This window comes from Pantoea sp. AN62 (assembly GCF_050432985.1).
In the GTDB taxonomy this organism is placed as follows: Bacteria; Pseudomonadota; Gammaproteobacteria; order Enterobacterales; family Enterobacteriaceae; genus Pantoea; species Pantoea brenneri.
Map to the genome: position 1 here is coordinate 1 of NZ_JBNPYB010000001.1, position 56269 is coordinate 56269.

57 protein-coding genes and 2 pseudogenes are annotated in these 56269 nt (G+C 56.7%); 25 read left to right on the forward strand and 34 right to left on the reverse strand.

The annotated features are described in order from the left end of the window. Nucleotides 1-99 (forward strand): annotated as a pseudogene (locus FHW04_RS00005) (IS5/IS1182 family transposase); the annotation flags it as partial. Nucleotides 100-384: 285 nt separating this feature from the next. Here FHW04_RS00005 and FHW04_RS00010 read toward each other — a convergent pair. The 11 genes from FHW04_RS00010 to exaC form a co-directional block, all read right to left on the reverse strand. Further along, nucleotides 385-645: a hypothetical protein gene (locus FHW04_RS00010; RefSeq protein WP_227021871.1), complete on the reverse strand. Its 261-nt coding sequence runs from the start codon at nt 643-645 to the stop codon at nt 385-387. Between the two features lie 45 nt (nt 646-690). Continuing rightward, complete coding sequence (tssC, locus tag FHW04_RS00015; RefSeq protein WP_089561013.1) at nt 691-2190, reverse strand: type VI secretion system contractile sheath large subunit; 1500 nt, start codon at nt 2188-2190, stop codon at nt 691-693. After that, nucleotides 2187-2720: a type VI secretion system contractile sheath small subunit gene (gene tssB, locus FHW04_RS00020; protein WP_089561014.1), complete on the reverse strand. Its 534-nt coding sequence runs from the start codon at nt 2718-2720 to the stop codon at nt 2187-2189. The genes tssC and tssB overlap by 4 nt, the downstream gene beginning before the upstream one ends. Before the next feature lie 79 nt (nt 2721-2799). After that, nucleotides 2800-3813, reverse strand: coding sequence for a type VI secretion system protein TssA (gene tssA, locus FHW04_RS00025; protein ID WP_179420048.1), 1014 nt, complete (start codon nt 3811-3813; stop codon nt 2800-2802). A 16-nt stretch (nt 3814-3829) separates the two neighbouring features. Continuing rightward, complete coding sequence (gene tagF, locus FHW04_RS00030; RefSeq protein ID WP_089561016.1) at nt 3830-4546, reverse strand: type VI secretion system-associated protein TagF; 717 nt, start codon at nt 4544-4546, stop codon at nt 3830-3832. Nucleotides 4547-4560: 14 nt separating this feature from the next. After that, on the reverse strand, nt 4561-8190 hold the full coding sequence (gene tssM, locus FHW04_RS00035) for a type VI secretion system membrane subunit TssM (RefSeq protein ID WP_094106417.1): 3630 nt from the start codon (nt 8188-8190) through the stop codon (nt 4561-4563). A 3-nt stretch (nt 8191-8193) separates the two neighbouring features. Further along, nucleotides 8194-9432: a DotU family type VI secretion system protein gene (locus tag FHW04_RS00040; RefSeq protein WP_089561018.1), complete on the reverse strand. Its 1239-nt coding sequence runs from the start codon at nt 9430-9432 to the stop codon at nt 8194-8196. 14 nt (nt 9433-9446) lie between these two features. Beyond that, complete coding sequence (gene tssK, locus FHW04_RS00045) at nt 9447-10790, reverse strand: type VI secretion system baseplate subunit TssK (RefSeq protein ID WP_089561180.1); 1344 nt, start codon at nt 10788-10790, stop codon at nt 9447-9449. 5 nt (nt 10791-10795) lie between these two features. Further along, nucleotides 10796-11290, reverse strand: a complete 495-nt coding sequence (gene tssJ / locus FHW04_RS00050) for a type VI secretion system lipoprotein TssJ (protein ID WP_089561019.1) — start codon at nt 11288-11290, stop codon at nt 10796-10798. A 23-nt stretch (nt 11291-11313) separates the two neighbouring features. Beyond that, complete coding sequence (locus FHW04_RS00055; protein ID WP_089561020.1) at nt 11314-11910, reverse strand: hypothetical protein; 597 nt, start codon at nt 11908-11910, stop codon at nt 11314-11316. A gap of 1087 nt (nt 11911-12997) precedes the next feature. Beyond that, nucleotides 12998-14518 (reverse strand): acetaldehyde dehydrogenase ExaC, encoded by a 1521-nt coding sequence (gene exaC, locus FHW04_RS00060; RefSeq protein ID WP_031377113.1) that lies wholly within the window; start codon nt 14516-14518, stop codon nt 12998-13000. A gap of 232 nt (nt 14519-14750) precedes the next feature. Here exaC and FHW04_RS00065 point away from each other — a divergent pair, with 232 nt between their 5' ends. Then, the gene (locus FHW04_RS00065; RefSeq protein ID WP_089561021.1) at nt 14751-15314 is read left to right on the forward strand and encodes a class I SAM-dependent methyltransferase; all 564 of its coding nucleotides are present in this window, start codon (nt 14751-14753) and stop codon (nt 15312-15314) included. Here the strand turns inward: FHW04_RS00065 and FHW04_RS00070 are convergent. Then, complete coding sequence (locus FHW04_RS00070) at nt 15302-16024, reverse strand: glutamine amidotransferase (RefSeq protein WP_089561022.1); 723 nt, start codon at nt 16022-16024, stop codon at nt 15302-15304. The genes FHW04_RS00065 and FHW04_RS00070 overlap by 13 nt on opposite strands. Nucleotides 16025-16202: 178 nt before the next feature. Here FHW04_RS00070 and FHW04_RS00075 point away from each other — a divergent pair, with 178 nt between their 5' ends. Together FHW04_RS00075 and FHW04_RS00080 are read left to right on the forward strand one after the other, a co-directional pair. After that, the gene (locus FHW04_RS00075) at nt 16203-17087 is read left to right on the forward strand and encodes a DMT family transporter (protein WP_046288249.1); all 885 of its coding nucleotides are present in this window, start codon (nt 16203-16205) and stop codon (nt 17085-17087) included. Nucleotides 17088-17135: 48 nt separating this feature from the next. Next, nucleotides 17136-18500 (forward strand): CoA transferase, encoded by a 1365-nt coding sequence (locus FHW04_RS00080; RefSeq protein WP_179420042.1) that lies wholly within the window; start codon nt 17136-17138, stop codon nt 18498-18500. Between the two features lies 1 nt (nt 18501). Here FHW04_RS00080 and FHW04_RS00085 read toward each other — a convergent pair whose 3' ends face one another. From FHW04_RS00085 to ghrA, 6 genes and pseudogenes are all read right to left on the reverse strand, one after another. Further along, complete coding sequence (locus FHW04_RS00085) at nt 18502-19068, reverse strand: TorD/DmsD family molecular chaperone (RefSeq protein WP_031377875.1); 567 nt, start codon at nt 19066-19068, stop codon at nt 18502-18504. Between the two features lie 27 nt (nt 19069-19095). After that, nucleotides 19096-19380: pseudogene (locus FHW04_RS00090) on the reverse strand (phosphatase); the annotation flags it as partial. Between the two features lie 229 nt (nt 19381-19609). Then, complete coding sequence (locus tag FHW04_RS00095; protein WP_089561023.1) at nt 19610-19813, reverse strand: hypothetical protein; 204 nt, start codon at nt 19811-19813, stop codon at nt 19610-19612. Next, nucleotides 19788-20420: a hypothetical protein gene (locus FHW04_RS00100; protein ID WP_089561024.1), complete on the reverse strand. Its 633-nt coding sequence runs from the start codon at nt 20418-20420 to the stop codon at nt 19788-19790. Before FHW04_RS00100 ends, FHW04_RS00095 begins: the two co-directional genes overlap by 26 nt. Before the next feature lie 427 nt (nt 20421-20847). Further along, nucleotides 20848-21585: a phosphatase gene (locus tag FHW04_RS00105; protein ID WP_089561025.1), complete on the reverse strand. Its 738-nt coding sequence runs from the start codon at nt 21583-21585 to the stop codon at nt 20848-20850. A gap of 39 nt (nt 21586-21624) precedes the next feature. After that, nucleotides 21625-22566, reverse strand: coding sequence for a glyoxylate/hydroxypyruvate reductase GhrA (gene ghrA / locus FHW04_RS00110; RefSeq protein ID WP_031377877.1), 942 nt, complete (start codon nt 22564-22566; stop codon nt 21625-21627). Here ghrA and FHW04_RS00115 point away from each other — a divergent pair. From FHW04_RS00115 to FHW04_RS00125, 3 genes are all read left to right on the forward strand, one after another. Then, nucleotides 22556-22717 carry a hypothetical protein gene (locus tag FHW04_RS00115; RefSeq protein WP_158087056.1) on the forward strand — a complete coding sequence of 54 codons (162 nt, stop codon included), beginning with the start codon at nt 22556-22558 and terminating at the stop codon, nt 22715-22717. The two genes, ghrA and FHW04_RS00115, sit on opposite strands and share 11 nt — an antisense overlap. 59 nt (nt 22718-22776) lie before the next feature. Then, on the forward strand, nt 22777-24462 hold the full coding sequence (gene treA / locus FHW04_RS00120; protein WP_089561026.1) for an alpha,alpha-trehalase TreA: 1686 nt from the start codon (nt 22777-22779) through the stop codon (nt 24460-24462). Nucleotides 24463-24653: 191 nt separating this feature from the next. Beyond that, nucleotides 24654-26753, forward strand: coding sequence for a TonB-dependent siderophore receptor (locus tag FHW04_RS00125; protein ID WP_089561027.1), 2100 nt, complete (start codon nt 24654-24656; stop codon nt 26751-26753). 61 nt (nt 26754-26814) lie between these two features. Here FHW04_RS00125 and FHW04_RS00130 read toward each other — a convergent pair whose 3' ends face one another. Beyond that, nucleotides 26815-27063, reverse strand: a complete 249-nt coding sequence (locus tag FHW04_RS00130) for a GlsB/YeaQ/YmgE family stress response membrane protein (RefSeq protein ID WP_031375306.1) — start codon at nt 27061-27063, stop codon at nt 26815-26817. Between the two features lie 212 nt (nt 27064-27275). Between FHW04_RS00130 and FHW04_RS00135 the strand changes: the two genes are divergently transcribed. Next, nucleotides 27276-28010 carry a flagellar brake protein gene (locus FHW04_RS00135; protein WP_089561028.1) on the forward strand — a complete coding sequence of 245 codons (735 nt, stop codon included), beginning with the start codon at nt 27276-27278 and terminating at the stop codon, nt 28008-28010. 98 nt (nt 28011-28108) lie between these two features. Then, a complete protein-coding gene (locus FHW04_RS00140) occupies nt 28109-29239 on the forward strand; it encodes a mechanosensitive ion channel family protein (protein ID WP_031375304.1) in 1131 nt (376 codons plus the stop codon). A 158-nt stretch (nt 29240-29397) separates the two neighbouring features. Here FHW04_RS00140 and FHW04_RS00145 read toward each other — a convergent pair whose 3' ends face one another. From FHW04_RS00145 to FHW04_RS00180, 8 genes are all read right to left on the reverse strand, one after another. After that, nucleotides 29398-30816 carry an L-fucose/L-arabinose isomerase family protein gene (locus FHW04_RS00145; RefSeq protein WP_031375303.1) on the reverse strand — a complete coding sequence of 473 codons (1419 nt, stop codon included), beginning with the start codon at nt 30814-30816 and terminating at the stop codon, nt 29398-29400. An 18-nt stretch (nt 30817-30834) separates the two neighbouring features. Then, nucleotides 30835-32322 (reverse strand): FGGY family carbohydrate kinase, encoded by a 1488-nt coding sequence (locus FHW04_RS00150; RefSeq protein ID WP_089561029.1) that lies wholly within the window; start codon nt 32320-32322, stop codon nt 30835-30837. A gap of 2 nt (nt 32323-32324) precedes the next feature. After that, nucleotides 32325-33269, reverse strand: a complete 945-nt coding sequence (locus tag FHW04_RS00155; protein WP_031374505.1) for a transketolase family protein — start codon at nt 33267-33269, stop codon at nt 32325-32327. After that, entirely contained in the window at nt 33262-34092 is an 831-nt protein-coding gene (locus FHW04_RS00160) for a transketolase (RefSeq protein ID WP_069729182.1), read from the reverse strand. Before FHW04_RS00160 ends, FHW04_RS00155 begins: the two co-directional genes overlap by 8 nt. 189 nt (nt 34093-34281) lie before the next feature. After that, nucleotides 34282-35388, reverse strand: coding sequence for an ABC transporter permease (locus FHW04_RS00165; RefSeq protein WP_031374503.1), 1107 nt, complete (start codon nt 35386-35388; stop codon nt 34282-34284). A 2-nt stretch (nt 35389-35390) separates the two neighbouring features. Next, nucleotides 35391-36905, reverse strand: a complete 1515-nt coding sequence (locus FHW04_RS00170) for a sugar ABC transporter ATP-binding protein (protein WP_089561030.1) — start codon at nt 36903-36905, stop codon at nt 35391-35393. Further along, a complete protein-coding gene (locus FHW04_RS00175) occupies nt 36905-37504 on the reverse strand; it encodes a DUF2291 family protein (protein ID WP_031374502.1) in 600 nt (199 codons plus the stop codon). The genes FHW04_RS00170 and FHW04_RS00175 overlap by 1 nt, the downstream gene beginning before the upstream one ends. 2 nt (nt 37505-37506) lie before the next feature. Further along, a complete protein-coding gene (locus tag FHW04_RS00180) occupies nt 37507-38448 on the reverse strand; it encodes a D-ribose ABC transporter substrate-binding protein (RefSeq protein WP_069729181.1) in 942 nt (313 codons plus the stop codon). A gap of 183 nt (nt 38449-38631) precedes the next feature. Here FHW04_RS00180 and FHW04_RS00185 point away from each other — a divergent pair, with 183 nt between their 5' ends. After that, nucleotides 38632-39582: a sugar-binding transcriptional regulator gene (locus FHW04_RS00185; protein ID WP_031374500.1), complete on the forward strand. Its 951-nt coding sequence runs from the start codon at nt 38632-38634 to the stop codon at nt 39580-39582. Nucleotides 39583-39640: 58 nt separating this feature from the next. Here FHW04_RS00185 and emtA read toward each other — a convergent pair whose 3' ends face one another. Further along, entirely contained in the window at nt 39641-40270 is a 630-nt protein-coding gene (gene emtA, locus FHW04_RS00190; RefSeq protein WP_084227875.1) for a membrane-bound lytic murein transglycosylase EmtA, read from the reverse strand. Between the two features lie 166 nt (nt 40271-40436). Between emtA and ldcA the strand changes: the two genes are divergently transcribed. Further along, a complete protein-coding gene (ldcA, locus tag FHW04_RS00195; protein ID WP_176035874.1) occupies nt 40437-41360 on the forward strand; it encodes a muramoyltetrapeptide carboxypeptidase in 924 nt (307 codons plus the stop codon). A 22-nt stretch (nt 41361-41382) separates the two neighbouring features. Beyond that, entirely contained in the window at nt 41383-42045 is a 663-nt protein-coding gene (locus tag FHW04_RS00200) for an MBL fold metallo-hydrolase (protein ID WP_031374497.1), read from the forward strand. Here the strand turns inward: FHW04_RS00200 and FHW04_RS00205 are convergent, their stop codons facing one another. The 3 genes from FHW04_RS00205 to FHW04_RS00215 form a co-directional block, all read right to left on the reverse strand. Next, on the reverse strand, nt 42046-42459 hold the full coding sequence (locus FHW04_RS00205; protein ID WP_031374496.1) for a GNAT family N-acetyltransferase: 414 nt from the start codon (nt 42457-42459) through the stop codon (nt 42046-42048). Between the two features lie 21 nt (nt 42460-42480). Next, on the reverse strand, nt 42481-42864 hold the full coding sequence (locus FHW04_RS00210; protein WP_031374495.1) for a hypothetical protein: 384 nt from the start codon (nt 42862-42864) through the stop codon (nt 42481-42483). 194 nt (nt 42865-43058) lie between these two features. Continuing rightward, complete coding sequence (locus FHW04_RS00215) at nt 43059-43238, reverse strand: hypothetical protein (protein ID WP_031374494.1); 180 nt, start codon at nt 43236-43238, stop codon at nt 43059-43061. Between the two features lie 214 nt (nt 43239-43452). Here FHW04_RS00215 and FHW04_RS00220 point away from each other — a divergent pair, with 214 nt between their 5' ends. The 3 genes from FHW04_RS00220 to FHW04_RS00230 all read left to right on the forward strand — a co-directional run bounded on the left by FHW04_RS00220 (nt 43453) and on the right by FHW04_RS00230 (nt 45437). Continuing rightward, entirely contained in the window at nt 43453-43782 is a 330-nt protein-coding gene (locus FHW04_RS00220; protein WP_089561031.1) for a hypothetical protein, read from the forward strand. A 63-nt stretch (nt 43783-43845) separates the two neighbouring features. After that, a complete protein-coding gene (locus FHW04_RS00225) occupies nt 43846-44397 on the forward strand; it encodes a hypothetical protein (RefSeq protein WP_031374492.1) in 552 nt (183 codons plus the stop codon). Between the two features lie 29 nt (nt 44398-44426). Then, nucleotides 44427-45437: a Ppx/GppA phosphatase family protein gene (locus FHW04_RS00230; RefSeq protein WP_089561032.1), complete on the forward strand. Its 1011-nt coding sequence runs from the start codon at nt 44427-44429 to the stop codon at nt 45435-45437. Nucleotides 45438-45499: 62 nt separating this feature from the next. On the opposite strand, the gene FHW04_RS00235 is transcribed toward FHW04_RS00230, so the two are convergent. Beyond that, a complete protein-coding gene (locus tag FHW04_RS00235) occupies nt 45500-45706 on the reverse strand; it encodes a DUF2767 family protein (RefSeq protein ID WP_031374490.1) in 207 nt (68 codons plus the stop codon). 188 nt (nt 45707-45894) lie between these two features. Here FHW04_RS00235 and FHW04_RS00240 point away from each other — a divergent pair, with 188 nt between their 5' ends. The 4 genes from FHW04_RS00240 (at nt 45895) to FHW04_RS00255 (ending at nt 48288) form a co-directional block, all read left to right on the forward strand. Next, nucleotides 45895-46143, forward strand: coding sequence for a DUF883 family protein (locus tag FHW04_RS00240; RefSeq protein ID WP_031374489.1), 249 nt, complete (start codon nt 45895-45897; stop codon nt 46141-46143). 190 nt (nt 46144-46333) lie between these two features. Next, nucleotides 46334-46504: a hypothetical protein gene (locus FHW04_RS00245; RefSeq protein ID WP_031374488.1), complete on the forward strand. Its 171-nt coding sequence runs from the start codon at nt 46334-46336 to the stop codon at nt 46502-46504. Nucleotides 46505-46873: 369 nt separating this feature from the next. Continuing rightward, a complete protein-coding gene (locus tag FHW04_RS00250; RefSeq protein ID WP_046288380.1) occupies nt 46874-47935 on the forward strand; it encodes a glycosyltransferase family 9 protein in 1062 nt (353 codons plus the stop codon). After that, a complete protein-coding gene (locus FHW04_RS00255) occupies nt 47935-48288 on the forward strand; it encodes a DUF1493 family protein (RefSeq protein ID WP_089561033.1) in 354 nt (117 codons plus the stop codon). Before FHW04_RS00250 ends, FHW04_RS00255 begins: the two co-directional genes overlap by 1 nt. Here the strand turns inward: FHW04_RS00255 and FHW04_RS00260 are convergent. Then, nucleotides 48216-49292 carry a glycosyltransferase family 9 protein gene (locus FHW04_RS00260; RefSeq protein WP_089561034.1) on the reverse strand — a complete coding sequence of 359 codons (1077 nt, stop codon included), beginning with the start codon at nt 49290-49292 and terminating at the stop codon, nt 48216-48218. The genes FHW04_RS00255 and FHW04_RS00260 overlap by 73 nt on opposite strands. Before the next feature lie 568 nt (nt 49293-49860). On the opposite strand from FHW04_RS00260, the gene FHW04_RS00265 reads away from it, so the two are divergent. Further along, a complete protein-coding gene (locus FHW04_RS00265) occupies nt 49861-50256 on the forward strand; it encodes a hypothetical protein (RefSeq protein WP_089561035.1) in 396 nt (131 codons plus the stop codon). A gap of 149 nt (nt 50257-50405) precedes the next feature. On the opposite strand, the gene icd is transcribed toward FHW04_RS00265, so the two are convergent. Then, entirely contained in the window at nt 50406-51656 is a 1251-nt protein-coding gene (gene icd / locus FHW04_RS00270) for an NADP-dependent isocitrate dehydrogenase (protein ID WP_046288384.1), read from the reverse strand. A 97-nt stretch (nt 51657-51753) separates the two neighbouring features. Here icd and rluE point away from each other — a divergent pair, with 97 nt between their 5' ends. The 5 genes from rluE to purB are packed head-to-tail and all read left to right on the forward strand — an operon-like array spanning nt 51754 to nt 56198. Next, nucleotides 51754-52425 carry a 23S rRNA pseudouridine(2457) synthase RluE gene (gene rluE, locus FHW04_RS00275; protein ID WP_082097586.1) on the forward strand — a complete coding sequence of 224 codons (672 nt, stop codon included), beginning with the start codon at nt 51754-51756 and terminating at the stop codon, nt 52423-52425. 45 nt (nt 52426-52470) lie between these two features. Continuing rightward, a complete protein-coding gene (locus FHW04_RS00280; RefSeq protein ID WP_031374486.1) occupies nt 52471-52947 on the forward strand; it encodes an NUDIX domain-containing protein in 477 nt (158 codons plus the stop codon). 39 nt (nt 52948-52986) lie between these two features. Further along, a complete protein-coding gene (gene mnmA / locus FHW04_RS00285; RefSeq protein ID WP_046288385.1) occupies nt 52987-54099 on the forward strand; it encodes a tRNA 2-thiouridine(34) synthase MnmA in 1113 nt (370 codons plus the stop codon). A gap of 42 nt (nt 54100-54141) precedes the next feature. After that, the gene (hflD, locus tag FHW04_RS00290; RefSeq protein WP_089561036.1) at nt 54142-54783 is read left to right on the forward strand and encodes a high frequency lysogenization protein HflD; all 642 of its coding nucleotides are present in this window, start codon (nt 54142-54144) and stop codon (nt 54781-54783) included. Nucleotides 54784-54827: 44 nt separating this feature from the next. Further along, complete coding sequence (gene purB / locus FHW04_RS00295; RefSeq protein ID WP_031374484.1) at nt 54828-56198, forward strand: adenylosuccinate lyase; 1371 nt, start codon at nt 54828-54830, stop codon at nt 56196-56198. Nucleotides 56199-56269 lie beyond the last annotated feature (71 nt).

Below are 56269 nucleotides of genomic sequence, written 5' to 3' on the forward strand. Positions count from 1 at the left end.
CGTGACTACGATGGTCAGGTAGCGGAAGCTATGGCCATGGTGCGTGCGTTGAACAGGATGACAAAGGCTGGGATGCCAGAAAGCGTGCGTATTGCCTGAAAATCCAGCCAGCTACAGGGTCGTTCGCAAGAAATCTTATTTATTCAACAAAGCCTGGTTGAGATTATTGCTTTCAAAAAAGCAAGGATATGGCAAAAAGAAAAGCATGGGGCTGAATAAAACAGTCCATATTTTACCTTTGCCTTGCTTCTGAAATATCGTCATAAACGATATTTCAGATACTGCGTTGCCGGGCACCGGGCCGGGCAATTTATCTATAAAACTCTCATGACGAAAGTCGGGATTTTGAACAGGTGTTAAGGAGACAGAGAAGAAGAGAAACACTCAATAAATTTCTCTTATTTTTTCAGCCGCCCAGAAAAAACCTAACGACACAGTGCATGAAACAATAATCAGGACACCGTTAGTCACTTTCCCCATAACAGGAATATTCCAGTCAAAGAAGAAAAGGTAATAACCTGCACAGGTTATTAAAATAAGAGAAGAAATAAATACCAGAAGATAATGCAGCAGGTGCAGAGCTGACTTTTTAAGCATCCTGTCATCCTCCCTGACTTTTACCTCAGCAACCTTTCTATCAGCCATCAGGCGCAAAACCCTTTCGCGCCTGATAACCCTGCAAATCAGCCCTTACGCATTGTCATTTTTCAGCGACGGCAGCTTAGAGACCAGACGCAGAGAAACCGTCAGCCCTTCCAGCTGATAGTGCGGACGCAGGAAGAATTTCGCGGCGTAATAGCCAGGATTATCCTCCTGCTCTTCCACATTCACCTCGGCAGCCGCCAGCGGCTTGCGTGACTTGGTCTCCTGCGAGGAGTTAGCCGGATCGCCATCGACATAGTTCATCACCCAGTCGTTCAGCCAGCGTTCCATTTCATCACGCTCACGGAAGGAGCCGATCTTGTCGCGCACGATGCACTTCAGGTAGTGCGCAAAACGGCAGCAGGCGAACAGGTATGGCAGACGCGCGGCCAGACGGGCATTGGCGGTGGCATCGGCGTCGTGGTACTCCATCGGCTTCTGCAGTGACTGCGCACCAATAAAGGCAGCGAAGTCAGAGTTTTTGCGATGTACCAGCGGCATAAAGCCATTTTTCGCCAGTTCGGCTTCACGACGATCGCTGATGGCGATTTCGGTCGGGCACTTCATATCCACGCCGCCGTCATCGCTCGGGAAGGTGTGGCACGGCAGATTTTCCACTGCCCCGCCCGACTCCACGCCGCGGATCGCGGTGCACCAGCCATACTCTTTGAAGGAGCGGTTGATGTTGGCGGCCATCGCGTAAGCTGCATTGCTCCACGTATAGTTGCCGTGATCGGAACCATCGGTCTGCTCTTCAAAGTCAAAGCTGTCGACCGGATTAGTACGGATGCCGTAAGGCAGACGCGCCAGGAAGCGCGGCATCACCAGGCCCAGATAGCGTGCATCTTCCGACTCACGCAGGCTGCGCCAGGCAGCATATTCAGTGTTCTGGAAGATTTTGGTCAGATCGCGTGGATTCGCCAGCTCCTGCCAGGACTCCATCTGCATCACTTCGGGCGCGGTGCCGGTGATAAACGGACAGTGCGCGGCTGAGCCGATACGCGCCATCTCACCCAGCAACTCAACATCCTGCGGGCTGTGGTCAAAGTAGTAGTCGCCCACCAGGCAGCCAAACGGCTCGCCACCGAACTGACCATACTCCTGCTCATAAATTTTCTTGAACAGCGGGCTCTGATCCCAGCCGGCCCCCTTGTAACGCTTCAGAGTACGACCCAGCTCCTGCTTGGAGATGCTCATAAAGCGGATTTTGAGCATCTCGTCAGTTTCGGTGTTGTTCACCAGATAGCTCAGGCCGCGCCAGGCGCTTTCCAGCGACTGAAACTCCGGGTGGTGAATAATCTGGTTCACCTGCTGCGACAGCTTTTCGTCGATCTCCGCAATCAGCGCCTGAATAGTGCGATAGGCATCGCTGGAAACGGTGACGGTGTTCTCCAGCGCCTGCTGCGCCAGGGTTTTCACCGCGCTTTCGACCGCCGCGCGTGCCTGATCGCTTTTTGGCCGGAACTCTTTATTCAGCAGCGCACTGAACTCATCCTGACTGAAACTGGCTGCGCTCTGCGACTGCGGTTGTTGTGAAGTCTGCGTCATGCCTGCGGCTCCTTACCTTCAGTGGCCCCATCCTGCTTTGGCAGATGGGTCAGCGCCTGCAGAAGTGTTGGATCCTGCAGCACCTTACCAATCAGCTCTTCTGCGCCGTTTTTGCCGTCCATATAGGTCAGCAGGTTAGCCAGCTGGGTACGCGCTTCCAGCAGCTTGCTCAGCGGCTCGACGTTGCGGGCCACCGCGTCCGGCGAAAAGTCATCCATGCTGTCAAAGGTCAGATCGATGTTCAGCTTGCCTTCGCCATTCAGGGTATTGTCTACCTGGAACGCGGCGCGCGGCTTCAGCGCTTTCATACGCTCATCGAAGTTGTCGATGTCGATTTCGAGGAATTTACGTTCATCAATGCCCGGCTGTGGCTCCAGCGGTTTACCCACCAGATCCGCCAGCACGCCCATTACAAACGGGAGCTGGATTTTGCGTTCCGCGCCATAAATTTCCACGTCATATTCAATCTGAACGCGAGGCGCGCGATTGCGGGCAATGAACTTCTGCCCACTGGATTTGCTTGTTGCCATGGTTTTCTCCATACATGATGCGCGGATAAAGTGTCACAGCAGGCGCGCAGGTCCCGCTGTGTGTGTGCGTCACGCCTGGTTAATCGCGACGTCCGAAAATGGTTTCCAGCTGATGTACGCCGTCGGGTGCCAGTTCGCGAATGATCTCCAGAAAGTCACGCTCGATTAAGCGCTGCACCCGGTCGATCATCAGCGGGGCCGGATGACTTGGCTCATGCTGGGTGAAGTAGAGCTTCACTTTCTCCAGCATCAGCTGCGCGTCGGCGCGGGAACTGATCTGCACCGTGCGCCAGTCAGCGGCAGCGCGCGGGCTGGCCGGTGCAGGCGACACGGTGACTTCGGCGGGCTGTTCCACGGCTGCTGTGGGGATCAGCGCATTGAGATCGGTGGCCTGGCAACGTTCGGCGATCAGCGCTATCTGTCTGCGCAGCTGGGTGAGTTCCGGCACCGCAGCTTCGCCCAGCCGTTCGGTCACGGTTTCGCAGATGGTCTGAAGCCGCTCATGAATCTGCAGTAGCGCCTCAATACCGGGCTGGTCGCCGCGCGCCAGTTCATCGATCAGACGCGGCAGGCCGCCAGGATAGTCCGCAACTTCGGTTTTACTGCCGTCGCACAGTGCGGCCGCATCGCGCAGCGTGATGCCGTCAGAGGGATAGCGCAGCAGCCAGCACTGACGCACCGCGCCGCTCAGATCAGTTTTGTCACCCAGCAGCGCCAGCGCATTAATGCGGTAGAACGGATCCTGCTCGCCGAACTCCTCCAGCCGGGGCCACAGTGGCTCCCAGTAGAGCAGCAGCGCCTGTTCAATCAGCTTCAGGCCCTGGGCATAGCCCGGCAGCCCTTTCAGTTCGGTCCAGGCGTGGGTCAGCGCCAGCATTACCCGTAAATCTTTGCTGCGCGCCAGCAGCGCTATCGCCAGCTTCTCGACTCTGTTCCAGTCGGCCGGTTCTGCCGGAATAATGGTATTGCCAAACTGCTGCTCCGCTTTACCGGCGCTGGCCTGCTCCATCGCCTGAAAATCGGCGTGGTACTCCAGGTTATCGCCGCAGGGATTCTCCTCGCTGACCGGAGCCAGCAAAACCTCTGTATTCATCGTCATGCGTGTCGCCTCAGGATTCAAACATCGGGGGATAAAGTCCGTTTCGTCCCGGCTTTGCCCCACCGGCCGGATCAAACAGCAACGAAAAGAGCTGGGCGGTAAAATTACCGCTGTGGACCTGGGTATAAAGCGGGAAGCCGTCGCTTTGATTAGTCCACCAGAAACTGGTGTAGAACTGCGGGTCGAAGTTCTCGCCCGGCAGTGTCCAGTTCAGCGTCGAAGGGGTATCGCCATGTCCGATGACGTTGAGAATGTCTGATGAGTCGTCCGCCTCCTGCGGCGGTTGCGGCTGAGGAATGCTGATCAGCGCCTGATCCAGCTGTTCCGGTGACCCGCCGCCCTGCACCACCCGCAGCAGCGTATTGCCGACCTGCTGATACCACTCGCCGGAGCGGGCCAGCAGGGCTGGCGACCACTCGGCGGGCGTGAAGTGGCGCAGCGCGCAGAGCGGGTAGTTACGGCCCACGCTGTCACGCGCGGCAATCAGGCAGCCCATCTGAATCAGCTGACTGCCTAGCATCGGCGGCACCACAAAATTCCACACCGGTGCGTTAAGAAACGTGCGTGATGGCTCGGAGTCATGCTCTTTCGTGCTCTGCCAGTGATGCAGGCCCACCTGAAACCAGCTGGACCATTGGCGATAGAGCACGTCCGGGAAGCGGCGCTTCACAAAGTCACCCGCGCTGGGCACTTTGCCGTACCAGCAGGGGGCAGCGTAATGAGTCATTGTCGGGTCCTGTTTCAGGGGCAGCTAAAGCCGGGAAGCTGGAACGGGTTACGTATGCTGCCAGGGGTGAACGACAGCGTGACCTGATGACCGTCCACGCTGAAACTGGCTTCGCGGGTCAGACCGCCTGCCGCCGTCAGCCGGGCGCGGTCAAAGAAACGATTGAGCGCCCAGGGGCCGCTGGTGACCAGCGTGGAGGTGGTGCCGTTGGTCAGACCCAGCTGCATCCGCACCTGGCTGGTGCCGCCGGGACCGGGCCAGCTGACCATCTGCACCGCCTGCGGCCCGTGGCTGTAACGCAATATCTGTCCATCGACATCCAGCGTCAGGTTAAGGATGTCGTTATCCATTTTTACCGTGCGCAGCGTGACGCGGAAACCGGGCGTGGTTGCACCGTTGGCAAAGAACGCATCGCGGATTGACTGCGCCTGCTGGAAAGGCCGCAGCAGGGCTTCGCCTCCCGGCAGGGTTTTACCGTCAATGCCCGGCGTAAAACGCCACGCCGCGTTGGTGGTGTCGACTTTGCTGGCCAGGTTGTCGCGGAAGAAGCTGTCCATCATGCCGCTGCCGGGTGCAAACATCCGCGCCAGATCGTCTGGCGTGACTTCACTGCGCGCCGTGCGCACCAGCGGATAGCGACCGGCGATCGCCTGGCGGCAGAAACTGCCGACTTCCATGGTGATGCGTTTACGGACGTTATCCATATCGCGGCGCTGTGCGTCGCTGCTGGCGCCCACCGCCATGCTGGAAACCATGTTCTGCAATGAACCCGGCAGACGGCCGGCACTGGCCTGCAGACGACTGATGGCATCGCTGGCCGGTGGCGGCATCCCGCTGTTCGCCGCATCCTGCACCGCGGTGAGGTAGCGATAGAGATCGTCAATCTGATGCAGGAAATCATCCACCGCCAGCACCTTGCTGCCCTGCTGGAGCGGCTGAGCCAGCTCCAGAACCGGCGCAAAGTGCAGCGCAACCGCCTGCTCCGGTGACGCCTGGGTGGCAGCCTGTCCGCGCGCAGCACTGGCCTCGGGCGAGGTAAACAGCGCTTCAAGGGTACGGGTGGCGCTGTTATCCGACGGCTTTGCCGCCTGCGCGGTTTTCTCATCCGGCTGCGCCCGGTTCAACGTCAGCAGACTACTGAGGTTGATCACCAGCTGACGCAGCGGCGAATGGTTGCCTGACAGCAAACGGGCGGTGTTGATGCGTTGCGACAGATCGGCGCTGCTATTGAGCTGAATGTCGCTGAGGAACTGCTCCCACTGCCGGATATAGTCCTGCACGTAGAGCTGGCGCACCGCGAGATCGGTCTGTTCACTCTTCTGCTGCGGCGCCGCGCCGCCCAGCACCCAGAGATCGTCCTGATAGAGCGCCTGGGTCACCGGGGCAATCTGCTTATCCACATGCTGCCAGTAGCCATCCGGCGTATAGAGACCCGCCACACCGTCATTCACCGACTTACCGCTTTTGCGGGAAAAAACCAGCTCGCTCTGGGGACCTCCCAGCGCAGCCAGCGTCACCGGCTGCAGGCTGTCATCACGTTGCAGCAGGCGCTTCAGCCGTCCATAGACCCGCTGTGACAGCGGCATCTGATTAATCAGCGCCTGCTCGCGCTTTACCAGCGCTTCATCCTTCGCATACGGCGACGAGTGAATCTGCGTTTCCAGCAACTGTTGCAGGTGCCACGCCAGTTGTTTCACCTGCTGCTGAGTGACGTTCTGCGGCAGCTCACGTGACAGGTTGAGCATCAGCCACGCCTGCAGGAATTTGCCATCGTAGTGCTTTGGCTGATAGAGCATCTGATACGCCTTCAGCGCTTCATAGCTGTAGTCAGCATCACTGTCGTTGTCATTGCGTAACCAGCGAGTGATGTTCTGCGCCACCTGCGGTAACAGCAGCTGTTTCAGTGCCTTGTCGTAGAGCGCGCGGGTCGCATCGCTCACCTCAGTGCCGCGATAAAGCCCCATGCGGCGCGTCAGCGGTGGTGCTTCCAGCGAGAAGTCGGCGCTTTCCGGCAGGTGCAACAGGGTGTTGAGATAAGGCACCAGCGCAAACAGATCGCCATTGACCTGCTGCTGAAGCTGATCGCCCAGTTGTTCAACCTGCGGCGCTTTAGCCGCCATCTCCTGCAGATAGGCTTTGTTTTTACTGTAGCTGGTGAGCCACAGCGCCCCGGCCACCAGCAGCACCAGCAACAACGCCAGATAGCCCGACCACAGGCCGGCGCGGTTACGCAATTCCCACCAGCGGTTGCTGCCCGCCAGACCGGACTCCTGGAAGATCACATTTTCCAGCACCCCTTTAAGGAAAAAGCTCTGCCCTTTGTTCTGCGGGATGGGCGACTCTTTATCGACCTTATCCCAGCTTCCTGACTCGCCAGCCTGCTGACCCGGCAGATTCAGCGCGCGGTTCAGCTCGCCCATCACCCGGTCAAACGGCAGTCCCTCCTGAGTGCCGCTGGCAAAGTAGATACCGCGGGGTGCGAACTGGGTTTCAAAATCGGAGCGGGCAAACAGTGTATCCAGCGCCTCCGCCAGCAACGGCCGCAGCGCCGCAAACTCCTGCGGGAACAGGTAGCTTTCTGCCCGCGCCTGCGCGTCGCTTTCCGTCAGCAGCCGATCGGCCAGTCCGGCATCCAGACGTTGTTGCAGCAGGGAATATTCCTGCTGGAACTGGTTGTTAAGCTCGAAATCGGCGGCAGACGCTTTCGCCCAGGGAAAGGTGAATCCCCAGATTTGTTCACGCTGCACTTTATCCAGCGAGGCAAAATAGCTGCGGAACCCTTTGAGCAGATCCGCTTTGGTGACCAGCACATAGACCGGGAAACGGATACCGAGGCGATCGTGCAGTTCCATCAGCCGCTGACGTAGTGCCAGCGCCTGATTGCGCAGCGCTTCAGGTGACTGCGACAGCAGGTCGGAAACGCTCAGCGTGACGATCACGCCGTTGATCGGCTGACGTCCGCGATATTTACGCAGCAGGTCGAGAAAATGGTGCCATTCGCTGGCATCTCGCTCCTGCTGACTCTCCTGGGTACTGTAGCGCCCGGCGGTATCGAGCAGCACCGCGTCATTGGTGAACCACCAATCGCAGTTGCGGGTGCCGCCAATGCCGCGCAGCGCCGACTTGCCGAACTTATCTGCCAGCGGAAACTGCAGGCCTGAGTTGACCAGCGCGGTAGTTTTACCGGCACCGGGCGCGCCGATGATCATGTACCACGGCAGCTGATAGAGATACTGACGACCAAAGCGCTGTGCCCAGAACGGCGTGCCCTGGCTGCTGTGGCGCTGGAAGTGTGCCTTTTTCAGCATTTCAGTGGCTTCGGAGAAACGCCCTGCCAGCACCTGCTCTTCACTGGTCAGGCGCTGACGATTGGCTTCCGGGGCATCGCTTTTGCCGGTTTCAAGGCTCGACATCAGCTTACGGTTGAGCCAGATGTTGTAGAGCCGCGGAATCGCCTGGCCCAGGCCCCACACCAGATAGAGCAGCGCGATACTGATAATGCGGTTCTGCTCCGGCTCAAGCGGACGCGAATCGACGATTGAGAACACCGGGCCAATCACCCAGATGATAAAAGAGAGCGCGGTAATGCCGACAAAGCCCCACGCGAGGCGGCTGGTCAGCACCGCAAACAGAATATTCAGCATGGATCAGTTCCCTCTCGCCAGGCCGTTGAGTTCGGCATGCGTCGCATCCGGCGCCACCAGCAGAGTAATTTCAACACGACGGTTACGTGCGCGATTTTCTGCGCTGTTGTTCGGCACCAGCGGATTGCTTTCACCGCGCCCTTCCGCTTTAACCCGTGACGGCTGCGCCAGCTGCTGTTGCAGCAGGGACTGCACCGACCGGGCGCGCGCCAGCGAAAGCTCAAAGTTGGAGGCGAAGCGCGCGCTGCGGATCGGTACGTTATCGCTGTAGCCAATCACCTGAATCTGGCCGCTGACGTTGTTCATGGCGGCAGCGATGCGCTGGATTACGTCGGTGTAACGTCCGCGCACCTCGGTGGCCGCTGAGGCAAACAACCCATCCCCTTTCAGCGTCACCACGCTGCGGTCCGCTTCGTCACGCACCGCTACCAGCCCGGCATCAATTTCCGGTTTCAGGAAAGCGCGCAGGTTGAGCGTGGCGGGCGGTGGTGGCGCAGGGTTGCCGATCTTCACCTCCGGCAGCGCCGTCTGATAGATGCGGGCCAGCACTGGCGAGGTGTAATCGCCCAGACGCCAGTTAAGCACGATATAGAACAGACAGGCCGCCAGCCCCGCCACCGCCGCACAGGCCCATAGCGGGATCATCGGCCGCCACAGTTTACGCAGCACGGGCTGATCGGTGGGATGCGGAGACAGCGCCGCTGCGTAACTGCCGCGCACGCTTTTGATCATCTGCAACAGGCGCTGTTTGATGGTCTCCAGCTGCGAGCGACCGTTGTCCAGCACCCGGTAGCGTCCTTCGAACCCCAGCAGCAGGCAGAAGTAGATCAACTCCAGCATCAGAATGTGGCGTCTTGGGTTCTGCGACAGCTTAGCCAGCAGCTGAAAAAACTTTTCGCCGCCCCAGGTTTCATTGTGAAAGGTGACCAGCAGACCATTGCTGGTCCAGACGCCGCGGCTGCCCCACGGCGTCAGCGCCGCCGCCTCATCCAGCGCGGTACAGAGACAGTAACGCGCACCGATGATCACTTCATAACCCAGGCCTGACTGCTGGCAGCTCAGCTCGAAGCGCCGGATCTGATCGATCAGCTGCTGACGCAGTTGCGCCGGATCTTCATGTGACACCGAATGACGGATCTGAGGAATGGCGTTAATCAGGGGGTTAGCCGCCGCGACCAGCACATTCTGATGGCTGGCCTCCGGCGCAAGATCGCTGTGTGATTTTTGTTGTTCCTGCATCATGCTGCGTGCTCAGTTTATGATTCTGACTGACTACGAATGGCCCAGAACTCCATGTTCAGACCTGGAAACTCACCGGCAAGATGCAGCGCAAAAGCGCCCGAGCGCTCCATCTCTTTCCATAGCTCGCTGTTCTTATCGAGTTCGAAATAGCTGTATCCGGCATGCCACGGGATCTGCGGCGGCGCGCCGGGCATCGCCCGAAGTGCCAGACCGGGCAATTGCAACTGCACCAGATCGCGGATTTTGCTGACCGGGGCGACTTTCATCTGCGCCGGGAAGTGGGTTTTGAGGGTGTCGGCTGGCACGCTGGCTTTCACCGCCAGCACAAAGCCAAACTCATGCACCATACTGTTCTCCGGCACGGTCGCGACGTTAAGACCGTGCGAGCGCTGAATCAGCGGCAGCTGAATCGCACTCTCTTCCATCACCTGGGACAGCCCCTGACGCAACAGCAGTGACAGGCGGCTAAAACAGCTGTGCAGATCGTCATGATCGTAGAGCGGCAGGCCATCGGGCGCGCGGGCTGGCGTCCAGGTACTGAGCTCCGCCGCCAGTTGCAGCCAGTGGCTGTAGAGCGTTTCAGGATGCAGCAGCGGCAGATGTTGCAGATGAGTGTGCAGGCCAAGCTGACGATTCAGCAGCGCCAGCAGCATAAAATCGACCATATCCGCACTGTTAAAACGACCGGTGCCCGGCGCGCGCTGACTCAGCTGCTGGCTACGTTGCTGAATCAGCCCGTGCAGATCGTTAAACATGTTTTGCAGCGGACGGCTACTGTTCAGCGTCAGCATCGGCGGAATGTAGTCGCTGTCGAGCCGGATGTGGTTATCGCTGCGTTTTTCAATCACCTGCGCCACGCCCATGGCGGTCCACTCGGCGGTCAGATCCTGTTCCAGCATCAACCGCAGCCGCAGTTTGCCGAACTGCACCGTGGCGCTGCCCACGGCCTGGGCATTGTCATCTTCCACTTCCGCTTCCCAGGCGAGGTAACGCGCCAGAGAATCCTGCGACTCCTGAAAAGCCACCGCTTCACGGCCATTGCGGCGTGCCGGAATGGCCAGCACCACTTTGCTGCGGTCAACGGAGGCAGGCAGATCAAGCGGGGCCGGACCGTGCTGTGGCTGGCTAAAGGAAAAAAACGTGCCGTCAGGCAGACAGCCGCTGGCGGCGCTCAGCGCCAGTTTCCCCTGGCGCAGCAGCGCTTCATCGAACTCAAGATCGTAAAAACCCCAGGTATAGGCGCGCTGCGACTGGCCCCACTCACGCAGGGTGCTGAGAAGATAATTTTCTGACTGCTGGAAATGATGAGGACGCAGAAACATCCCCTCGGTCCAGACCACCTTTTCGGCTCTGTTCATAGGCATCACTGTTTTTCCACGCGAAGGCCGTTAGTTCCCGCCACAATGCGCGCATTCAGCTCGGCATCGTTACGTTTCCAGAACGCCCAGAATGAGGGGGATTTGCCTTCAGGAACCGGCAGCGACAGTCGCCAGACCTTGCCATCCAGCGCCTGATATTCCGCCATGATGCCGATGAAGCGCGCCTCGGGCAGACTCTTAATCCGCAACGTTTTATGGGGTTGACCGGAGGTCAGGAAGAACTGTTGCGTATTGAGTTGCGCATTACCCAGCGCGGTTGCGGACTGGTTTTGCAGGGAGTAAAAGTCAGCCGACATAAACTCTGCATCCGAGGTCAGTAATACCACCCGGACTTTCAGCGGCGCGCCGCCATTAACCTGGTTCTGCGCCTGAACGTCCAGGTTGTACCAGGCAACGGGCGGCGGACTGCTGCTGCACGCCGTCAGCAGGCACGTCAGCATAACTATCAGCGCCCCACGCCATTGCGTTGTTGTCATCATCCCGCCCTCCCTGCTTAATGCGATTAGTTAATGATCCAGGTTCCGTTTGTGCTGTTCTGGCAGGCGGTGCTGTCACCGTTTACCGCAACACAGGTTTTCTTCTTACTGCTGCGCACCCGGCGTTTCGGCTGGTCAGCTTTGACCGTCTGATCGTAAAGCTCGCTTTTCACCACGGCGCGAAATGGCACGTAGCCGGTCAGTTGAACGGTTGCCTGCGGCGCGGCAGAGGTCGCTGCATCTTTGACGGCGCTGCTGGCGTTACCCGGTTCAGGTTCTGCTGACGCCTGAGCAGATTCACCCAGCGCCAGCCAGTTGTTTTCCACCTGACCAATCACGGTGTAGCTTTCACCGCTTTTCAGGGTCTCCACAACCTTGCCGCTAAAATCCGGTCGGGTCATTACCGAGGCGGGATAGAGCGCCCGATAAGTCTCATTGACCGGGCTGAACTGCGCGGGTGCCTGAACCGCATAGCGGTGGCTTAAAACCACACCGTCTACGGTGCTGCTGACCAGAGTGTCATCAGTCATTTTCGGTGGCGTCTTACAGCCGGCGACAGAAAAAACAAACATCAGGCCTAACGCAATGCGGAGATTCACCATTTTCTTCATCTTTTGTTCCATAAATGCCTAAAAAGAGGCCAGAGGCCGGTTGTGAGGAGCAAGAATCGGGGGTTGCCGTGTCTTCAGGCTGTTATTTAGTACCATCGTAAAAGCCAAATCTTAAGAGCATGACGCGAAAGCAGAGCCTGCCCGCGCCTTAACTGATCAGCTAAAATTAAGTATAAAAAAACAGCACGTGCGGCTGAGATGGAGATCGGCAGGCAACTGACCCGCCGATAATAGATCAGAAACATGATCGTTTTTTCTAAGTGGAAATCCTGAGTCGGATAAAACCCAAGCTTTACTTATGCCATCCCTGATTAAAAAACCATCACCCTGAAGTGAACTGACAGATTTGTTAGTGCTTAACAGATAACAGCGATCGTTAACATGCACTACTTAAATACATGAATTAATTAAACTATAAATAGATTAATTAACAAAATAAGCCTCATAGCTACCGCACGAGCCAGGTAAAACCTGCCCGCACGCATGAGTAAACGCTTCGCTTGTAATGAGTAAGATTGAAGTTTACAGAAGACTGACAAAAATTCAACGCATCGCTAGCAGAAGATTTTACTTAAGTAAAGCTTAACTAAATACGTTAATGCAAATATGTATTACTTTTAATCTGAAAGATAAGATTTATCCTGGATCACCACGAAACAGTGAAATACTTTTATACATTTAGCGATTTTCTGAGAGCGCTATCATTAACAGGCATCATGATTTTAGTGGTACTAATTTGACTTAAGCTAGGGGTGCGCGGGGAGGTTTTGGTTGGGTGGTAACGCACATGGCGTTACAGATTCGACATAAAACCAATAATTTCATAAAGTTAAAAACAAATATGTTACAAGGCTAGCGCGCCGGGTGTGGCAGGGCTGTCCTGATTAGTTGATGTAAATATTAATTTTGAGACAGTGAGTTGCTCTGGCCGGTGTTTCTGATTGATTCAGCCTCACCGCCCTCAGAATCCTGCTTTCACTACAGCGCCGCTTAAAAGTCACTGGCAACAGGACAAAAAAAACCACGCTGTCTGGCGTGGCTTTAGGATTTTGTTACCGATTAAGCAGCCGTGTTAAACAGGTCTGACGGTTTCAGGCGCTCAGAAGAAACCCAGTGGCTCAATGCTGTAACTGATCAGCAGGTTTTTGGTTTGCTGATAGTGATCGAGCATCATCTTGTGGGTTTCACGTCCGATACCCGATTTTTTATAGCCGCCAAAAGCGGCATGCGCCGGATAGAGGTGATAGCAGTTGGTCCAGACTCGCCCGGCTTTGATCGCCCGGCCCACGCGGTAAGCGCGGTTGATATCGCGCGTCCAGACGCCAGCACCCAGGCCGTAAATCGAATCATTGGCGATGCTGACCGCTTCGGCTTCATCTTTGAAGGTGGTAATGCCAATCACCGGGCCAAAAATCTCTTCCTGGAACACCCGCATGCTGTTGTTACCTTTCAGTAAGGTCGGCTGGATGTAGTAACCACTGGCGAGCGCGTCGTCCAGCTTCTCAACCCCCCCGCCCACCAGCACCTCTGCGCCTTCCTGCTGGGCAATCTCCAGATAAGAGAGAATCTTATCGAACTGCTGCTGTGACGCCTGCGCCCCGACCATCGTCTCTGTATCGAGCGGATCGCCCCGCTTGATGGTTTTGACGCGTTTCATCACCGCCGCCATGAACGGCTCGTAAATGGACTCCTGCACCAGCGCCCGCGAGGGGCAGGTACAGACTTCGCCCTGGTTAAGGAAGCCCAGCACCACGCCTTCAGCCGCTTTCTCAATAAAACTCTCTTCCGCCTGCATGATGTCTTCAAAGAAGATGTTGGGGGATTTGCCGCCCAGTTCGACCGTTGAAGGGATCAGGCTTTTCGCTGCCAGCTCCAGAATATGGCCGCCGGTGGCGGTTGATCCGGTAAAGGCGACCTTGGCGATGCCCGGATGGGACGCCAGCGCTTCGCCCGCCTCTTTGCCGAAACCGTGCACCACATTCAGTACACCGGGCGGCAGTAAATCTTTAATCAGATCGACAAACAGGGTGATCGATAACGGCGTCTGCTCCGCCGGTTTCAGCACCACGCAGTTTCCGGCACCTAACGCCGGTGCCAGCTTCCATGCGGCCATCAGCAGCGGGAAGTTCCACGGAATAATTTGCGCCACCACCCCCAGCGGCTCATGGAAATGGTAGGCCGCGGTAAATTCATCAATCTCTGCTGCGCTGCCCTCCTGCGCCCGCACGCAGCCGGCAAAATAACGGAAATGATCGACCGCCAGTGGCATATCGGCGGCCAGGGTTTCCCGCACCGGCTTGCCGTTATCCCAGGTCTCGTTTACCGCCATGTATTCCAGGTTCTGCTCCAGCCGGTCAGCGATTTTCAGTAGCAGCAATGAACGCTGTTGCGGTGACGTTTTACCCCAGGCATCGGCCGCTGCCGCTGCGGCGGCGACCGCATTATCCACATCCGCGCGGTCAGAACGCGGAAACTCACCTGCCGCTGAACCGTTTACCGGTGAAGTGTTGGTGAAGTAGTTGCCATTCACCGGCGCGACGAATTCACCATTAATAAAGTTGCCATAATTCTTTTGTAGCGTGATCAGAGAACCCTGTTCTCCGGGGGCGGCGTAACGCATGGTCATTCTCCTTACAGGTGACGAGATGCAACAATGATGAAACTTATTATTAACATGAAGGATCATTGCCAGCCTGTCAGATCTGTTGCCCGGAAACTGTGACCGCCCCGAAGGAAAAGCCGCATCGGCTGCCACTACAGATAATTCCGACTTTTCCCGGTTGCGCTTATAAATAAGAAACTTGTCAGCAGGATGGGGTCAATATGAGGAAGAATTCATACTGGAGGTAAGCATGCTGGCTTCGGCTTTCACCTTAATGCGCGCCAAGGCAAACTTCGTGCATCAGTTCATCCGCAATCCGCGCAAGATGGGCAGTATTACGCCCTCATCCGATGCGCTGTGCCGCACCATGATCGAGTCGGTGGAATGGAATAATCAGCTGCGTATCGCCGAGCTTGGCGGAGGAGACGGTGTGTTGACCCGTCGGTTACTGGAACGAATGGCACCGGAAGCCACGCTGGATGTGTTCGAAATCAGCAGTATGCTGGCGGAGAAGCTTAATGCACTGGACGATCATCGTATGACGGTACGCACCTGCTCCGCGGAGTATCTCAACGGCCAATATGATGCGATCTTCTCCGGCCTGCCGTTGTTGTCGCTGCCGCCTGCACTGCGTGAGGCGATTCTGCGCGCGGTCTACGCTGCGCTGGGCCCGAACGGAGTGTTTGTGCAATTTCAGTACACTTCGCTGACCCAGCCTGACCTGTCACGCTATTTTACCTGGGAGCGGCAACGGGTACTGAAAAACGTGCCGCCCGCCTGGGTTTATCGCTGTACCCGCCACTACGCTCCCTGAGCCTGCTCAATTGACGGGCGCGTCTGTTGCCAGAAGGTGGTTAACAGTTCACGCGCCCAGTCTTTTCCTTCCATCACACCAGCCACCTCACCACTGCCGTCCGGCAGACAGGCGCGCATGATGGTTGACGAGAATTCGGGATGAAACTGCACTGACAGCGCCTGCGGTGAATAACGAATAATCTGGCAACCATCGCGCTCAGAGGCGGCTAATACCTGTGCCTGCGACGGCGGCGTCAGCACCGACTGTCGGTGCGACAGCCAGGCGCTGAAGGTCGGCGGCAGTTTCCGTAACAGCGGGTCGCGCTGCGCCTGGGCACCGCAGGTGACCGGCAGCAGACCGCGTTCCCAGCCATTCGGGTTATCTGCCACCTCGCCACCCAGCGCATACGCCATCAGCTGATGGCCGTAGCAGACGCCCAGTAACGGCAACGACGCGTCGATGGCCGCTCTGATCCACGCGGCGCTGCGTTCGCTCCAGTCGGCATGGTCAGTGACCATCGCCCACGATCCGCTGAGGATCGCCGCAGAAATCTGGTCGAAGGCCGGCAACGCCTCGCCCAGATGCGGACGGACGATCAGATACTCATCAGGTTGTAACTCTAACGCGTCAATGAACCAGCGTGGTTGTTCACCAATCTGCGCGACGACGTTAGCGGGCGGGACTTCAAGCTGAATCAATGCAATGGGCAAGGCGGGCGTGTGGGTCATACCGAATCGGGTCCTGTTCAAGAGGCGTTTCGGAAAATCAGTCTGACAGCAACGCGCAAAAAAGTCTTATGATTTTATTTTTCTCAGCGCGACAGAAAATTTCTAACCGCTGCTGCCTGAAATGCCCTGGTTCGTGCCATCATTAGCCAGCTAAGCAAAAAAAGTTAAGGATATTATTGTGGCGGTGCGGCATTTTTTTCTGGTTCTGATGGTGGTGTGTATCTGGGCCTTCAACAACGTGGCGGTGAAATGGGGCTTACTTGAGCTTCCGCCGCTGTTTCTGACTTTTATGCGTTTTGTGGTGGTCGCCATTGTGCTGGTGCCGTTCTGCCGCATCACCCGACAGCAGCTACCCTGGCTGTTGCTGCTGGCCTTTACCTTCGGCTTTATGCACTTCTCGCTGCTGTTTGTCGGTATGCGGTACACCGATGCCGGGACCGGCGCAATCGTGGTTCAGCTCGGTACGCCGATTGCCATGCTGCTGGCGATGGTGGTGTTAAAAGAGAAGCTGAAGCTGGTGCAGCTGGCCGGCATTATGATCTCGCTGAGCGGCGTGGTAGTGCTCTCCGGCAGCCCGACCATTCCTACGTGGTGGGTGCTGTGCCTGCTGTTGTGCAGCGCAACCGGCTGGGCGGTCAGCAACCTGATTGTCAAAAAATCGCCGTCAATTAAACCGCTGACCATGACCGGCTGGATCGCCTTCCTCGCCATCCCGATTGTCGGTGTTGCCAGCCTGGTGATGGAGTCGCATCAGCTCTACGCCCTGCGTCATGCGGGCTGGCACGGCTGGTTTGCCATCCTCTACAGCGCCATCGCCTCATCGATTGTCGCCTATACGCTGTGGTATATGCTGCTGAAGAAATACAACGTTAACCTGATCATGCCCTACTCGCTGCTGACGCCGGTGCTGTCAGTGCTGATGGGGATTGTGGTGCTGGGTGACAGCCTTAACAGCTTCAAAATTATTGGTGCCTCGCTGGTGATCCTCGGCACGGCGATTGCGGTGATCAATCTGCGTAATCTGCGAATGCATGCCCGCTTCCCGCGTCTGCGGCGACGTTAATCACGCGTGCTATGCTTGAGTGATTGTCACTCGTCAGGAGCACAGCACATGGACCATCAGCTCGCCACGTCCCTCTGGCAGCAGATGTGGCAGGGATTGCGTGGCAACGCCGCAGCGCATCCGTTACCCACCTTTGTCGATAACGCCAGTTTCCCCGCCGCCTTTGCCGTCAGTGAACTGGCGGCCACCAGCATCGGCCTCGCCACGCAGGCCACAGCCGCCCTGATCAATACCAGCCGCCCGGTTGAGGTGAATGTCCGGCTGGCGTCGCGCTGGTTTCAGCACAGTTTTATGCCGCTTAATCGCCCTGCACCCGCGATGTGGGATGCCTTTGCCGGCGATTACGCCAGCCGCGATGGCTGGATCCGCCTGCATACCAACGCCGCCCATCATCGGCAGGCGATGGAGCGGGTGCTGGGCCAGCACGCTGACCGTCGCTCGCTGGCGCGAGAGGTGCAGCGCTGGTCCGCCGGTGAGCTGGAGCAGGCGATCGTTGATGCGGGCGGCTGCGCCGCGGAGATGCGCAGCACTGCCGCCTGGCAGCAGCATCCGCAGGGCCAGGCCGTGGCTCAGGAGCCGCTGTTCGCCTGGCAGACCACCGATCAGGCCGCCGCGCCGCAGTGGCAACTGCCCGAGGCACGTCCACTGCTCGGCATTCGGGTGCTGGACCTGACGCGAATTATTGCCGGTCCGGTCGCCACCCGCTTTCTGGCCAGCCTCGGTGCCGATGTGTTGCGTATCGATCCGCCAGGCTGGCAGGAACCGTCGCTGGATGAGGAGATCACCTGTGGCAAGCGCCGGGCGGTGCTCGATCTGACGCGCCCTGCCGATCGCGAGCAGTTTAGCCACCTGCTGCGTGAGGCCGATGTGCTGGTACACGGTTATCGGGCGGATGCGCTGGAACGGCTCGGCTTTGATGCCGCTACCCGACAGGCGCTGGCACCAGGGCTGGTTGACGTCAGCCTGAATGCGTGGGGCTGGCAGGGTCCGTGGCGCAACCGGCGCGGCTTTGACAGCCTGGTGCAGATGGGCTGTGGCATTGCCGAACAGGGAATGCAGTGGCAGCAGAGTGATAAGCCGACGCCCTTGCCGGTGCAGGCGCTGGATCATGCCACCGGTTATCTGCTGGCAGCGGCAGTACTGGAGGGATTACGTCAGCGGCTGGCTAACGGATATGGCAGCCAGGTGCGGCTATCGCTGGCGCGCACCGCCAGGCTGTTGCAGCAGCATCCTGCGGCACCGGGCAGCGATCAATCAGCTATCCTGGCGAAGACAGAGGATAATCTGCCATTTTATGAGTTAACGCAGTGGGGGCTGGGCGTGAGGCTGCGGGCGCCATCCTGGCTGCCCGGCACCGCACAACTCTGCGCGACGCCGGGCTGTCTGCCGGGTACGCACCCGGCATCATGGTAAATCAGGCATCCTGCTGGGAGTCGGTGCTGTCGAGCAGTTCATTGTACATCGCCTGAATCGCCTCACGGCTGAGGGCGGCCAGCGTACGGTAAAACGCGGTGGTAGCGTGCGCTTCAACCTTACCGAGGAAAGTGCCGCACCACGGCAGCAGATACTCTTCAAACAGCGCCAGCTGGGCGCTGCTCTCATCTTCCGCTGACTGATCTTCCAGCCATGACGCCGCCAGCAGCAGTACGCCAAAATGATCGGCAGGCGCATCGCTCAGCGGCATGCCGCGTGAGGTCAGAAATGCGCGCACCTCCGGTTCGGTTTTTCCTTCCGGCCACTGTGACGCATACGGCGACACCTTACAGTCGCTGCCGACAAACAGCGCATTGTAATCGGCGGCCAGCGCCTGCGGATCGCTGTTCTGTTGCAGACGGGTCAGCAGTTCGTCCTGCTCCAGCGGCCACTGCGCCTGCAGTTTTCCCTCACGCAGCAGGGTAAACAGCGGCACCAGCAGCGGGTCCTGCGGCTGACGATTGAACAGTGAGCCGATCACGCGGCACAGAATGGAAAACTCATTCATGAGTCAGTTTCCTTGAGGCAAAGTAAATTAAAAGTCAGCCAGTTCAGCAATATGTTTGCCGGTACGCTGTTCGAGAAAGTCGAGCAGACGCCACGGCGTGACATTTAACACCCGATCCTCGGGAAAATCCACTTCGCGGGTGATGCGCAGGCAGTGTTCAAAATGGCCGAGCGTAAAGGCGGTGTGTGAATCTGAGCCAAACGCCAGCCGTCCGCCTGCGTCACGCACCGCTTCAGCGATCGCCCGGCAGTTAGGTTCACTGCCCGGACGCAAATGAGTAAAGGAAGAATTATTTAGTTCCAGCACCACGTCTTATTACGCTGTTGCCTCGGCAATAGCAGGCATAGTGAGCAGGAAGATTGTAATAGCCATGCTGGATGTACGCTATGAGAACTGTGTCGGATCGTGAGTAATTATAGCCGATCGGTATGCCGTCTATGATTGTGGTAGTGTCATCGGGAATGTGATGGTAGATCTGCATAAACCCTATAGTTGCTATCTGGACGGTAACTATGGGGGATAGGTCAATCTACTGTAACCGTCATTCCTTATGCTCACCTCTGGCTTTACCAAGGAAATAAGCGGCCCCATATCCCATCAGGGCAGATCCAAAGAAGCCACCAAGTTTCAATGCCAGACTATCGAACACAAATAGTGAAGCGAGAGCAACGAAACTCATAACTGCTGTAACCGTTCCTTCGATTAGGTGTGCCGAAAGTTTACCCAGCCATTTTACAAATTTCATTATTGATCCTTCGACAGGTCTGAGAGTGACTACTGATATAATCCAGATAAGGTTTAAGCTGCTCTTCAACGACAAAATAGATCATGTCAAGCCCTTGCGGCTGTACCTTCCAGTATATGACATTGTAGTGGTTCTCTAACCTGCGGCTTCCCAGTGCGGCTTCCTCAATGAGTCCTTGCCATAAAGCAGTTGAGATAGTGAAGCTAGCACCGAAACGGTACAGGGTTTTATAGGCGTAACGACTACGGGAGTTCTTGATAATTGCCATCGCTATTGTTTGTGACACAAAAACCTGACCGCCCAGTCGCCCCCCTATCCGTCCGGCACCATAGGCCAGTTGATTGTGGATAGCTTCCTTACCTTGAGCGTCAAGTTTCCTGTAAAACTCGGTAATTACAACCGTAACTAATCTGCGTAAGGGTTCTTCATTGCTAATAAGTAATTTGACCACCTGATAAAAACGTTCGTTTTCACGGTCGTTACGCAACTTACGGTCATACCCCACTGCACCGGTACTTATATATGTACGTTTAGCACCATAGTACAGGCTCTGTGGAAGGCCTGTTATACTATCCCAGATGCCTTGAGCGATATTTGAAGCGTCCATTCCCTGACTCTATTTTGTTAAGGTATGTTTGATAGTATCTGAACAAGTCCATGCTATTCAAATCAGATATTGCTGGCACTAAAAAGCCCCTTTTCGGGGCTGTATTGAGTTATTTTCTTGTATGCATCCTTTCACGACTTCTCTGAAGTTGCTTATAGAGGCTTCCTGATGCGTCTTTAAATACTCATTATAGAATTAATCTGCTCCCTGTTGATTAATACATCCCGATGTTAGTCATGTCTTCATTAGCAATGTGAGGACATCTCCATCAGGAAGCAATTTTGCGACGAACAGATCATCAGTTTCCTCCGCAAAGCTAAAGGCGGAGTTTCAACTCGGGAACTCAGCCGCAAATAAGATATTTCAGACCCACCGCTTACACCAGGTGCAGGAAGTCTGGCGGCATGTAAGTCCCCGTCGTTATAAATTAAAAGTCAGCCAGTTCAGCAATATGTTTGCCGGTACGCTGCTCGAGAAAGTCGAGCAGACGCCGCGGCGTGACATTTAACACCCGATCCTCTGGAAAATCCACTTCGCGGGTGATGCGCAGGCAGTGTTCAAAATGGCCGAGCGTAAAGGCGGTGTGTGAATCTGAGCCAAACGCCAGCCGTCCGCCCGCGTCACGCACCGCTTCAGCGATCGCCCGGCAGTTAGGTTCACTGCCCGGACGCGAATGAGTGAAGGAGGAGTTATTGATCTCCAGCGCCACATTGTAGTGGGCTGCAGCCTCGGCGATTGCCGGGATATCCACCGGGAATTTCGGGTTACCCGGATGGCTGATGATATGCACCAGTCCCCCCGCCATCGCCGCAATCATCGCGTCAGTATGGTGTTTTCGGTCACGCGGTGCGTAGACCGGCTCATGAAAGCCCGCCACGATCAGGTCCAGCGCATCCAGCATCGGACCGGAGCAGTCAATCTCGCCCTGCTGGTTTTTAATATTGGCTTCAATACCGCGCAGAATCCCGACGCCATCAATCACCCGCGGCCAGATGCGCATATTGATGAAGTGCCAGTAATGCGGTGCATCGGCCATATCAGGCCCGTGATCGGTAATGGCAAACAGTTTCAGTCCCGTTTGCCTGGCCTGAGTGACGTAATCGTGCAGCGTACTGTAGGCATGCGTACTGGCGATGGTGTGCATATGCAGATCTACCGGATACATCATCTTCTCCTGCTGATAGCCCCTGATTGGGCAGGGTAATTAGTAGCCACGCTGACGATCGACCCGCCCCTGCGGTGTTTCTCCCGCCTGATGCTGGTGAATCGCCCGGGCGATATAGTCAATAGCTTCGTCGATTAAGGTTACCGCAGCATTATGCGGTGTCAGCGTAACGCGCGGGTGAGACCAGAGCGGATGCGATTCCGGCAACGGCTCGACCTGGAACACATCCAGCGCGGCGGCTTTCAGCTGGCCGCTGTTGAGCGCCGCCAGTAAATCCGCTTCCACCACCTGCGCACCGCGTGCGATGTTGAGGAAGAAAGCGCCGTGCGGCAGCTGCTGGAAAAAGTCGTGATTGATTAGGTTGATGGTTTCCGCAGTGCTGGGCAGCAGGTTGATTAATACCCGGGTCTCTTGCAGAAAATCGTGCAGCGCCTCACGGCCGGCAAAGCTGGTTACGCCCGCGATCTGCTTCGGCGACCGGCTCCAGACCCGCACCGGGAATCCCCAGGGTTTAAGCGCTTCCGCCACGCTCTGCCCCAATACCCCGGCACCGAGAATACCGATGGTGAAGCTGTCGCGCGGATAAGCGGGCAGCGGCTGCCAGCAGCGCTGCTGTTGCTGTAACCGGTAATCGTCAAAGCGGCGGAACCAGCTCAGCACGCTGTGGACCGCATACTCCTGCATCTGCCGCGCCATACCGGTATCTTCCAGCCGGAACAGCGGCACCGTCTCCGGCAACATATCCGGATACTGCTGTAGCTGGCGGAGAATTTCATCAACCCCGGCACCCAGCGCAAACACCCCGCGCAGCCCGGCGCGCCCTCGCAGCATCTCTGCTGGCGGAGAACGCACCAGCGCATAATCGGCCGGACCCTCATCGCCCGGTTGCCAGGCGCGTACCCGCGCCTGCGGCAGACGCTGCTGTAAACCGTTAATCCATGTCGCGGCGGGTTGCGACGGGTGATACCAGATGATCTCCATCCTGCTCTCCTTTTTTTCTTTCAGCGTCAGGGAAAACCGGCATCAGGGCAAGCAAAAACCGGCTGGAAAAAACGCTTTTTTCAGTAAAAATTATTCACGTGGCTTCACATTTCCGGTTGGCTTCAGGGTGAAGCGGGCAGATAAGGTCTAAAGTTGGTCGTGTGGTCAATGCGTTACACGCGGCCGCGTTTCGGACAAGGAGAAAAACCGATGACAAAAATTGAGGTAAACGCCACTGAACGGCGTCAGCGTTATGCACCCCTTCTGCTCACGCTGCTGCTGAGCGTACCTGCCTTCACCGTTCACGCCGACGACACGTCGCGTATGCTGAATAATCAGCCGCAGCCGCCGGATGTCCGTTTAGGGCCACTGTTTAATGCCGTACAGCAAGCAAAGTTCTTCCCCGATCAAAAAACCTTTGCTGATGCAGTGCCAAAATACGATCCGGCATCAATTCTGGCCGACTGGCAGATGCAGAAGAAACAGCGCAACTTTGATCTGAAACGCTTTGTTGCCGCCAACTTCACGCTGCCCACTCAGGGCGATAAATATGTGCCGCCTGCCGGGCAGAATCTGCGTGACCATATCGACGGCTTATGGCCGGTGCTGACCCGCACCGCCAGCAGTGCCGGTCAGTATGACTCGCTGCTGCCGTTGCCGAAACCGTATGTGGTGCCGGGCGGCCGTTTCCGCGAAGTCTATTACTGGGACAGCTACTTTACGATGCTCGGCCTGGCGGAAAGTGGCCACTGGGATCGGGTGCAGGATATGGTGGATAACTTTGCCTCGCTGCTTGACCGTTACGGCCACATTCCGAACGGCAACCGCAGCTACTACCTGAGCCGTTCGCAACCGCCTTTCTTTAGCCTGATGGTGGACCTGCTGGCGAGCCACGATGACGGCAAAGCCTATACCCGCTACCTGCCACAGCTGCAGAAAGAGTATGACTACTGGATGGCCGACAGTGACAAACTGGCCGCCGGCTCAGCCAGTAAACGCGCCATCAAACTCAGCGATGGCACGGTACTGAACCGCTACTGGGATGCGCGCGATGTGCCGCGTACCGAATCCTGGATGGATGATGTGACCACCGCGAAGAAAGCGCCACAGCGTGACAAGGCGGAGCTTTATCGCGATCTGCGTTCTGGCGCGGCATCGGGCTGGGACTTCAGCTCCCGCTGGTTCACTGATGCCCACAATCTGGCGACCATCCGTACCACCCAACTGGCACCGGTCGATCTCAACAGCCTGATGTTCCATCTGGAGCAGACGCTGTCGAAAGGCTATCAGATGAATAACCAGGACGATCTGGCGAAGCAGTTTGCCGACCGTGCGGAGAAGCGTCAGGCCGCGATTAACCGCTACCTGTGGGACAGCAAACAGGGCTGGTATGCCGATTACGACTGGCAGAAAAAACAGGTGCATTCGCAGCTGACCGCCGCCACGCTGTTCCCGCTTTATCTGCGGGTTGCCAGCGATAAGCAGGCTGAAAGCACCGCCAGTGCGGTGGAAAAACAGCTGCTGAAACCGGGCGGACTGGTGACCACCACCGTTAATAACGGTCAGCAATGGGACGCCCCGAACGGCTGGGCGCCGCTGCAATGGGTGGCAGTGGAAGGTCTGGAACACTACAATCAACCTAAACTGGCGAAAGAGGTCGGGCTGCGCTTCCTGCAGAACGTGCAGAACACCTATGACCGCGAACACAAGCTGGTTGAAAAATATGTCGTTGAAGGCAAAAACCTCGGCGGCGGTGGTGGCGGTGAATATCCGCTGCAGGACGGCTTCGGCTGGACCAACGGCGTCACGCTGAAACTGCTGGATAAATATTGCCCGAAAGATAAAACCTGTAACAGCGCCCACGATATTCCTCAGGCGTCTGCCGCTCAACCCTGATGTTCTCTGGAGACCGTCGGCCTTGCCGGCGGTCTCTGCCCTCGCCTTTTAGCGAAATTTACTTGACGTTCTTCGATTGCCAGGCAAAATTGCAGCGAACTTACAAACGGTAATAATTCTCACTCTGATAATGAGAATGCTTATCGAGACCATTATTCACCTGCTGAACCTCTGCCATGAAAGGAATTTCAATGAGATTGCCCTCGCCGCTGAAAGGTTATGTCCCGTTCTGCACCCTGGCGCTGACCGCGCCGGCCCTGAGTTTTGCTGCTGATATGGTGGTCACAGCCCAGCCGCAGGAGCAAGCTGACTCCCCGACACAGGGATATCTTGCCACGACCAGCCAGGGCGCGATGAAAAGCGATCGTCCGCTGATCACCACGCCACAGTCGGTGTCGGTGGTGACGCGCCAGCAGATGCAGGATCAGGGCGCGCTGACCCTGAATCAGGCGCTCGGCTATACCTCCGGCGTATTTACCAACTTCGGCGGTGCCGCGACCCGTTATGACACCATTGCCCTGCGCGGCTTCCACGGCGGCGATGTTGATAACACCTTCCTCGACGGATTACGGGTGATGAGCGACGGCGGCAGCTTCAACGTGTTGCAGGTCGATAACGCCTTCCTGGAACGGATCGATGTGATTAAAGGCCCCTCTTCTGCTCTGTATGGTCAGACGGTACCGGGCGGGCTGGTCAACATGGTGACGAAGCGTCCTCAGTTCAGTGAAGAAGGCCATATCCAGTTACAGGCGGGTAATAACGCCACCACCGGGGCGATGTTTGATTACACCAACGCGATTAACGATCAGTGGGCGTTTCGCCTGACCGGTGTGACCCGCAACAGCGATACGCAGTACGACCATACCCGTGAAGAGAAGTATGCGCTGATGCCACAGCTGATGTGGCAACCGGATGAAGATACCCATTTGATCCTCAAAGCCTATCTGCAGAAAGATCCGTCCGGCGGCTATCACGGCTCGGTGCCGGGCGACGGCAGCCTGAGTGAGCATAACGGCTATAAGCTGAGCAACGGTTTCTATGAAGGCAACAGCGATCTGGATCAGTTCAAGCGCCGTGAACAGATCTACAGCTACGATTTCGCCCATCGCTTTAACGACGTCTGGTCGTTCTCCTCCACCGGCAGCTACAGCCATTCCAACGTCGATCTCGATCAGGTTTATCAGATTGGCTGGAGTGCGGTAAATCCTGACCTGCTGAATCGCTACTATTCCGGTGAGCGCTCCTCTCTGGCCGGCTGGGCTACCGATAACCGGCTACAGGCGGAGTTCGCTACCGGGCAAGTGGAACATCGGGTGGCGATCGGTGCGGAGTATCATCGCTATAAGAATGAGATCAGCAGCGCGGCCGGCGGGGCCTCACAGCTCAATGCGGTGACCGGCGAACAGGTTGGCGCAATGCCGGCCTACAGCTGGAGCGATGAAACCCGCCGCTACTATCAGACCGGCCTCTACCTGCAGGATGAGATGAAGCTGGATCGCTGGCATCTCGATCTCTCTGGCCGCTATGACCGGATTGTCGCTAATAACAGCGGCAACGATCGGCGGCAGGATGACCACATCAGCGGCCGCGCGGCGCTGCTTTACGCGTTTGACAACGGTATCTCGCCTTATGTCAGCTGGAGCCAGGCGATCACCCCAACGGCACTGACCGATCCTGATAACAACCTGCTGAAACCAACCACGGCAGAGCAGTATGAAGCCGGGGTGAAATATCAGCCGAACGGCACCCGCGATCTCTATACGCTGGCGATCTATGACCTGACGCAGAAGGATGTGGCTAACCGTAATGTCCAGGACGGCACCTATACGCCGTCCGGTAAAGTGCATTCGCAGGGGATCGAGCTGGAAGCGCGTAATCAGCTAACGCCACGTCTGAGCACCGTCGCCAGTTACACCCTCAATCACCTGCGCTTTAAAGATTCAGTTGATGGCAATGAAGGTCACACGCCTTACGTGACGCCGAACAGCATGGCGGCCCTGTGGGGTCATTATCAGTTTGATTATGGCTTAAGCGCGGGCGCGGGCGTGCGTTACATCGGCAAACAGTGGGCAGACAACGAAAACACTACCCGTGTGCCGTCAGTTACCCTGTTTGATGCTTCGGTGCGTGCCGATCTCGGGGTCTGGAACAGCAGTCTGAAAGGCGCGTGGCTGCAGGTTAACGCCAATAACCTGACTGACCGTAAATATGTGGCGGGCTGCTACGGCACCGGCTATTGCTACTGGGGCGCGGAACGCAGCGTGATGGCGACGATAGGTTACGATTTCTGATCGCCAGAAGTGAAAAAGGGGACGAAGCGATTCGTCCCCTTTTTTTATTAAACTGTTACGATCAACTGCGTACTTTGCGGTAGATAAACAGCACCACGATGGCACCAATGACTGCAACTACGAAGCTGCCGAAGTTAAACCCATCGACACGACCGAAGCCAAACAGCGTACTGATCCAGCCACCCACTACGGCACCGATAATACCCAGCACGATAGTCAGAATGAAACCGCCACCGTCTTTACCCGGCATGATCCACTTCGCCAGAATACCTGCGATTAAGCCAAAGACGATCCAGGAAATAATACCCATCTGTTGCTCCTTCCTTTTTTTGATTAAATCGTGAACGCTTGATTAATCAAGCGGTTTACCGCGATAAGTATAGACAGGTTTTCAAAAAATGTTTACTTGCTCACAGTTATTATTGACCGGTCAGAGGCTAAAGCTTTTTTTTGCCAAGCCGATAACGGAGATGAGGCAAAAAAAACAGAACAAATAAAGCACTAACCTTTTGGAGCCAGGAAGTGAAAGAAGCCGATCAGGAACAATATTTAAAACGGGGCACGCTGGCCGTGCTGGGCGTAATGAAGGATCTGCTGCGTTTACAGACCCCGCTACTGGTGAGTTTTTCCCGTGGGCAATTTATCAGCCGCATGCTGGCTGCCGATGAAGGCCAGTTGCTGTTTGACCTCGGCAGTAACAACCTGGATAACGACTACGCCCTGAACTGCGATGACCTGAGCATTACGGCGGAAACCTATGGCGCTAAAGTTGAGTTCAGTCTCGCTGCGCTGACGCGGGTTGAGTTCGAGGGACTGCCTGCCTTCAGCGCGCCGCTGCCTGAACTGCTGTGGCAGATCCAGCGTCGCGAATTTTTCCGCGTCAATGCGCCGCTGGAACCGCAGTTCTGGTGCCACACCGAGTGGCCCGACGGCAATAAAGCGCGCCTGCGACTACAGGATTTATCGCTGGGCGGAATCGGTGTGCTGGTGGATGAACCCCTGCCTGAAGGGTTACAAACCGGCGACAACTTCAAAAAATTTCGCGTCGAGCTGGGCGAATATGGTCATTTTGAAGTGCCGGTAAAGCTGTTGCACATTGGCGAACGCAGCGTGGTCACCCATAAAAACGAAACCCGCATTACGCCGCGACTCAGCTTTCGCTTTTCAGCCCTCGATCCGGTGCAGGAGCGACAACTGCAGCAGGTTATTTTTGCCCTTGAGCGCCTGGCGCGTGATAAATCGACCCGTTTTCAATAAGTTCTTTTGCCGGATGCGCCGCACAGTTGCGCCGCATCCAGGCTATGCTTCTTGCTTGTTTTCTTTTAAACCGGAACCCAGCAAGGAGTATCTCCCCAATGGAAAACTGGCTTTCTTCACGTCATTTTCAATCCATTCTGTTTAATCAATCTTTCTGGCTCAACAGTGCCATCGTCATCGTCGCTACCCTCGTCATTTACTGGCTGCTGCGTACCCTGATCCGGTTTATCTCTAACCGTATTGCCCGCTATAGCGAACATCGCCATATTCGGGCCACCGGCATCCTGGTGGAAATTCTGCGCAGCACCAGTCAGACCCTGCTGCTGATTTTTTCGCTGCTTATCGCGCTGAAATTTGTCGATTTACCCGCCTCGTGGCGCGTAGCGATATCGCACGGCTGGTTCCTGGCGCTGATCGTTCAGCTGGCGCTGTGGATCGACTGCGGCATACGGCTCTGGCTGCACAGCCTGCTGCGCGATCCGCTGCACGTGCGCAATCCGGTCACCACGGTGATCCTCGGTATTTTGCTGCGCGTGGTGGTGTGGATCATGATGTTCCTCGCCATTCTGTCGAATATGGGCATCAACATTACCGCGCTGGTTGCCAGTCTCGGCGTCGGGGGTATCGCCATTGCGCTGGCGATTCAGACGGTACTCAGTGATGTGTTCGCTTCACTGGCCATCGGTTTCGATAAACCGTTTGAGCACGGCGACTTCATCGTGTTTGGTGATATTGCCGGTTCGATTGAGCATATTGGCCTGAAAACCACCCGCCTGCGCAGCCTGAGCGGCGAGCAGATTGTATGCTCAAATACCATTCTGTTGCAGCAGACGATTCATAACTACAAGCGCATGCAGCAGCGCCGCATCGTGTTTAAGTTCGGTATCAGCTATGCCACGCCATCTGAGCAGGTGCGTGAAATCAGTCCGCTGGTAAAAGAGATTATCCAGAGCGTTGAGACCACCCGCTTCGACCGTGCCCATTTCCTGGCGTTTGAAGATTCGAAGCTTACCTTTGAAGTGGTCTACTTTGTGCTGGACGCCGATTACAACAAGTACATGGATATCCAGCAGGAGATTAACCTGCAGCTGATGGCAGCGCTGGAACAGCGCAACATTCGCTTTGCCTTCCCGATCCGTCAGGTCGAGTTCAGCGGCGGTAATCTGCCGCCGGTGGATCTGGTGGCGGTGGACAATGAGGATGGCGAGGTACGCAGAATGGCACGCTAAGCCGGTTTTCGCGCTGATGCCGGCCTCCCCGCTGCTTAACGGCAAGGCCGGCGAAGATCATCCGCGCCTGTACTCGCCCGGCCCGCGCGGTCCAACGTGGGCCAGGCGAGCCACCTCTGTCCTGCTGACGCTCTCCTCGCGAACCGGCACTGAGCTAGCTACTGATGGCGGTAACAGCTGACGCCCAGATACTGGCTGAACGCCTCCTGTAACACCTCTGCCGTGGCGGAGTGGTTCATTGCCACATGATGTTCGAAACCGTTACGGCAAATCCACGCCAGCAATGACTCCAGCTGTGGCACCTGAATCACGGCGCGACAGCCCACCGTATCCAGCGGATCCTCTACTGAAAGGCCTTCGCCGACGTAGGCCTTAATTTCGCCGCTGAAATCATCAGTCGAGAGACGGAAATAGGTCAGATCGCCGCTTTTCATCCGGCCATGCACCGCACCGCAGGTGTTCTCTTTGCCTACCGTGGTGCCAATAATGTCGGCCGTGCCCATAGTGGGCGATTCCAGACTGGCGCTGGCAAAATTGCCGCAGTGAAACAGCACGCATTTATCGCGATCGTCACCAAAGTTGTTATTCCAGTCCGCCAGCGAGGCGGGACTCAGCGAGCAGCTGGCCAGGGCATACATTGACAGCGCCCCCATGACATCCACTTCGCAGGCACTTGGCATCAGCTGTCCCGACATGACGCTCATGATCGAGCAGACGTTAATGCCGAGATTTTCCTGCAGCGAAGTCCAGCACTGAATCGCGGTGGTGTCGATATCGTTGTCACTGACCCACTCGCTGATCACCACGAACAGTTTCGCCATGGTTTGCAGTTTTTCGCCCGGAATGCCGCGCGCATCGGCGTTGGCTTCGAGAATCTCGCGCTTCTCCGCTACGCGGATATCATCATCACGCAGCCGGTTGGTACGGGTGAAAATCTCCGACAGATCGAGCGTTTCGACCGCAATACCCATCTTCTCCAGCAGCTTTTCGCTGTAGCGCACGGTATTGAATCCGGCGGGCCGGGCACCGATGGCCCCCACCCGCACCCGCCGCATCGCATTGACTACCCGGCAGAGCTGGCTGAACCGTTGCAGATCCTGCATGAAAATCTCACTGCTCAGGGCGCAGACGTGCTGACGGGTCAGGCTAAAGGGAATGCCATATTGCCGCAGGTTGTTGCACAGCGATATTTTGCCGCAGAAGCTGTCACGGCGGGTCGCCAGCCCCATTTTGTCGAGGTTATCTTCCTCGGCCTGCACCAGTACCGGCACATTCAAACCGGCGAGGCGTAACGCCTCTGCGATCGCTTTTTCGTCACCAAAGTTAGGCAACAACACCACCACACCGTGAATGGCATCCCGGTGCTGGCGAAACAGTTCGGCGCAGATTTTGGCTTCCTGCCGGGTCTCCACCCCCCCGAGATTGGTCTGGCTCTCATCCAGCATCACCGTATTGATGTTCATTTTTTCAAACAGCGCGACCGCCTGCTGACGCGCCTCACCCACCAGATAGCTGGGAAAGAACCCGCGGTTGCCAATAATGACGCCGAAGGTTAACTGCTGAGGTAGTTTTGACATGGCTCTGCTCCGAAAGGGTTAATGTGGCTGATAACGACAGCGAGCGACGGCGTCGATCCAGCCTTTATAGTTTTCCTGCATCCGCTGCGCATACGCCTCACGTGGCGCGATTACGTTGCCGCCCTGCAACGCCTGCATATCACTGCCCTGCTGCCACCAGCCCAGTACTTTACCCGCCAGCAGCGCGGCTCCCAGCGCCGAGACTTCGGCGGTCGGGACCCGCAGCAACGGGCGCTGCAACACATCCGCCTGCAGCTGCATCAGCCAGCTGTTTTCGGTGGCACTGCCATCAACACACAACGCCGGCAGCTGCTGGCCGCTGGCCTGTTCCATGGCAAAAAAGACGTCGGCGATCTGCCAGACAATCGACTCCAGCGCCACCCGCGCCAGTACCGCCGGGGTGGCCGCATCCGTCAGGCCGCACACCATGCCGCGTGCCTGCAAATCCCACCAGGGCGCGCCCAGCCCGGAGAGCGCCGGCACAAAATAGATGCCCTGATTATCTTCACTGGTTTGCGCCAGCGCGGTGAGCTGACGCGGGTCCTGAACCCCCAGCATGCTGCCGAGCCACGCCGCGCCGGAACCGGTGTGGGTGATGTTGCCTTCGAACGCAAAACGCAGGGTGCCGTCATGCCAGGCCACCGTGGTGCTGAGGCCGTTTTCGGTCAGCAGCGGCGTCGCCATTGACATCATCAGCGACGATCCGGTGCCGTAAGTGGCTTTTACCACTTCCGCTGTGCCACGCCGTTGTGCCTGCAGCGCGGCGTGGGAGTCGCCGATGCGTGCCAGAATCGGCGTGCCCGGCGCTAAGCCCGCAATATCATTCACCGCGACCACGCCCTGTTCGCTGGCGGAGGCGACAATACGCGGCAGCGCGGCGCGCGGCAGCCGGAACAGCGTCAGCAACTCATCGTCCCAGTCGTTAAGATGCAGGCTGTAGAGCTGGGTCCGCGAAGCATTGGCATGATCGGTAATAAAGGTCTCGCCCGCGCTGAGCTGCCAGCTAAGCCAGCTGTCGACGGTGCCAATACAGAGTTCACCCGCTTCGGCACGCGCCACGCCGTCAGGGATAGCCGCCAGCATGCCGGTCAGCTTGGCAGCCGGGAACATCGGGTCGACCGCCAGCCCGGTCAGGCCGGTGATACGGGGCGCTTTACCCGCCTGATGTAAATCCCGGCAGAACGGCTCGGAGCGCCGATCCTGCCAGCTCACCAGCGGCGTCAATGGCTGACCGTCGTGGCGCTGCCAGATCAGCACCGACTCACGCTGATTACTGATCGCCACCGCCGCCACGCTGGCCCCGCCACACGATGCCAGGCACTGCGCGATCGCCTGCTTTACTGCCTGCCAGATCGCCAGCGGATCCTGCTCCGCCAGCCCCGGTTGCGGATGCGCCAGCGTTAACGCCTGGCTACCGCGCGCCACTACGCTGCCAGAACGATCAACCGCAATCGCTTTGGCATTGGTGGTGCCTTCATCAATCGCCAGGATCAGGGGTCCCACCATCGTTACGCTCCTGCGCAGATACGCGCTGCACTGTTAACCACGCTGCTGGCATCAATGCCATGGTGGGCTCGGGTTGAGGCGCGATCGCCGGCAATGGCATATTCGCCATCCGGAATACCGAGCCGCAGCAGCGGAATCGCACAGCCGCCTTCCGCCAGCACCTCAGCCACCAGGCTGCCGACACCGCCATTGACGTTATGCTCTTCAACGCTGATTACCGCTGGGTAGTGATTTAACAGGTTGCGCAGCTGTTGGGTATCACAGGGTCGAATCGATGGAACCGCGATCACACCGGCTGAAATCCCCTGCTCAGCCAGTTGCTCAGCCGCGTGAACCACCTCGTGAACCGTGGAGCCCATCGCCACCAGCGCAATGTCATGACCTTCGCGCAATACGTCGATCTGCCCCGGCCTGAACTGGTAGCTTTCATCGTGCAACTGCGGCAGATCTTTGCCATCCAGACGGATATAGACCGGCCCGACGTGCGCCAGCGCATAGTCGATAATCTGGCGGCACTCCAGCGGACAGGAGGGCGCGTAGATCTCAATATTGCCGAAGCCGCGCATCACCGCGATGTCGTCGATACTGTGATGGGTACTGGCGAGCGGGCCATAGCTGGCACCGGCATTCAGGCCGAACAGTTTGACGTTGGTGTTGTTGTAGCAGACGTCGACTTTCACCTGCTCATTGGCCCGCGACACCAGAAACGGTGCGGCATTGCAGGTGACAGCAATTTTACCCCCCAGCGCCAGGCCTGCCGCAGTGCCGACCAGCGTCTGCTCAGCAATGCCGACGTTGATTAAACGATCGGGGAATGCCTTGATAAACGGCGCGATTTTGGCGGTTGAGGTCGAATCCGCCACCACCGGGACCAGATCCACGCCGCGATTCACCGCGTCGATAAAGGCCGTTACCATTACACTGGCTAAATGTTGTGCATTACTCATCTTTTAACTCCTCCAGCGCCTGCTCAATTTCCGCCCCTTTTGGTACCCGGTGATGCCACTCGGCTTTGCTCTGGATAAAGGAGACGCCAAATCCCTTCTCGGTATGCGCCACAATCACCTGCGGTTTGCCGTTCTGCGGCAGGCTTTCGATGGTTTCAACCACCGCCGCCATGTCATTGCCGTTGCACTCGGTGACTTCCAGTCCAAAAGCACGCCATTTTTCCGGCAGCGGATCGGTGTTCATGATCTCGCGGGTCGCGCCCGCCAGTTGCAGCTTGTTCTTGTCATTGATGATGATCAGGTTGTCGAGACCGTAATGGGCCGCCACCAGCGCCGCCTCCCAGTTACTGCCTTCCGCCAGCTCACCGTCGCCGGTGACTACAAAAATGCGGCGCGTGCTGCGGTCTTTCTTCGCCGCAATGGCAATCCCGACCGCCACCGGCAGCCCGTGTCCCAGTGCGCCGGTATTCAGTTCAACTCCAGGGGTTTTTTGCCGTACCGGATGCCCGGGCAGATGGGAATCCGCATGCTGATAGGTGGCGAGCCAGTCGGTCGGGAAGTAGCCCGCCTCCGCCAGCACGCAGTAGTAACCGCCGACCGCGTGCCCTTTTGACTGGATGTAGATGTCACGCTGCGGGTCATCAGTGCGATCCGGCGCGCAGTTGAGAATGCGGAAATAGAGCGCCGTGAGGATCTCTACCTGCGACAGATCGGCTCCGGTATGTCCCCCCGCCGGACTGCCCGCGTTAAGCTGGATAATACGACGACGGATCGCTCGCGCTCTGCGCTTCAGATCGTCTACCGGAAGAGTGAAAGGATTCATACGCTACCTCTGAATTTTAAATCGTTTATGAATAAATATTCACAAGGGTTAAAAAAATGGCGTGCAAAGCGGCCGGCAAAACAGGCCTGCTTTATGGCTGCTGGCTGTTGTGGCGGCGGATGGACACGGAATATCGGATTCACCTGCGGGTTATCCGCTGATCGCCGGCTCAGTAAGCAGACAGAACGATTAAGGTTTGAGTGGCGCGCCCTCCTCTATCAGTGCTTTTTGCGCGACCACGGCCGCTTTTTGCTGCATCCGGCTTTGGGTCTGATCGATGATCACCGCAATGATGATCACGATGCCTTTAATCACCATCTGCCAGAACTCACTGACGCCCATCATGATCAATCCGTCCGCCAGGAAGCCAATCACAAACGCCCCAATCAGCGTGCCGACAATGGTGCCGCGCCCGCCCGCCAGCGAAGTGCCGCCCAGCACCACCGCGGCAATGGCGTTCATCTCGAATGCAGTACCGTTGGCCGGGTGGCTGGCAACCAGCTGCGATGAGACCACAATGCCGGCAATCGCCGCGCAGAAGCCGGAAAGCGTATAGACCAGTATTTTGACCTGACGGGTTTTCACCCCCGATAGCTCGGCGGCGCGTTCGTTATCACCGATGGCGTAAACCTGGCGTCCAAACGGCAGGCGGCGCGCGACATAAGCAATCACCAGCGCCAGCAGCACCATCATCCAGATGGCGTAGGGCAAGCCAAGAAAATGACCGGCACCAATCTGATCGAAACCGGTGTTGCCGAGCAGCGGATTACCCTGCAGGCCGGGAAAAGTTTCTCCGCCCGAGGTCAGCATTGCCGCGCCGCGCAGGATATACATGGTGCCGAGGGTGCAGATAAACGGCGCAACGTTATAGCGGGTGATAATCCAGCCGTTGCCAGCACCGATCAGCGCGCCGACCAGCAGAACAAACGGCACAATCAGCCAGACGCTGGGGAAGATCGCAATGCCGAACATCGGTAACACAATGCCTTTGGTGATCAGCCAGCCGGCGATCATGCCGCACAGCCCCAGCGTGGCACCAATCGACAGGTCAATGCCGGCGGTGATAATGACGAAGGTGATGCCGAGCGCCAGAAAAGCGTTGATGGCAATGTGTTTCACCATAATCACCAGGCTGCCGACCGCCAGAAAATCCGGCACGGTAATAGCAAAGAACCCGACGATCAGAATCAGCGCAATAAAGGTGCGCAGCTTCAGTAACAGCAGCAAAAAATTTTCACGCGAGTTAAACGCTTTAGCGGGAAGTGTGGCCAGCGCCACGCTGTTATTGCTTTTCATGCTCAGAACCCCTGCGCACTTGCTTTTACCAGCGCTGCCTCTTCCGCCTGCTCACGCGGAAGATCAGCCGTAAGTTTGCCGCCCGACATCACCAGGATGCGGTCGGCTACCGCCATGATCTCTTTCAGATCGGAAGTGGAAAACAGCACCGCAATACCCTGCTGCGACAGCGCCACCATCATGCGAAACACTTCCGCTTTTGCCCCGACATCAATGCCGCGACTCGGTTCATCCAGCAGCAGCAGGCGCGGATTGGTCAGCAACGCGCGGCCAATCACCACCTTTTGCTGGTTGCCTCCACTCAGGGCGCTGATTGCCACCTCCGGCGAGGAGATCTTAATCGCCAGATTACCCACCGTCTGACTCACCGCCTGCTGCTCCTGCTGATCAGCAATGGCAAACCGGTGCGACAGCCGCCGCCACAGGCTGGCGATGGTGAGGTTACTCGCCACCGAGGAAACCGGAAAAATCCCTGACCGCTTACGGTCTTCCGGCACCAGACTCATGCCCATCCGGATGCGATCCGCAGTCGGCAGGCGGGTTGGCAGCGGTTTGCTGTCGAGCCACAGCTTGCCCAGGTAGTTGCGCTGGCTGCCCAGCAGGCACTCAAACAGCTCGGTACGGCCGGCCCCCATCAGGCCATAGATGCCGACAATTTCACCGGCCCGCACCTGGAAGCTGACATCATCGACCAGCGTATTGCCGTTCGGGCTGACGCAGGTGATGTGTTGCGCTTCCAGCATCGGGGCCCCGAACTGGCGTGATTCCGGCAGAAAAGTGGTGACCGGCTCGCTGCCCAGCATTTCCCGCACAATCCACGGCACGTCGATGCTGCTGACCGGCGCTTCGGCCTGGAAACGGCCATCGCGCAGGATGGTGATGACATCGCCAATCGCCATCAGCTCCTCCAGCCGGTGCGAGATGTAGATGATTGAAACCCCTTGCTGCGTCAGATCGCGAATCACCCGGAACAGGATCTCCACTTCGGTTTTGCTCAGCGCCGAAGTCGGTTCATCGAGGATCAGAATGTCCGCATCTTCGGCCAGCGCTTTGGCGATCTCTACCAGCTGCTGCTGACCGACTTTCAGGTTACCGACCCGTTCATTGGGCGAAATCGGCTGGTCGAGACGCGCCATCAGCGCCGCGGTGCGACGTGCCTGCTCCGCCTCATCAATCGGCGCTAAGCCACGCTGCAGTTCGCGTCCCAGAAACAGATTTTCCGCCACCGTCAGGTTCTCAAACAGATTGAGTTCCTGATGCACCATACCGATGCCGTGCCGTGCGGCGTCGCGGGTGCTGCTGAGCGTCAGCGGCGCGCCGTTGAGAAACAGCGCACCGGCGGTGGGTTGCTGCACGCCGGCAAGAATCTTCATCAGGGTCGATTTACCGGCACCGTTTTCACCGATGATGACGTTAACTTTGCCACGCCATACCCGGTAGTCGACGCGATCCAGCGCCAGCGTGCCGGGAAACAGCATTGAAATCTGCTCAGCCCGCAGAATGATCTCATCGTCCATCAGGGCGTCCCCCGCTTCAGTTCGACTGCCACCACCTCATCAACACTGCCGTGTCCGATGCTCACCGCCAGCAGCGCCTGTACCGGCTGGTTGACCCAGCTGGCGTCCAGCGTCGGCAGTTGCTTCACCGCATGGCGATTAAGCGCCCGGGTCAGCTGGGCGTACTGCACCTGATTAGTAAACTCTTCAAAACGAAAACCGGCGGCATCGCGGATTGCATTACTGCGCAGCACCGGCCCGACGCTGACTTCAACCGGTTTGCCGTTCAGTATCAGGGTCAGGATACGCTCACGCGGATTGCTGTCATTCAGTGCGCTGACGGTGCCGCTGGCCCGGACAAACACGCTTTCACGGCCGCCCGCCTTCACCGTCTGACTTTTGGTTTGCATATCAGCCCAGCTCAGCGCATGGCTGTTGGCGGTGTCCATCACCCGTGATTGCCAGCTTTCCTCCGCGATTTGCTGCGGCGTCTGGGTCGCATAACCCGGTTTCGCCTGCGGATCTTTCGGCAGAATCGGCTGACCGTTTGCATCCAGATCCACCACGGTACAGGCGCTGAGCAGCGCCATCCCGGTTAATACCGCCAGTATCCGTTTCATGATTATTTCGCCAGGTTGAAGTTTTTCAGTCTGGCGGCGTTGCTGTCGTCAATCAGCACGCAGTCCATCAGCTGCTTCTCCTCTTTCTGCGCTTTGCCATTTTTCAGGTAGTAGTCGGCCTGACTGACCGCCATCTGCGCCTGATCCCAGCCCGGTTGCAGCACCGTGGCTTTGATATTGCCTTTATTGATAATCGAGTCGCGGGTGTAGTCGCTGCCGTCAAAGCCCACCACGATCACCGCGGTTTTGCCGGCGGCTTTCAGCGCGGCTTCGGCTCCCAGCGCCATGGTATCGTTGCCGGAGATCACCCCGACGATATTGGGGTGCTTCTGCAGAATGGTTTCCATCCGGCTGAAGGCTTCGGTCTGGCTCCAGTTGGCGCTCTGCTGAGCCACCATTTTCATCTCGCTGTAATCATCCAGCACGTCGTGGTAACCCTGCGAACGCACGCCAGCGTTGGTGTCGGACTCTTTGCCGAGCAGTTCAACGTAGTCCCCTTTACCGCCCAGCAATTTGGCAAATTTCTCAGCCCCCAGCTGCGCGCCCTGATAGTTATTCGAGACGATCTGCGCCACCGCAATGCCGGTTTTATTGATCTCCCGGTCGATCAGGAAGGTGGGGATACCGGCATCTTTGGCTTTTTGCACCGGCCCGACCGTGGCATCGGCACCGGCGTTATCCAGAATGATCGCTTTGGCTTTGCGGGCGATCGCCGTTTCAATCAGCTGGTTTTGTTTGTTGACGTCATCATCATGCGAGGCCACCAGCGTGGTGTATCCCAGCTCTTTGGCTTTGGCTAACGCGCCTTCCGCCTCCGCTTTAAAGAAGGGGTTGTCGTGTGACGGGGTGATAATCGCCAGCAGCCCGGTTTCCGCTGCCAGCACCGAGGATGAGAAAGCGATGATTGAAGCCAGCAGGGTCAGTTTGATCAGAGGACGAGTCATTATTTTTCTCCGCTTGAATATATATTCACACGCGATTTTATATGCATAATGACTATGCACCGGCGGCGACACGCCGTCCAATGCGCGATCACTAAAAAGCGAAAACGATCACAAATTAACCTGCGTTGTGATTTTGGCGATCCTGGTTAACAATACCGGGCAGAATCAGAGAGGGAAAAACCGATGGCAAAACAGGATGAACAGCGACTGATGGTGAAGATTGCCACCCTTTACTACGTTGAAGGGCTCAAGCAGTCAGAGATTGCGCAGTCACTGAAGTTATCGCAGTCGTTTGTCTCACGCATTCTTAATCGCAGCGTCAAAGAGGGCGTGGTTAAGATCAGCGTGGTTCCGCCAGCCAATGTTTTTCCTGAACTGGAGAAAGCGATTGAGCAGACCTACGGCCTGCCGCAGGCGATCGTGGTGGATGTGCCGGATCAGGCCTCGACCTTACAGATTAAGCAGGCGATTGGATCGGCGGCGGCGCATTATCTTGAGACTCGCCTGCGGGATGATGAACTGATTGGCATTTCATCGTGGAGCGGCACCATTCGGGCGATGGTCGATGCGCTGCATCCGCTGAACAGCTCCTGCAAAGGGGTGATCCAGCTGCTGGGTGGGGTCGGCGCGAACGGCAATGTGCAGGCGACTATTCTGACGCAAAACCTGGCGGCGTTGCTCAACTGCCCGGCCTGGCTGCTGCCCTCGCAGTCGATTGAACGATCGGTCAGCGATCGCCAGCGGCTGTCGGCCAATGCTGAAGTGGCGGAGGTGTTGGGTAAATTTGATCAGGTCGATCTGGCCATCGTCGGGATTGGCGATCTCGAGCCGTCGGCGCTGCTGCGCAATTCCGGCAACTATTACGATGGCGAGATGCTCCGGACCCTGGCAGCGCGCGGCGCGGTCGGCGATATCTGTCTGCACTATTTCGACGCCAGTGGGCAGCCGGTATTGCAGGCTGAAGAAGATCCGGTCATCGGTATGGAACTGGCGCAGGTGAAGCGGTGTCCGCAGGTGGTGGCGCTGGCGGGTGGAACAGAGAAAGCCCAGGCGATCCGGGGCGCGCTGCGCGGCGGTTATATCAATGTGCTGATTGTCGATTATCCGACGGCGCGGCAGCTGCTGGCCTGCTGACGCGGCTAAGCAGCGTGTCGCCCGGCGGGTCCATCAGTGAACTCCGCCGGACGGATCATCAGATGGTGCGATAAGCGGTGGTCACTTTCCACAGATAGCGCGGTGCCTGAGCCGCCGGATGTTTATTCTGCACATGCTGATAAAACTCGTCCGGCGACATCGCATTGATCATCGCAATCGCCCGATCGCGGTCGCGCGAGAAGGTGCGCAGCAGTGCGCCAGCGCCGTTGGCATAAGAGACGATGGTGGCATAACGCAGCGTCAGCGGATCGCGGATGCCCGACAGGGCGGAGTCCTGCAGGATGCGGATATAGGCGGTGCCGATATCGATATTCTTCGCCGGATCGCGCAGCTCAGCGTTGGAAGGCTGTCCGCGCCGTCCGAGCGTTCGGTAGACTTCGCGACCCGCAGTAGAGGCTTTGATTTGCATCAGCCCGACGGCATTAGAGCGGCTGACCACACCCGGATTCCCACCCGACTCGACACTAATAATGGCGCTGATCAGCTTCTCATCAACACCATAATGACTGGCGGCATCTTCGGTAAACATCGACCAGGCATCATTGACGCTGGAGGGCGGTGCCTGGGTTAACGGCGTATTCCGCTGTTTAACAGCATGATGCGACGGCTCGCTGGCACAGCCGGTCAGGAATAACGCTGACAGGATAAGGTGTCGGAATTTCAGCAATTTTTCATCTCGTTGCAGAAGTGGCGAATGCTATCATACCCAGACAGACTCAGAGCAAAATTACCGTTTATCCTAAATGCAGTAATTCGCTTTCCGTACCGTGACTTCAGCGGCGCTTTTCGTCATCATCGGCCTGAGTCAGGTGCGCTAACAGCAGGAAAGTATGATGATTTCACGTTCAATCCGTCTTATCTCCCCGTCCGGTTACTGTCACAATCAGCCTGCAGCCCTGCTTGGCGTTGAACGGCTGCGCGCGGCGGGCCATCAGGTTGATAACCAGCAGGTGATTACCCGCCGTTTCCAGCGCTTTGCCGGCACTGACGCCGAGCGGCTGGCGGATATCAACCAGCTGGCTACGCTCAGCACCCTGCCCGATGTGGTGCTGGCGGTGCGCGGCGGCTACGGTGCCAGCCGGTTACTGGACGCGATCGATTACGTGGGACTGCAGCGTCGCCTGCTGAATCAGCCACTGGCGCTGTGCGGCCACAGCGATTTCACGGCGATCCAGCTCGCCCTGCTGGCGCAGGTAGGCTTGATCAGTTTCAGCGCGCCGATGCTGGCCGGCAATTTTGGCGCGACGACTTTATCTGAATTTACCCTGCAGCACTTCTGGCAGGCGCTGACATCACCTACAGTCAACGTAGACTGGCAGAGCGAATCGCCGGATCAGGGCGAATGGCAGGGTACGCTGTGGGGCGGTAACCTGGCGATGATCTGTTCGCTGATCGGTACGCCGTGGATGCCACAGATCGAAAACGGCATTCTGGTGATCGAGGATGTGAATGAGCACCCGTTCCGCATTGAACGGATGCTGATTCAGCTGCAGCAGAGCGGTATTCTGGCCCGCCAGCGCGCCATCGTCACCGGCAGTTTTACCAGTACCGCCCTGTCAGAATATGACAACGGATTTGATTTCAGCACCGTCTGGCAACGGCTGCGCGACACCTGCGGCTTGCCGGTGATCAGCGAGTTAGCGTTTGGCCATGCGGCTGACACCGTAACCCTGCCTTTAGGGGCCAGTGCCAGCTTACAGGTCAGTCAGGGGCACGCCCATTTGCAAGCGACCGGGCATCCCGTCCTGCGCGGATAAAAAACGTTTCAGGAGATCGACATTGAAGCCGTTGTATGACGATTTGTGGATCTCAACCCCGGAATTTCCGGTGGAAGATACCGTTAATGACCTGATGATGCATGGGTTTATGCTGCGTCACCCGCGCGGTAATCTGCTGATTGGCCGGGTGGAAAATCCGCTCGATCATGAAGTGATCGCCGATACCGGCGGAGTAATCCGCCACTATCTGACGCACTGGCATGAGTCTGCACCGGGTGCCGCGCTGATTCAGCAACGTTTCAGCAGTGCGCTTTACTGCCACAGCCGCTCGCTGGGCCCGATCAGCCGTTTCGTGGAGCCTGATGATACGTTTTCGCAGCAGGAGACCCATTTCGGCAATTTCCAGCTGCTGCCCACGCCGGGCCATACGCCGGGCAGCAGCAGCTTCCTTTATCATTCGCCACTCGGCCTGACCTATCTGTTTGTCGGCGATACGGTGACGCGGGCGCATGACCGGTGGGTTACCGTGCTGGTGCCGGACAGCAATCCGGCGGAGCTGAGCCAGACGCTGGAGTTTTACCGCACGCTGCGACCCGATGTGGTGCTGATGAGCACCACCCGTGGTCATCTGTCGTGGAAAAAAGTGACGCTGCAAAGCTGGCTGGCTGCGATTGATGAAGCAGAACAGCAGCCGCTGGATTTGCGCCAGCAGCCGCTGTTCTGATCACAAAGCTTTGGTCAGATAATGCCGCTGATGCTGGCGGGGATAGTGGTCAAGGCTGAAACGCAGGGTGAAGCCGAGCTTTTCATAGAAAGGACGTGCCTGAAAACTGGCGGTATCGACCTGAGCGAAACGGCAACCGCGCTGGCGCGCTTCCTGCTCTGCCGCCCTGATTAACCGGCTACCGACGCCCTGCCCGCGCAACGTATCACTCACCCACAGCATGTCGATTCGCAGCCAGTTGCCGGCGGTTGAGCCGGTCAGCCCCGCCTGCTTCCTGCCCTGCTCATCGCAGATAAACACCCCAATCGATTTGATCTCATCAACATTAATAAATTTGCTGTTGAACGCATTCAGCCCCAGACGGACTTCATCCAGATCCTGCGGTGTTACCTTATCGGTGATACTGAGTTGCATAGCGGCTCCTGTGACGAGGGATTAAGAGTTGGGCTGCTGACGATCATCGTAGCGCTCCAGGGTCAACGCATCGACATCACGTTTTTCGCTGCGGCTACAGGGCACCAGCTTATCGCTGTCGCGGTAAACAAAGAAGGTCGCCTGAGTGCGCTGGTTAACGATTAACTGGTCGCCGTTACGAAAGCGGGTAATCGCCACCTTATCGCCAGCCTGTAACTGGGTGCGCTGCTGGCCGGCAGCAATCTGGAAGTGTCGCTGCGGCCACATTAAGGTGGTTAAGCCGTACTCAGCGCGTGAGATGGTCATGGTCGGACGGCCAGGACAGGTAATCTGAAACTCGCTCTCGCTCCAGGCGGGGGCGATATAACAGGCCAGCAGGCCGAGGGTCATCAGTGCTGTCTTCATCTGATCTCTCCGCTGAATGGATGATTTTATTAGCAATTTTTTAGCTTAACACATCACAGGTGAGAGAAAATGTCATGCGGCGGGTAAAATAAGACCAGTGAAAGGTAGAATCGGGCGGAGGAAAATCTGAAAAGTTGAGCGTTTTTAAAGTAATCAGGCCAGCGTCCGGATCGGTTACGCTGGCCTGTCTGCCGTTATGCTGACGAGACCTCTGCAGCCACTAACATCAGGGCCAGTCCCGCATTTTCGCCGTCATATGCCTGCATGGCGGCGCGAATATCCGCTGCACAACTGACCACCTGATGCTTTTTATCGCTCTCAAGTTGCTCAATCGCGTGACGAATAATCATTAGATGTGCTTCTTCTTCGTTCATCATTTATCCCTGGTTTTGCCTAAGTGGTGCGCAAAGAAGCCAAGAATAACGTTAATTAATTAGCAAAGTCACCCTTTTACATTCCTGTTGCTTACCGATTAAACAAATTGCAAATGGGAAGCGGTGTTGAAACTGCTATGATCAAGCTATTAGTGACGCAACAAGATAGAATCAGCGCCACGAGATTCCCAGGGACTGAAGCAGGTAGAGGATCATGTTGCGACTCAGCATTTTCATATTCATCATACTGATGACTGGATGTTCATCTGGCCCGAAAGGCGTTGAATGTCCCGGCGAAGTATCGACGATTTATGGCCAATCAATGGGACAAACGCAGGGTGTCATCTTTGACCTGGTGAGTTCGTTCAGCGTCAGCCGCGATGATGTCAGGGTAGACAGCGGGCCGCTGCAGTCGCTTGATCGTTTCAGGTATGTCCCTTCCGCCGTCACGCGCGAAGGTTACTATGCCCAGCGCCTGTCCGATAAACAGTTCCGCCTGATCAATCCGTATCAGAACACCCAGATTACCTGGACATGTCCATAAGGGGTGAAACCTGCTGCCAGATGGTTTATTGTCACGAAACGTCAAGCAGCAGGTCTCTTTCCCATGGAAAAGCGTCTGGATAACAACGGTTACATCGATTTCCCCTTCCCCGCCACCCGCAATGCCGATGGCTCGGTTAATCCGTGTGGTTTCGATCTTACGCTGGAAACCGGCCGGCTGGAGGAGATCGCGGTGCTGGCTCATTCGGTCAATCTGCGTCGGCTGGTGGAAGAGATTAATCTGCAGGATGGACTGTTTATGACGCTGGCCTGCGACTGGCAGCAGCAGACCAATGCGGTATGTGGCTTTGTTGACGTGGCGTTTCGCCCCGATCTGCCGCATCACGGCCATGATGAGGCGCTGGAACTTGAAGCCCGCTTTAATCTCTATCTGGCCGAGCAGGAGAAGCAACATCAGATGCCGCCCGGCACGCTGGTGAATTATGCCCGCTCGGTGCTCGACTGGAGCTGGTCACCGCTGCGTCAGCGGCAGCGTGAATATGAAAAAATCACCATTCAGTTCTATTGCCCGCAGGCTGATGACGCCGAATGGTGTTTCGACCATCTGCGCCATTTCCTGGTGAGCTGGTATCCGGCTTGCGTGGCGTCCCGTTAATCCCGCTTTCCCCTGCTACCGGAGCCGCTATGCGCCCTTTTGCGCTGCCTGTTGTAACGCTGATCTGTTCACTGTTGTTCACTGGCGCGGCCGCGGCCGAGGCGTGTCAGCAAATCCGGGCCGGCCTTGATATCGGCTCCGGCAGCACCAAAATCGCCGTCGCCCGGGTGGATGTCTGTCAGCATCGCATCGAGAAAATGCTGTATCAGGATCAGCGCGCCGTGCCGTACAACGACGCGCTGTCGGCGGCCAGCGATAACCGGCTGAGTCCGGCGATTATCCATCAGGGTGAAGTGGCGCTGCGGCAGCTAGTGAACAATGCGCAACGTTATCACCCGCAGCGCATCAGCGGCGTGGCAACGGCGGTATTTCGTCGCGCCAGCAATGGTCCGGCGGTGGTGGCCGCGCTGGCCAGCCAGACCCGCACCCAACTGACTGTCATCTCACAGCAGCAGGAAGCAAAGCTCGGTTTTCTCTCGGCGAAAGCGGCGCTTAACGATCCGACACTCCGCGATGATCAACTGCTGGTGTGGGATATTGGCGGTGGTTCGATGCAGATGACCGCCTGGCGACAGCAGCAGGGCCAGCCGGTCGCCGATATTTATCAGGGTAAGCTCGCCTCGGTGACGCTGAAGAATTTCATCCTGACGGTGCTGAAAAACACCCCGGACGCCGCGTCGCCAAACCCGATTGGTTCGTGGCGGCAATCGGTGCTGCGCTTTGTCGGGTTGTTTGCCCGTAACGATGTCAGCCCCGAAATCATGCAGGATGTGGCCAGCCGCCGGGTGATTGGCATTGGTGGCGTGCACGGTTTTTCTATCCGTAATCAGTTAGCAGGCAAACCTCAGCATTACAGTCTGGCCACCTTAAGCGCGCTGGCGAAACAGCAGGTCTGGAAAGGCGACAGCGAACTGACCGGCGATTATCGGGCAACCGACGTCAGTAATCTGTTGCTGGTTGAAGGCTACATGCGGGCGCTGAAGATAGACGAGGTAACCATAGTCAATGCCAGTCTGATTCAGGGTGTGCTGTTGCAGTAGCGGAGTGGCAAGGTAAACCGGCCTCAGTGCCGGTTTTACGCTTCCGGTCTGGCGCAGAAAGCTCAGGGTTTGATCAAACGGATAGCGTGTTCCAGCATCTTTTGCTCGTCCCGTTCGCTGTGGGCGCGGTGCTGGCGGGTGCGTTTCAGCACGTCATAGATATCATCGCGTTTGGTTTCATGGCCACACTCCACCAGCATAATGACCGCGTCGCCTATCACCCGGCACACTTCGTCATAGTCGTCTTCTTTGAGTACATCACGTTTCATCGCCTCTCCTCCCATTACGCTTAACATCGACCCGGTTTTACAAAGGCTAGACAGGAAACGCTTTGCCTGCAAACAGAACGCCATTCACAGCCAGAAACGATTTTTACCGCTTCATTTACCGCTTAACGGCGCAGAGTTCGCCATCTTTGCTACGCTTGGAGAGTCTCACTAAAACCAAGGAGCACTAAATGTCAGGAAAAATCGAAGATAAAGTTAAAGAAGCCGCTGGCGCAGTTCAGGAACAATTTGGCGCAGCAACCGGTTCATCTGAGCATCAGGCGAAAGGCGCGGCCCGTCGTTATACCAACCAGGCCAGTTATGCCGCGCGTGATGCAGCGGATTGCATCAAGGATCAGGTTCAGTCTAATCCTTTTGCCGGTCTGGCTGTTGCCGCAGGCGTGGGCGTATTCATCGGCTTCCTGCTGGGCCGCAAGTAATTCGGCAGAATACGTGACAGAACGGAAGCCGCTGGCTTCCGTTTTTTTTTGGCTGTCGCGTCCCGCCCGGTGCTGAGAAATCTCTGAAAAATCAGATCCCTTCAGGCTGAATGTTATTTTTCAACCAGGCTTAGTCAGGTACGTGCTTACAGATTCTTTTTACTTTTCTGAATAAATAAAAGGTGGTCACATGAAAGCATTCCCTGCCCTGTTGCTGGTTGCAGCAACCCTGACGTCACTGGCAGGCTGTTCACACCAGAGCAGCGCGATTAAAGAAGATGGCCGTCCTCATGCGCCAAGCGGTCAGTCTTCACCAGGCGGTACGCTGGGTTCAGGCCCGGTCGGTCAGCCTCAGTCATAACACGCTCCCCCGGCACCGTTGCCGGGGGCTGTTTCATCTGTCCGGCAGATAGTTAAGCGGGCAGTCATATAAATAGCATGCAGACTAATAATTACCCGACTATTAATCACTGATAAAATAAAAAAACATCCTCTCACTTATATTAATTTGCAGAATCATCCTAATCCATTCCTGAATATTTCCCTTACGCCAACGCCCTATTGTAAAGATTATACTCATATACAGTAAAAAGACTGTTTATAAGTTCAACGCTTGCTCTACGGCCACCTGAAATAAGCCATGAGAATGAACTTTCCCCGTTACCTTATTATCTAATTCTTCATACTGCTTTCTGTTCAATAAAATTAATACGTTTAAGAGAATCCAGACGTGAAGAAAAAAAAGATTTATCTGATAGATCGGTTGTTAACGCTTTATTCCCGATTCTCCAGCCGGAAAAAACCCCACAGCCTGCAGGGTCTGACACCAGAGACGGTGGTTATCTACTCCACCACCGCGCTGGGAGACTTCCTGATGAATACGCCGGCAATCTGGAGCCTGAAAAACCGTTTTCCCACCAGTAAATTTATTCTGGTCTCCAGTAAGAAAAATAAAGATTTAGTCACCCGCTATCACTGGTTTGACGATATCTATATCTGGGATAATAAACTGCTGAATTTTTTACCCTTGCTATTCAAGCTGCGACGTAAAAAACCCGACCTGTCCGTGATATTACACGCCCATTTTCCGTACGATATTTTGAGTTCGGTTATCACCGGCAGCCAGACAATAATTCGCGATCACTATGGCAGCGAATCCACGCTATTAAATAAACACCTTGACCATTACTCGGGTTATTTCGACGATCACACCATTAAGCGCAAATTAAAATTAGTAGAATCGCTGGGTGCCGAAACCCACCAGACGGAGATGCATTTGCCGGGGCTGGACAGCCCGGCCGCTGCACCCTGTGCCCATCGGCGGATTGGGTTTCAGCTGGGCGCGTCGAAAGATATCCGGCGCTGGCCGCTGGCGCATTTTAGCCAGCTGGCCACGGACTTGCTGGAGAGCTGGCCTGACTGTGAAATCATTGTCACCGGCACCGCAGCAGAGCAGCCGCTTGAGCAGCAATTTATCGACAGCCTGCCGCTGCAATACCGTAAAAACGTCACGCCAATGGCGGGTAAAACCAATCTCAGCGGACTGATTACGCTGATCCGCAGCCTGGATTTGCTGGTCACCGGTGATACCGGCCCGCTGCACATCGCTGTCGCGGCACAGGTTCCCACCGTCAGCCTGTTCTCCACCGCCAACCCGCGTTATACCGGTCCGTGTCAGGACAGCGATCGCCATATCGTTATCCATCGTCCGGAACGCCACGCCTCACAACATCCGATGGCCTCAATCAAGGCTGAGGAAGTCCATCAGGCCGTGACCCAGCTGGTGGGATAATGGAGACGTCCCGCAAGCCCTGTTCGCCACAAGCAGTGATCGATTTGATTGAGTACCATAATCAGCCAACGGTGTTTGGCCGGTTCAGGAAAATTGATCGTCACGACTTCTACCTGCAGCAGTTGCCGCTGAGTGAGGTGGAATTCGCGATACTGATGAGTGATTTTTTTATTACCTTTGACGTCTGTTCAAAACGCTACGATGAGACCCGCTATTTTCCGGCGTCACCTTCCGCGCTGTTGGTGCTGGCCGGGCGGTTGGGGTTCAGTGCAGGCTTACCCTACCGTCCACTGACGGTAGCATTACTGTGTGAGGCGGCCAGCCTGGGCCGCTGGCCTGAGGGGAATGACTGAATAACGGTGTTCGCAAACGCGTCGTATACCTCGCGGCTGCTGAGCGAGGTCACGTCACGCGATGCCGGTTGCAGTACCTGATGCTTCACCTGCCACGGATGCCAGCAGGCCGGATCGCTGTCGCCAAACATCGCCACAACCGGCAGACCAAGCGCCGCCCCGATATGCATCGCCCCGCCATCACTGGTGACCAGTCCCTGACACAACGACATCGCCGCAATCAATTGCGGCAGGCTGGTGGTCGCCACCGCTTTCAGCGTCAGCTGCGGGCACAGCGCCATAATCTCGTGGGCCTTCTCGTCATCGCCAGGATGGCGCGGATTATCGCGACGACCAGGCGACCACAACAGCATGATCTGGCATGAATGCCGGGCGGCGAGGGTTTCGGCCAGTTCAGCAAAGCGCTCAGCTGGCCACTGCTGGCTCGGCTTACGGGCGCTGATTTGTAATGCATAGACCGGCTGAGAGGAGTCGATGGCGTAGCTTTTTCGCAGGTCGGCGGCAATCTCTGCATCCGGCATCAGCGTCAGCTTGCCCGGCGCAGCGGCGGCAAGGTTGAAAGGACGGGCCAGACTGTACAGGATCTCAGCGATATGAGCCTGCGCGGATGCCTGCGGCGCTAACAAGTGGGTGATCAGCGGATGTGGCTCTTCTCCCAGCGCAATCACCTGCCCCGGACGCACCATTTTCACCCACTTCAGGCCATGCTGATCCCAGCGGCTTTTCGCCAGAATCACCGTATCGTATCGGTTCTTTTTCAGCGTCAGCATCAGTTGCAGACGCTGCAGCAGGCAGGCGATTCTGCCCTGTCCCGCCTCGCGATGATGCGACTTGGTATAGTAAAACAGTTGCCGGATATCAGGATTGTGCTGCAGTACCGGTGCCGCATAATTGTTGGTTAACACATCAACCTGATGCTCACATGACTGATGCAGCGCGCTGATCAGCGGCGTAGTCAGTAAGGTATCGCCAATATTATCCCGACAAATAATCAAAACCCGCATCTCTGACATCCTTTGCGCAGCGGCTATGCCGTCTGGCTGGCTAAAAATAAGGCTCGCCACTGGCGTCCGCAAAGGGATAACCGTGACGGCATAAGTCAGCAATTAGTCAGCGCAGATCGGGGTTGGTTCAATAGCGGGAATAGCGGAAAGGGTAAAGCAGGCAACAAATAAAACAGGCCGCCCTGCTGGCAGCCTGAGAACATGCCCCACCCGGCGCTTATCTCCGGCACTCGCAATGGCTTAGCTCTTGAAGGGGCGTAAGAATCATCTCATTGTGCGGAGTTACCGGCTTAACAATAATTGCGGTTGTTACTATTAATCTGCGAAGTAAAAATGCCCCCCCCACAACACACTCCGTTTCTGGCGGCGGGTTACTTTTCAACGTCACGAGCGGGCAGAACAGCGAACGTCGGGGTGACCGCAACGACGATATCGTTCTGGTCTGCCGATAATTCGATTGTTCTGCCTGGGTGATCGGCGCTTTACTGGCTCTGATTGATGGCCGATTGGGTCAGGGCTGGTCACAATCGACGCTACGCAACCCCAGCGCCAGACAGAAGGAAATCCTGTGCCCTACCAGCGCTTTATGTATCTCACCACCATACTGGCGGTGGTATTGAGTTATCTGACCCTGCCCGCGGTGATTAAGGGAATAAAGGTCAATCCGCAGATTGCCTGGCTGATCGCGCATCCCGACATCACTTTTGATCGGTTCAGCGAGTGTAAGCAGCACGTTTCTGATGCCAATGGGTGTTACAACGCTTACAGCGCCGCGGTTCAGCTTGCTGAGGCGCATGACTGTTCAGAAGATGGTCTTAAACGCAGGCTCAGATTCAAACGGCTGACCGAACATGCTGCGGATAGCGTGCTTGAAAATGAATTAAACAAGGCTTGCCCGGGACGGGTTGAAGCCAGCCGAATTGCCACTGATCAGCTCACAGTAACGCCGTCAGCGGCCAGGTGAGACGGTTAGCGCGGCTGTTGCCAGGTTTTAGTATGACCTTAGTTTTTCCAGCCTGACGCCGGATGCGCTCTGGCTGGCGAGCCAGTTTTTCCATAAAAAAACGGGAACGTTTCCGCTCCCGTTTTTAATCCACGTCATCCCGTCAGGGATTACATATTTTCGATGATCGCGTCACCAAACTCTGAACATTTCAGCAGTTTAGCGCCATCCATCAGGCGTTCGAAATCGTAAGTCACGGTCTTGTTAGCGATAGCGCCTTCAACACCTTTAACAATCAGGTCTGCCGCTTCGAACCATTCCATGTGACGCAGCATCATTTCTGCTGACAGGATCACTGAACCTGGGTTCACTTTATCCTGACCGGCATACTTAGGTGCAGTACCGTGCGTGGCTTCGAACAGCGCGCACTCATCACCAATGTTAGCGCCTGGTGCAATACCGATACCGCCAACCTGCGCCGCCAGGGCGTCGGAGATGTAGTCACCGTTCAGGTTCATACAGGCGATAACGTCATATTCAGCCGGACGCAGCAGGATTTGCTGCAGGAACGCATCGGCAATCACATCTTTAACGATGATCTCTTTACCGGTGTTCGGGTTTTTGAACTTCATCCACGGGCCGCCGTCGATCAGTTCGCCGCCGAACTCTTCTTTCACTAACTGGTAACCCCAGTCTTTGAACGAGCCTTCGGTGAACTTCATGATGTTGCCTTTGTGGACCAGAGTCAGGGAATCACGATCGTTGGTGATGGTGTATTCAACTGCCGCGCGTACCAGACGCTTGGTACCCTCTTCCGAGCACGGCTTAACGCCGATACCACACTGCTCAGGGAAGCGAATTTTCTTCACGCCCATCTCTTCGCGCAGGAACTTGATCACTTTGTCCGCTTCGGCAGAACCCGCTTTCCACTCGATACCAGCATAGATATCTTCGGAGTTTTCACGGAAGATCACCATGTCGGTCTCTTCAGGACGTTTAACCGGGCTTGGCGTGCCTTTGTAGTAACGTACCGGACGCAGGCAGACGTAGAGGTCCAGCTCCTGACGCAGGGCAACGTTCAGTGAACGAATACCGCCGCCGACCGGGGTGGTCAGTGGGCCTTTGATGGCAACACGATATTCTTTAATTAAGTCGAGGGTTTCCTGTGGCAGCCAGACGTCCTGGCCGTAAAGTTCCACGGATTTCTCACCGGTGTAAATCTCCATCCAGGAGATTTTGCGCTCGCCGTTGTAGGCTTTCTTCACCGCAGCGTCGACCACTTTCAGCATCACTGGTGAAACATCAACGCCGATACCGTCACCCTCAATGTAAGGAATGACCGGATTATTCGGGACAACCAGTTTGCCCTGGTTCAGGGTGATTTTTTGACCTTCCGCCGGAACAACTACTTTGCTTTCCATTAACCTCTCCTAGGCGATTTTGTTAATGATTTGTAAGATGCGGGTCAATACTACTTGAATATTTCCGTCACGCCAATCACCGCAATTTCGCGTTATAATGCGCCCATTGTTTCTGACTGCAAAGCCCATGCGAAAAACATCTCAACGAATTCACCAGGATAAACGATTCAGCCGCCCGACGCGTGATGCGCGACGGGCCCCTGAGCGTAGTGCCGCGCCGCGCCGCGTGGTGCTGTTTAACAAACCCTTCGATGTTTTGCCACAGTTCACCGATGAAGCGGGCCGTCGTACCCTGAAAGATTTCATCAGCGTGGCCGGGGTCTATGCCGCGGGCCGTCTCGATCGCGACAGCGAAGGGTTGATGGTACTGACCAACGAGGGTGCCTTACAGGCCGCGCTAACCCAGCCCGGCAAACGCACCGGCAAGATCTACTATGTTCAGGTCGAAGGCGAGCCGCAGGAGAGCGACCTGCAACCGTTGCGGGATGGGGTTAGTCTGAAAGATGGCCCAACCCTGCCGGCGCAGGTCGAGAAAGTCGCCGAACCGGCGTGGCTCTGGCCGCGCCAGCCGCCGATTCGCGAGCGTAAAAATATCCCGACCCAGTGGCTTAAAGTGACGCTGTATGAGGGCCGCAACCGCCAGCTGCGCCGGATGACGGCCCATATTGGTTTTCCAACTCTGCGGCTGATCCGTTATGCGATGGGCGGCTATACGCTCGATAATCTGGCGCCCGGCGCATGGCGCGATGCTGACGACAGTCCAGCCTGACAGAGCGATTTTTTATAACGTCAGGTTAACAATTCCGGAGGAACGATGTTTAAACCTCATGTCACGGTCGCCTGTTTAGTGCAGGCGGAAGGTGAACTGCTGGTAGTAGAAGAGACCATTAAGGGACAGCCTACCTGGAATCAGCCAGCCGGACACCTTGAAGCGGACGAAACGCTGCAGCAAGCCGCGCAACGTGAATTATATGAAGAGACCGGTATCGCGGCAGAAATGGCCTATTTCATCACCGTTCATCAGTGGATAGCGCCTGATAATACGCCTTTTGTGCGTTTTCTGTTTGGCCTCGATCTGGCCAAAAAGCAGCCAACCCAGCCGCAGGATAGCGATATCGATTGCTGCTGGTGGTTGCCGCCAGCGCAGATTCTCACCGCGTCTAACCTGCGTTCACCGTTGGTGGCGGAAAGCGTACGGCTGTGGCAACAGGGCGCGCGCTATCCGTTACATCTGGTCAGCGCGTTCCGCTGGCCGTTTCATGAGGGTGCGCGCCCGTCTTCTGCATGGTAGAATGCGCCGCCTGTTTTTTTATCGTTATGCGAGCGTGTCATGTCTGACAACAGCCAGAAAAAAGTGATCGTCGGTATGTCCGGCGGCGTCGATTCTTCCGTTTCCGCCTGGTTACTGCAACAGCAGGGCTACCAGGTCGAAGGCCTGTTCATGAAGAACTGGGAGGAGGACGATGGCGAGGAATATTGTACTGCCGCGGACGATCTGGCGGATGCGCAAGCGGTGTGCGACAAACTGGGTATTAAGCTGCACAAGGTCAACTTTGCCGCTGAATACTGGGATAACGTCTTTGAGCACTTCCTCGAAGAGTATAAAGCGGGTCGTACGCCGAACCCCGACATCCTGTGCAATAAAGAGATCAAATTCAAAGCGTTCCTCGAGTTCGCGGCTGAAGATCTCGGCGCGGATTTCATTGCCACCGGCCACTATGTTCGTCGTCAGGACGTTGAGGGTCAGAGCCAGCTGCTGCGCGGCCTGGATGGCAACAAAGATCAGAGTTACTTCCTGTATACCCTGAGCCACCAGCAGATTGCTCAGAGTCTGTTCCCGGTCGGCGAGCTGGAAAAGCCCGAGGTGCGCCGCATCGCTGAACAGCTGGATTTAATTACCGCCAAAAAGAAAGACTCTACCGGCATCTGCTTTATCGGTGAGCGCAAATTCCGTGACTTCCTGGCGCGTTATCTGCCGGCTCAGCCCGGTGAGATTGAGACCGTGGACGGTCAGATCGTCGGCGAACATCAGGGTCTGATGTACCATACGCTGGGCCAGCGCAAAGGTCTGGGTATCGGCGGCCTGAAAGAGAGCAAAGATGATCCCTGGTATGTGGTCGACAAAGATGTGGCGCGCAATCGGCTGATTGTCGCACAGGGTGGCGATCATCCGCGTCTGATGTCGGTCGGCCTGATCGCGCAGCAGCTGCACTGGGTCGATCGTCAGCCAATCGCGGCTCCGCTGCGCTGTACGGTTAAAACCCGCTATCGCCAGACCGACATCCCGTGTGAGATCATTCCGCATGGCGAAGACCGGATTGAAGTCCGTTTTGATGAACCTGTCGCGGCGGTCACGCCCGGACAATCTGCGGTGTTCTATCTTGGCGAGGTCTGCCTGGGTGGCGGCATTATCGAAGAGCGTCTGCCGTTAGTCGCAAAATAAGCCGCTTAACCCGGCGTTCATGACGCGTAAACAGGAGTAACCGTGGCGAAGAACTATCAGGAAATCACACTGGCGCTGGCAGGCATCTGTCAGTCGGCCCATCTGGTGCAGCAGCTGGCACAGCAGGGTCACTGTCAGCCCGAGGCGTTTACCGTGACGCTGCGCAGCGTGCTGGATCTCAATCCCAGCTCGACGCTGGCGGTGTTTGGCAACAATGAAGCCAACCTGCGCCTCGGCCTCGAAACCCTGATGGCGGTGCTCAACAGCAGCAGTCGTCAGGGCGCGGGCGCGGAACTGACGCGTTATACCCTTAGCATGATGGTGCTGGAACGTAAGCTCAGCGCCAATAAATCAGCGATAGCGACACTGGCCCAGCGTATCAGCCAGCTCGACCGTCAGCTGGCGCACTACGAACTGGAATCCGATACCATTCTGAGCGCTATGGCCGGCATCTACGTTGACGTTATCAGCCCGTTAGGTCCGCGTATCCAGGTGACCGGTTCGCCCGCCGTGCTGCAGAATCCGCAGTTGCAGAGTAAAGTGCGGGCCACGCTGTTAGCCGGCATTCGTGCCGCCGTTTTGTGGCAGCAGGTCGGCGGTGGCCGTCTGCAACTGATGTTTTCGCGCCAGCGCTTGCTGCGTGAAGCAAAGACCCTCTTATCCCGGCTGCCACTGACTTACTAAGTCGGTGCGGCAAAATACTGTTAAATGATTCAGGAGTTGCACTGATGGAATTATCCTCTCTGACCGCCGTCTCACCTGTCGATGGTCGTTACGGCGATAAAGTCAGCCCGCTGCGTGCGATTTTCAGCGAATTTGGTTTGCTGAAATTCCGCGTTGAGGTTGAAGTTCGCTGGTTACAAAAACTGGCCGCGACCGCAGAGATCAAGGAAGTTCCTGCATTTGATGCCGACGCAAACGCTTTCCTTGACGCGATTGTCAGCAATTTTTCGGAAGACGATGCGGCGCGCATCAAGACCATTGAGCGCACCACCAATCACGACGTTAAAGCGGTCGAATATTTCCTGAAAGAGAAAGTGGCGGACGTCCCTGCCCTGCATGCGGTATCTGAGTTCATTCACTTCGCCTGCACTTCCGAAGATATCAACAACCTCTCTCATGCGCTGATGCTGGAAACCGCGCGCCGCGAGGTGATCCTGCCTTACTGGCAGCAGCTGATCGCCGCTGTAAAAGGCCTGGCGTCAGAATACCGTGATATTCCGCTGCTCTCCCGCACGCATGGCCAGCCCGCCACGCCGTCCACCATGGGCAAAGAGATGGCCAATGTCGCCTATCGTCTGGAGCGCCAGCTGCGTCAGCTGAGCCAGATTGAGGTGCTGGGCAAAATCAACGGTGCGGTCGGTAACTATAACGCCCACATCGCCGCGTATCCGGAAGTTGACTGGCATCAGCTGAGCGAGCGTTTTGTCACTTCGCTGGGGATCAGCTGGAACCCCTACACCACCCAGATTGAGCCGCATGACTACATCGCAGAGATGTTCGACTGCATCGCCCGCTTCAACACCATCCTGATCGATTTCGATCGTGATATCTGGGGCTACGTGGCGCTGAATCATTTCAAACAGAAAACCATCGCTGGCGAAATCGGCTCCTCAACCATGCCGCACAAAGTGAACCCGATCGATTTCGAAAATTCCGAAGGCAATCTGGGTCTGGCAAACGCGGTGATGCAGCATCTGGCCAGCAAGTTGCCGGTCTCCCGCTGGCAGCGTGACCTGACCGACTCCACCGTACTGCGTAACCTCGGCGTCGGTATTGGCTATGCGCTGATCGCCTATCAGGCAACGCTGAAAGGTATTTCAAAACTGGAAGTGAACCGCGATCGTCTGCTCGATGAACTGGATCATAACTGGGAAGTGCTGGCCGAACCGATCCAGACGGTGATGCGCCGTTATGGCATTGAAAAGCCGTACGAGAAGCTGAAAGAGCTGACGCGCGGCAAACGGGTTGATGCGGCGGGCATGCAGGCCTTTATCGACAGCCTGGCGCTGCCGGAAGAGGAAAAAGTGCGTCTGAAGCAGATGACGCCAGCCAACTATATCGGCCGTGCTATCCAGATGGTTGACGATCTGAAATAATCCCCTCCGCAGACCGGTTCAGGCCGGTCTGCGTTAACATCTTGTTTAGTTCATTTCGCGTATACTTTCTG

Excerpts from the sequence above, each read along its gene's own strand:
- FHW04_RS00010 (WP_227021871.1), bottom strand. The coding sequence starts at position 645 with ATGGCTGATAGAAAGGTTGCTGAGGTAAAAGTCAGGGAGGATGACAGG.
- tssC (WP_089561013.1), bottom strand. The coding sequence starts at position 2,190 with ATGACGCAGACTTCACAACAACCGCAGTCGCAGAGCGCAGCCAGTTTC.
- tssB (WP_089561014.1), bottom strand. The coding sequence starts at position 2,720 with ATGGCAACAAGCAAATCCAGTGGGCAGAAGTTCATTGCCCGCAATCGC.
- tssA (WP_179420048.1), bottom strand. The coding sequence starts at position 3,813 with ATGAATACAGAGGTTTTGCTGGCTCCGGTCAGCGAGGAGAATCCCTGC.
- tagF (WP_089561016.1), bottom strand. The coding sequence starts at position 4,546 with ATGACTCATTACGCTGCCCCCTGCTGGTACGGCAAAGTGCCCAGCGCG.
- tssM (WP_094106417.1), bottom strand. The coding sequence starts at position 8,190 with ATGCTGAATATTCTGTTTGCGGTGCTGACCAGCCGCCTCGCGTGGGGC.
- FHW04_RS00040 (WP_089561018.1), bottom strand. The coding sequence starts at position 9,432 with ATGATGCAGGAACAACAAAAATCACACAGCGATCTTGCGCCGGAGGCC.
- tssK (WP_089561180.1), bottom strand. The coding sequence starts at position 10,790 with ATGAACAGAGCCGAAAAGGTGGTCTGGACCGAGGGGATGTTTCTGCGT.
- tssJ (WP_089561019.1), bottom strand. The coding sequence starts at position 11,290 with ATGATGACAACAACGCAATGGCGTGGGGCGCTGATAGTTATGCTGACG.
- FHW04_RS00055 (WP_089561020.1), bottom strand. The coding sequence starts at position 11,910 with ATGGAACAAAAGATGAAGAAAATGGTGAATCTCCGCATTGCGTTAGGC.
- exaC (WP_031377113.1), bottom strand. The coding sequence starts at position 14,518 with ATGCGTTACGCCGCCCCCGGAGAACAGGGTTCTCTGATCACGCTACAA.
- FHW04_RS00065 (WP_089561021.1), top strand. The coding sequence starts at position 14,751 with ATGCTGGCTTCGGCTTTCACCTTAATGCGCGCCAAGGCAAACTTCGTG.
- FHW04_RS00070 (WP_089561022.1), bottom strand. The coding sequence starts at position 16,024 with ATGACCCACACGCCCGCCTTGCCCATTGCATTGATTCAGCTTGAAGTC.
- FHW04_RS00080 (WP_179420042.1), top strand. The coding sequence starts at position 17,136 with ATGGACCATCAGCTCGCCACGTCCCTCTGGCAGCAGATGTGGCAGGGA.
- FHW04_RS00085 (WP_031377875.1), bottom strand. The coding sequence starts at position 19,068 with ATGAATGAGTTTTCCATTCTGTGCCGCGTGATCGGCTCACTGTTCAAT.
- FHW04_RS00095 (WP_089561023.1), bottom strand. The coding sequence starts at position 19,813 with ATGAAATTTGTAAAATGGCTGGGTAAACTTTCGGCACACCTAATCGAA.
- FHW04_RS00100 (WP_089561024.1), bottom strand. The coding sequence starts at position 20,420 with ATGGACGCTTCAAATATCGCTCAAGGCATCTGGGATAGTATAACAGGC.
- FHW04_RS00105 (WP_089561025.1), bottom strand. The coding sequence starts at position 21,585 with ATGTATCCGGTAGATCTGCATATGCACACCATCGCCAGTACGCATGCC.
- FHW04_RS00115 (WP_158087056.1), top strand. The coding sequence starts at position 22,556 with ATGATCTCCATCCTGCTCTCCTTTTTTTCTTTCAGCGTCAGGGAAAAC.
- ghrA (WP_031377877.1), bottom strand. The coding sequence starts at position 22,566 with ATGGAGATCATCTGGTATCACCCGTCGCAACCCGCCGCGACATGGATT.
- treA (WP_089561026.1), top strand. The coding sequence starts at position 22,777 with ATGACAAAAATTGAGGTAAACGCCACTGAACGGCGTCAGCGTTATGCA.
- FHW04_RS00125 (WP_089561027.1), top strand. The coding sequence starts at position 24,654 with ATGAGATTGCCCTCGCCGCTGAAAGGTTATGTCCCGTTCTGCACCCTG.
- FHW04_RS00130 (WP_031375306.1), bottom strand. The coding sequence starts at position 27,063 with ATGGGTATTATTTCCTGGATCGTCTTTGGCTTAATCGCAGGTATTCTG.
- FHW04_RS00140 (WP_031375304.1), top strand. The coding sequence starts at position 28,109 with ATGGAAAACTGGCTTTCTTCACGTCATTTTCAATCCATTCTGTTTAAT.
- FHW04_RS00145 (WP_031375303.1), bottom strand. The coding sequence starts at position 30,816 with ATGTCAAAACTACCTCAGCAGTTAACCTTCGGCGTCATTATTGGCAAC.
- FHW04_RS00150 (WP_089561029.1), bottom strand. The coding sequence starts at position 32,322 with ATGGTGGGACCCCTGATCCTGGCGATTGATGAAGGCACCACCAATGCC.
- FHW04_RS00155 (WP_031374505.1), bottom strand. The coding sequence starts at position 33,269 with ATGAGTAATGCACAACATTTAGCCAGTGTAATGGTAACGGCCTTTATC.
- FHW04_RS00160 (WP_069729182.1), bottom strand. The coding sequence starts at position 34,092 with ATGAATCCTTTCACTCTTCCGGTAGACGATCTGAAGCGCAGAGCGCGA.
- FHW04_RS00165 (WP_031374503.1), bottom strand. The coding sequence starts at position 35,388 with ATGAAAAGCAATAACAGCGTGGCGCTGGCCACACTTCCCGCTAAAGCG.
- FHW04_RS00170 (WP_089561030.1), bottom strand. The coding sequence starts at position 36,905 with ATGGACGATGAGATCATTCTGCGGGCTGAGCAGATTTCAATGCTGTTT.
- FHW04_RS00175 (WP_031374502.1), bottom strand. The coding sequence starts at position 37,504 with ATGAAACGGATACTGGCGGTATTAACCGGGATGGCGCTGCTCAGCGCC.
- FHW04_RS00180 (WP_069729181.1), bottom strand. The coding sequence starts at position 38,448 with ATGACTCGTCCTCTGATCAAACTGACCCTGCTGGCTTCAATCATCGCT.
- FHW04_RS00185 (WP_031374500.1), top strand. The coding sequence starts at position 38,632 with ATGGCAAAACAGGATGAACAGCGACTGATGGTGAAGATTGCCACCCTT.
- ldcA (WP_176035874.1), top strand. The coding sequence starts at position 40,437 with ATGATTTCACGTTCAATCCGTCTTATCTCCCCGTCCGGTTACTGTCAC.
- FHW04_RS00205 (WP_031374496.1), bottom strand. The coding sequence starts at position 42,459 with ATGCAACTCAGTATCACCGATAAGGTAACACCGCAGGATCTGGATGAA.
- FHW04_RS00210 (WP_031374495.1), bottom strand. The coding sequence starts at position 42,864 with ATGAAGACAGCACTGATGACCCTCGGCCTGCTGGCCTGTTATATCGCC.
- FHW04_RS00215 (WP_031374494.1), bottom strand. The coding sequence starts at position 43,238 with ATGAACGAAGAAGAAGCACATCTAATGATTATTCGTCACGCGATTGAG.
- FHW04_RS00220 (WP_089561031.1), top strand. The coding sequence starts at position 43,453 with ATGTTGCGACTCAGCATTTTCATATTCATCATACTGATGACTGGATGT.
- FHW04_RS00225 (WP_031374492.1), top strand. The coding sequence starts at position 43,846 with ATGGAAAAGCGTCTGGATAACAACGGTTACATCGATTTCCCCTTCCCC.
- FHW04_RS00230 (WP_089561032.1), top strand. The coding sequence starts at position 44,427 with ATGCGCCCTTTTGCGCTGCCTGTTGTAACGCTGATCTGTTCACTGTTG.
- FHW04_RS00235 (WP_031374490.1), bottom strand. The coding sequence starts at position 45,706 with ATGAAACGTGATGTACTCAAAGAAGACGACTATGACGAAGTGTGCCGG.
- FHW04_RS00240 (WP_031374489.1), top strand. The coding sequence starts at position 45,895 with ATGTCAGGAAAAATCGAAGATAAAGTTAAAGAAGCCGCTGGCGCAGTT.
- FHW04_RS00245 (WP_031374488.1), top strand. The coding sequence starts at position 46,334 with ATGAAAGCATTCCCTGCCCTGTTGCTGGTTGCAGCAACCCTGACGTCA.
- FHW04_RS00255 (WP_089561033.1), top strand. The coding sequence starts at position 47,935 with ATGGAGACGTCCCGCAAGCCCTGTTCGCCACAAGCAGTGATCGATTTG.
- FHW04_RS00260 (WP_089561034.1), bottom strand. The coding sequence starts at position 49,292 with ATGCGGGTTTTGATTATTTGTCGGGATAATATTGGCGATACCTTACTG.
- icd (WP_046288384.1), bottom strand. The coding sequence starts at position 51,656 with ATGGAAAGCAAAGTAGTTGTTCCGGCGGAAGGTCAAAAAATCACCCTG.
- rluE (WP_082097586.1), top strand. The coding sequence starts at position 51,754 with ATGCGCCCATTGTTTCTGACTGCAAAGCCCATGCGAAAAACATCTCAA.
- FHW04_RS00280 (WP_031374486.1), top strand. The coding sequence starts at position 52,471 with ATGTTTAAACCTCATGTCACGGTCGCCTGTTTAGTGCAGGCGGAAGGT.
- mnmA (WP_046288385.1), top strand. The coding sequence starts at position 52,987 with ATGTCTGACAACAGCCAGAAAAAAGTGATCGTCGGTATGTCCGGCGGC.
- purB (WP_031374484.1), top strand. The coding sequence starts at position 54,828 with ATGGAATTATCCTCTCTGACCGCCGTCTCACCTGTCGATGGTCGTTAC.